Raw genomic sequence first — 57,671 nt, 5'->3', positions numbered from 1 at the left:
TCCATCGGACCGATAACAGGTTGTATATCATCGAGAAATGTCCGGACAGAAGGTGAAAGAATTTCACGTTTGTTACGTCCAGGCTCCTCCAGAATGACTTCACCGGTAAGATTACACACCGCCACCATCTCCTGCTCTGAATCAGTAGTAGCAATAAACAGCGTCGGACTCTGTTTCAGACGCCGTTTCATAATCAGATGACCAATCAGATTCTCCTGCAGCCGGATAAAGTCCTCTTCGCTCCATACCTGCAGCAGCGTTAACCTGCGCTGCTGCAGGCGGGCATGCATATCGCCGGCAAACTGGGTAGTGTAAAACGCAGTGATATCAGGCTGGAGCTGAATATCCAGCGCCCGCTCCACCGCATCCAGCCCTGACGATGGCGAAAAAGGCTGCGGCTGCCAGAGAACGCGGTCATCAACGGTGTTGATGATACAGGGCGAAGGGATCCCTGCCAGATCGCTACTGGCAGGATAGTGTCCCTGTTGCTGCTGCCAGAGATCGATATAACGGGTGGTAAACGCACACAGTGCGCTGGCGGTGGGCTGCATCATTCATCTTCTCGCTGGTGATCGGTTACACTTAGCCACTTTGATTCACCTTGTGGTAACCATTATGTCTTCTGAACACCCAAACCCGGCCTTAAGCGGCCTGACCCTGGGCAAATCTGTCGCCTATGTAGATGAGTACGATAACACGCTGCTGCAATCTGTGCCGCGCAGTCTGAACCGGGAACCGCTCAATCTTTTTCCGGATAATCTGCCGTTTCACGGCGCAGATATCTGGACCCTGTATGAGCTTTCATGGCTAAACAGCAAAGGTGTCCCGCAGGTCGCGATTGGCGAAGTGGTGATGGATGCTGACAGCGTAAATCTGATTGAGTCGAAAAGCTTTAAGCTCTACCTGAACAGCTTTAATCAGACCCGTTTCGCAGACTGGGGCGACGTGCGTCAGACGCTGGAACGCGATCTGCGCGCCTGCGCCAGCGGCAACGTCAGCGTGGCGCTGTTTCGCCTGAGCGAGCTGGAAAGCCAGCCTATCGGACAGTTCAGCGGCAGCGTTATCGATGAACAGGATATCAGCATCAGCGATTACGGTTTTGATGCCGGACACCTTGCGCACGCCGCGGGCAATGAAATCGTAGATGAGACGCTGGTAAGCCACCTGCTGAAGTCCAACTGTCTGATCACCAATCAGCCCGACTGGGGATCGGTGATGATTCGTTATAAAGGCCCGCGTATCGACCGCGAGGCGCTGCTGCGCTATCTGATCTCTTTCCGCCAGCACAATGAGTTTCATGAGCAGTGCGTGGAGCGCATTTTCAACGACGTGCAGCGTTTCTGCCAGCCAGAGGCGTTAACCGTTTATGCGCGCTACACTCGCCGCGGCGGTCTGGATATCAACCCGTGGCGCAGCAATGTTCCCTTCACGCCCGGCTTTTCGCGTCTGGCACGCCAGTAACAGATTGCGAGGCACCTCGCAGGCCGTAGCAGGGATGCGCGGTTCCTCTTGAGCAATCACAACCGGGAGCGTTAATCTGTCTGCGGCGTTAAGCGTAAAGCGTATGCGACCAGGGATTTTCGTCACTGCGCTCAGCAGGTTAAGCGCAGTGTCATCAGTCACGCTATGGCGTGTAAAGGAGTTCTTTTGATTACACATATCAGCCCGCTTGGCTCAATGGATCTGCTCTCACAGCTGGAAGTCGACATGCTGAAGCAGACCGCCAGCAGCGATCTCTACCAGCTTTTTCGTAACTGTTCCCTTGCAGTGCTTAACTCCGGCAGCCAGACAGACAGCAGTCATGAGCTGCTCTCGCGTTTTGAAAATTTCGCTATTAACGTCCTGCGCCGCGAGCGCGGCGTTAAGCTGGAGCTGATTAATCCGCCGGAAGAGGCCTTTGTGGATGGGCGTATCATCCGCTCACTGCAGGCCAACCTGTTTGCCGTGCTGCGCGATATTCTGTTTGTTAACGGCCAGCTTGCTCTGCCAGAGCGCCTCGCGGGTCAGGCTGACGACTCTGCGCATATCACCAATCAGGTTTTCTCGATACTGCGTAACGCGCGCGCGCTGCACGTCGGGGAGTATCCTAATACCGTGGTTTGCTGGGGCGGACACTCTATCAACGCGGTGGAGTACCAGTATTGCCGTAATGTTGGTACGCAGATGGGGCTGCGCGAGCTGAATATCTGCACCGGCTGTGGCCCTGGCGTAATGGAAGCGCCAATGAAAGGCGCGGCGGTAGGTCATGCGCAGCAGCGCTATCATGACAGCCGCTTTATCGGCCTGACTGAGCCTTCCATTATCGCCGCTGAACCGCCTAACCCGCTGGTTAACGAACTCATCATTATGCCCGATATCGAAAAACGCCTTGAGGCCTTTGTCCGCATCGCGCATGGCATCGTGATCTTCCCGGGTGGTGTCGGCACCGCTGAAGAGTTCCTTTACCTGCTTGGTATTCTGATGAATCCGCAAAACAGCGAGCAGGTGCTGCCGCTGATCCTCACCGGCCCTAAAGAGAGCGCTGACTATTTCCGCGTGCTCGATGATTTCATCGTCAATACGCTGGGCGAGCAGGCGCGCAAACACTATACGATCATTATTGATGATGCCGCTGAAGTGGCGCGCCAGATGAAAAAAGCGATGCCGCAGGTAAAAGAGCATCGTCGCGAAACCGGTGACGCTTACAGCTTTAACTGGTCTATCCGTATTGCGCCGGATCTGCAGGTGCCTTTCCTGCCGACCCACGAAAACATGGCAAATCTCAACCTGTTTCCGAATCAGCCGGCGGAAAAACTGGCGGCTGATTTGCGCCGCGCCTTCTCCGGGATCGTGGCCGGAAACGTAAAAGAAATCGGTATCCGGGAGATCCGTGAACGCGGTCCTTATCAGCTGCGCGGCGACGCCGATCTGATGCATCGCATGGATGAACTGCTGCAGGGCTTTGTGGCGCAGCAGCGTATGAAACTACCGGGCAGTGCCTATATCCCCTGCTACGAAATCATCAAATAACCCTTCAGGAAGGCAGCCTGCGGGCTGCCGCTTATCGCTTTTATGGCACTACATTTATTAATTATTGATGCGCTGAATCTCATTCGTCGCCTGCATGCCGTTCAGGGCTCTCCCTGCCGCGACGCCTGTGTTGCGGCGCTGCATCAGCTGCTTGGTCATACACGCCCGACCCACGCGGTGGCGGTATTTGACAGTCCGGAGCGCCAGCCCGGCTGGCGTCATGCGCTGCTGCCGGATTACAAAGCGGGGCGACCGCCAATGCCAGAGGATCTGCAACAGGAGCTGCCGCTGCTGCAGGAGGCTTTTCGCACCGCAGGCGTCAGCTGCTGGATCGCCGGGGACGATGAAGCAGACGATCTGGCCGCTACTCTGGCAGTGAAAATGGCGGATGCCGGGCATCAGGCCACCATCGTTTCCACCGATAAGGGATATTGTCAGCTGCTGGCGCCCGCTATCCGCATTCGCGACTATTTTCAGAAGCGCTGGCTTGATGTGCCGTTTATCGCACAGGAATTTGGCGTTGCCCCGGAACAGCTGCCGGATTACTGGGGTTTATGCGGCATCAGCAGCAGTAAAATTCCGGGCGTCTCCGGTATCGGCCCGAAAAGCGCACGCGAGCTGCTGGCGCAGTTTGGTTCACTGGAGGCGATTTATCAGCAGTGGGATCAGGTGCCGGCAAAGTGGCAGAGTAAATTACACGCCCAGCATGAAACAGCCACGATCTGCCGCCAGGTTGCCACGCTGAAACGCGATTTAGTGCTGCAGGGCAACCTTAATACGCTGCGCTATCAGGCAGGATAAATCGCGGTACGCCAGGGACGCATAAATACGTCAGGGACGCATAAATACGTCAGGGACGCATAAATGCGTCCCCTACAATCATCGTAGGGGCGCCATTAATGGCGCCCGTTGCTGACAGATCAGCGTTCGTCGCGGCGACCGCCTGCAGCAGCCCAGATACGCCGGACGTGTACCGTTACCTCTTCACGATCGTGATACAGCTGACGCGCCTGAATCTGGGCGTTGATACCCTGCGCTTTTAACGCTTCATCCATCATCGCCAGATTCTGCGTGACCTCTTCATAGCGCTTTTTCATCGGCAGCTTGAGGTTGAAAATCGCTTCACGACACCAGCCGTTTACCAGCCACTCAGTCATTAACGTGGCCACGCGCACCGGTTTTTCTACCATATCGCATACCAGCCAGCTGATATTGCTGCGCGGCGGGCGAAATTTAAAACCATCCTCACGACAGTGGGTAACCTGTCCGGTATCCATCAGGCTCGGTGCCATCGGGCCGTTATCAACCGCGTAGACCCACATGCTGCGCTTCACCAGCTGATAGGTCCAGCCGCCCGGGCAGGCGCCCAGATCGACCGCATACATGCCGCTTCCCAGGCGTTCGTCCCACTCATCGGCCGGCACAAACACATGAAACGCCTCTTCCAGTTTGAGCGTTGAGCGGCTGGGAGCGTCAGAAGGAAACTTCAGTCGCGGGATCCCCATATAGAATGGCGAATTATTTTCCGGCAGCGAATAACCTACATAGCAGGTGCCCGGAGCGATAAAAAACACGTGCACCACCGGCCGCTTAGGACTCTCATAATTGAGCAGGATATTGCTGGCACGCAGGCTGGCGCGCAGCGGCACCGTCAGCTTGCGGCAAAATTTAGTCAGCTCTTTGGCTTCGTTGGTATCCGGAACCTCGACCCGCAGCTCTCCCCCTTTCTCCACCACTCCGGTCAGCATGCCGGTAATGGGAGTAATGCGATCTTCGGGAGGTAAATCGCGCAGCAGCTCGCCGACAACCAGCATCTGCCGGGCAAAAATCAGTTCAGCAAACGGCAGCGAGCGCAGCAGCTTCTCTGCATCTTCTGGCTGATAGCACTCAAACAGCACGTAGCCCGCTTCTTCTTTTACCCGCGGAAAGCCGTAAATTTCCCGCTCTGCTGCTTTAGCGCTGATTTCAGCCGCGCACTCTTTTTCAAATCCGGGACGACAATAGAGTAATACTTTATTCATGGCGTTCTGCCTTTGTTTTCAGACGCAGCGCGCCAATCAACATCAAAAACCAGCCGATCAGGAAGCAAAATCCTCCCGCCGGCGTAACAAACACCCAGAACTGCAGGTGCGACAGCGCCAGGCAATAGAGACTGCCACTGAAAAGAACGGTACCCAGCGCCATCGCTGCGCTGCTCCAGTAAAACCAGATATTAGCGCGTCGCAGCATCGCGGCACCCAGTCCCATTACCGCCAGCGTGTGGTAAGCCTGATACTCCAGGCCGGTATGGATCCACGCCATTTCAGATGGCCCCAGCGATTTACTTAATACGTGCGCGCCAAACGCACCAAACGCCACCAGCACGAAGCCGCTGATGGCTGCAAATATAAACATGGCACGACTGGACATCGATCTATCCTCATGGTCCCGCCGCACATCACTGTGCAGCGAACGGTAACTTAATGATCGTAGCGAAAACGGAATTTTTCCTGTTCGGTAGCGGCTTTTTCCAGAATCCACTGACGAAAGGCGGCTATTTTACCCAGTTCTGCCTGACTGTCATGACAAACCAGATAAAAAGCGTTTTTACTTACCAGCACATCATTGAACGGGCAGACCAGGCGCCCTGCTTCGATCTCACTCTCTGCCATCACGTTGTTCGCCAGCGCCACACCCTGCCCGTGGATCGCTGCCTGCAGTACCATGGCACTGTGGCTGAAAATAGGCCCCTGTTGCACATTGATATGCTGCAGTCCCAGCTGGCGGGTGTAGGCCTGCCAGTCACGACGCGACGCATCATGCAGCAGCGTAAAGTGCGCCAGATCGGCGGGCGATTTCAGCGGATTATCGCCGGAGAGCAGCAGCGGTGAGCAGACCGGCAGCAGATATTCAGCGTAGAGCTTATCCACCCGCAGGCCTGGCCAGTTGCCCCGGCCATAGAAGATAGCGACGTCAACATCGTCTGCCAGCTTCTCCTCTTCACGGTCTACCGCCTGAATACGCACGTCGATTCCCGGATAAGCCATATTAAAGCTGGAGAGACGCGGAACCAGCCACTGAATCGCAAAGCTCGGCAGCAGGCTGACCGTGAGCGCCCCTTTAGCGCTGCGCGCCTGCAGCTTGCGGGTCGCATCGTTAAGCGCTGAAAAAATCTCTTTGATATCGAGATAGTAACTCTGCCCCTCTTCCGTCAGCAGCAGCGAGCGGTTGCGGCGGCGGAACAGCTTGAGCCCGAGAAAATCCTCAAGCGACTTGATCTGATGGCTCACCGCCGCCTGGGTCACAAACAGCTCTTCAGCGGCTTTGGTAAAGCTCAGATAGCGGGCAGCCGCGTCAAAAACACGTAAAGCATTGAGCGGCGGAAGGCGTTTAGACATGGTTTTCCACAGATGGATTCATAGTGTAAAACTGCAACTTATACAACGTCGTCAGCTATTAGATTTTTTAATCCGAGACATTATAATTTGTCCGTTGAGGAAGCTCCAGCAAATACCTATAGTTGCCGCACTTCCAGAGCCGGAACGAAAAGTTTTCTGAAAACGTGCGAGAGATCGCAGACTTTTGGAGAGCTTTTGGCTTGTGGTCGTGATGTTGTGTTTGCATTTTTTGATCTGAATCTTGCAGATCAAACTTTTAATTCCTGAGATTTACCCTGTCTGTCCAAAGTGATTTTATGTAGCACCGCAAATTGCGGTGCTTTTTTTTGCGTAATTTTACTGCCCCATCTCAACCATCTCTTTCACATCAGAGCGGTTAATCTGCTGCTCATTGCCATTGGCATCTTTATAGCTGATCATACCGGTATCATCATCAACTTTTGGCTTGCCGTCAGCGACAATCGTGCGGCCATCGTTCGTGTGCATAACATAGTTGCTGGAACAGGCCGCCAGGGTAAATGCCATGGTGCAGACAGCCAGCACTGCGGTAAGTTTGTTCATCTTCTATCTCCTTGCAGATTGATTGCATTAAACCGCCCGCAGCCACGACATTGCGCCATCAGCCTGAAAGCACGGCTGAAAATGGCGAACGGGTTATGCGGGTTTCGGTTCAAACCTTGCCATAATGAGCATAACGCGCTTTTACAGCTTTGCCAGCCTGCAGCCTGCTGTTACGGCTGGCCCTAAATCACCGGAGTGGGCCCGATATGACCATCTTCTCTCCTGGCGCTTTTCGTCAGCAGTTTCCTGCGCTAAACGATGCCGGCGTCTATCTTGACAGCGCCGCCACGGCGCTCAAGCCGCAGGCGGTCATTGATGCCACCGCACAGTTCTATTCGCTCAGTGCCGGCACCGTGCACCGCAGCCAGTTTGCTGCGGCGCGTGCGCTGACGGCACAGTATGAACAGGCGCGCGGCGCGGTCGCACAGTGGCTGAATGCCGCTGACGATCGGCAGATTGTCTGGACGCGCGGCACCACTGAGGCGATCAATCTGGTGGCGTACAGCTGGCTGGCACCGCGCCTGCAGCCGGGTGATGAAATCATCGTCAGCGAGGCGGAGCATCACGCTAACCTGGTGCCGTGGCTGATGGTGGCTCAGGCAAGCGGCGCCACGGTAGTGAAATGGCCGCTGGGAGCCGATCGCCGACCCGACATTGCCCTGCTGCCGGAGCTGATCAACACGCGCACCCGCCTGCTGGCCGTGAGCCAGATGTCAAACGTCACCGGCGGCTGTCCGGATCTGGCGCAGGCTATCGCGCTGGCGCATGAGGCGGGTGCAAAGGTCATGGTGGATGGCGCGCAGGGCGTGGTGCACTGCCCGCCTGACGTGCAGGCGCTGGATATCGACTTCTATGCGTTTTCCGGCCACAAACTTTATGGTCCGATGGGCATTGGCGTGCTGTATGGCAAAGCAGAGTTGCTGGAGTCGATGCAGCCGTGGCAGGGCGGCGGCAAAATGCTGACGCAGGTTGACTTCAGCGGATTTACGCCGCAGCCGGTACCGTGGCGCTTTGAGGCCGGAACGCCCAACGTGGCAGGTGTGGTGGGCCTCAGCGCGGCGCTGAACTGGCTGTCGCACCATCATCAGGAAAAAGCGGAGATGTGGAGTCAGCAGCTCGCCTGCCTGGCCGAAGAGCAGCTAAGCGCGCTGCCCGGCTTTCGCAGCTTCCGCTGCGGCTCTTCCAGCCTGCTTGCCTTTGATATTGCGGGGATCCATCACAGCGATATCGTCACGCTGCTGGCTGAACAGGGCATTGCGCTGCGTGCCGGGCAGCACTGCGCGCAGCCGCTGATGGCAGCTCTGGGCGTCAGCGGTACGCTGCGCGTCTCGTTCGCGCCTTATAATAACCTGCAGGATGTGGATGCGCTGGTGCGCGCCATGCACTGCGCCGTGAACCTTTTAGGTGAATAATCTCATGACAACCCTGCTCGCTCCCCACCCCTTTGGCCATACGATCACCGCTCAGGGGCTGACCGACACGTTTGCCCGCTTTCAGCAGTGGGAAGATCGCTACCGGCAGCTGATTCAGCTCAGCCGTCAGCTGCCGGCGCTGCCGGAAGAACTGAAGTGTGCGGAGATCGAGCTGAGCGGCTGCGAAAACCGCGTCTGGCTCAGCAGCCAGCAGCTGCCTGACGGCACGCTGCATTTTTATGGCGACAGTGAGGGGCGGATTGTGCGTGGCCTGCTGGCCGTGCTGCTGACCGCCACCGAAGGAAAAACCCCGGCACAGCTGCTGGCGCAGGATCCGCTGGCGCTGTTTGATACGCTGGGACTGCGCGCGCAGCTGAGCGCGTCACGCAGCAGCGGCCTGCAGGCGCTGGCAGAGGCGGTAATGCGCGCGGCGCGTCAGGCAGCCTGACGCGCCCTGCGCGCCTGAAACTTCTTCAGCGCGTGCGATACGGCGATAAATCCAAACGTGGCGGTCACCATGGTTGCCGCCCCGAAGCCTGCAGCGCAATCCATCCGCTTCGGGCCTTCTGCCGTGCTGCGCGAGGCGCATACGCTGCCGTCGGGCTGCGGATAGACCAGCGCTTCAGTGGAAAACACGCAGTCGATGCCCAGTTTGCCCTTACTGTTTTTTACCACGCCAAAATCACTTTTCAGGCGCTCGCGCAGTTTAGCCGCCAGCGGATCCTGGATGGTTTTCGCCAAATCGCTGACCTGAATCTGCGTGGGATCGATCTGTCCGCCTGCCCCGCCGGTGGTAATAAGCGGGACTTTATTACGCCGGCACCAGGCAATCAGCGCCGCTTTCGGCCGCACGCTGTCGATGGCATCAATCACATAGTCAAACCCGGCAGAGAGCAATTCGGCGGTGTTTTGCGGCGTGATAAAGTCGTCAATGCAGGTGACAATGCACTCCGGATTGATGGCGCGGATACGGGCGGCCATGACTTCCGTTTTTGCCTGACCGACATTGCCCTGCTGCGCATGGATCTGCCGGTTGGTATTGGTAATACAGACATCATCCATATCGATCAGCGTAATGTGTCCGATGCCGGTACGCGCCAGCGCTTCAGCGGCCCAGGAGCCTACGCCGCCAATACCAATTACGCAGAAATGCGCCTCTGCAAACTGCTGCAGCGCCTCCTGTCCATAAAGACGCGCCGTTCCGCCAAAGCGCTGTCGCCAGGCGTCGCTTACCACTTTCATATCTGACCTTTACTCCGGAATGCGGTGCGCCGCGTGGCGCACCCGATAATGTACTCTCCTGCAGAGAGCTGGCTGTCAGTGTATCAATTTGCACCGGTCAGCAGTGAACCGTTATTGCCGTTTTGCGCAGTGCTGAACAGCGGCTGTCCGGCACCGGGAGCCGTCTTCAGTACCCAGACGCGGCCGTAGTGGTTATAGAAGCCGGCCAGATGTGCGGCGTCCGGGCCTACGCCCTGATAGATATCAAAGTGCTGGCCTTTGATTGCGCCACCGACGTCCAGCGCCACCATCAGACGCATTTCATACTTACCGTTGAACTTACCTTTTGCATTCAGCTGCGGTACTTCCGCCAGCAGTGCCGTGCCCGCCGGGATCAGAGAGCGGTCCGAGGCAACCGACGCTTTGGCAATCAGCGGAACTGCGCTGGCACCCCGCACCGGCACGTACTCTTCAGGTTTAAAGAATACAAAGGACTGGTTGGTCTCCAGCACATCACGCACTTCCTGCGGTGAATGCTCCTCAGCCCACTGCCGGATGGCCTGCATCGACATATCTTCGCGTTTGACTTCACCGCGATCGATCAGCTCTTTACCGATGCTGTGATAAGCCCAGCCATTTTTACCGCCGTAGCCAAAGAAGCGCAGCGGACGTCCGTCCCCAAAATCGACGTAGCCGCTGCCCTGCACATCCATCATAAAGTTGTCGATCAGCGAGTTGCTCCAGGCGATAACGTAGCGCTCATCGAGCGCGCCGCTATAAATGCCGGCGCGGCTCGGCAGCTTCGCCCCGCGCGGGCGCGGCGGCATGCGGTAAATAGGATACTGAAACTCGCCCTGCCGGGTGTAACGCGCTTCCACTACCGGCGTGTAGTAACCGGTAAACTGCACGTTGCCATAATTGTCGGTGCCTTCCATCTGAAACGCATTCAGGCCGAACTGACGCAGCTGACGCGTATCTGCACCCGAAAGCAGCCAGTTCTGGATAGCGCTGTAGGTGTCATTATTACGGCTGAACAGACGCGAGGAAGCGGACTGAATCTGCTGCACCTGCAGGCCGAAATCCTGCCCGTTAACCGGACGCCCTTTGGCATTAGGCTCATTAACCAGCCCGAGCGGTTGCTCCAGCTTGCCATCAATATATTGCTGACCGCGATCGGTCGGCTTTGAGCTACAACCCGCTAATAGCGCCAGAAATGCGCCAGTGAGTGCATACTTTACCCGGTGTCCGTTCATGACTCTCTCTTGTTGTCGGTTGTTCGCCCGGCGACGATAGCAAAGCCCTGGTCATAATGAAATCTGCCACCCGCCACCGCCTTCACATCTGTACGTTTTTTCATCCGGATGCGACATTATTCAGCAACTGCTTATGGATTTCACCCGTTAAGCGCAAAAAGGGGTTGCATCGTCACGCGCCAGGTGTATAGTGCGCATCCACGGACGCGGGGTGGAGCAGCCTGGTAGCTCGTCGGGCTCATAACCCGAAGGTCGTCGGTTCAAATCCGGCCCCCGCAACCAATTCTTCTTAATGAAAAGACAATATGAAGTGTCGCTCAGGCGACAGACGGACGCGGGGTGGAGCAGCCTGGTAGCTCGTCGGGCTCATAACCCGAAGGTCGTCGGTTCAAATCCGGCCTCCGCAACCAATTGTCTTAAGAAGAATACAATGTGAAACGTCGCTCAGTGCGACAGACGGACGCGGGGTGGAGCAGCCTGGTAGCTCGTCGGGCTCATAACCCGAAGGTCGTCGGTTCGAATCCGGCCCCCGCAACCAATTCTTCTGATGAAGAAACATAAAACACCTTAACGGGTGTTTTTTTGTTTCTGCCGCCGGAAAAAAGCGGCATCGCTGCCGCCCTGCCCTTACCGCCGTGCCAGCACGCCGCCTTTATCAAAATAGGCTTTGATACCGTGAAAAATCGCTTCGGCCACCTGATGCTGATAGCGTGCGGTTCGCAGCTTGCGCTCCTCCTCCACGTTACTGATAAACGCCGTCTCAACCAGAATTGACGGGATATCGGGCGCTTTCAGCACGGCAAAACCCGCCTGATCAACCGTACGCTTATGCAGATGGTTGATGTGCCCCATGCGCGCCAGTACCTCTTTGCCAAATTTCAGGCTGTCACTGATGGTCTGACGCTGCACCATATCGAACATCGTGTGGTCGAGATAGCGATCGCCGCTCATGCTGACGCCGCCAATCAGATCGGCTTCGTTCTGCGTCTGTGCCAGGAAACGGGCTGCGGCAGAGGTCGCGCCGCGCGTGGAGAGCGCGAATACCGAAGAGCCACGCGCTGCCCGGCTGGTAAACGCATCGGCATGAATCGAAACAAACAGATCGGCACGCTGCTTGCGCGCTTTTGCCACCCGCACGCGCAGTGGAATAAACACATCTTCGTTACGCGTCATGTAGGCTTTCATATTGTGCTCTTTATCGATCAATGCCCGCAGGTAGCGACCAATCTTCAGCACAATATCCTTTTCACGCGTTTTGTATTTGCCGTGCGCACCGGGATCTTCGCCGCCGTGTCCGGGATCGATCATGATAATGATCGGACGATCGCGCCCCGCCTTACCCGGCAACGGTGCCTGCGCAGGCTGATCGCGCTCCAGATCGCCTTTGTTGTAATCGTTGAGCAGCGCCAGCAGCGGATCGTCGGCGTGCGATGCCTGACTGGGATACAGATCCACCACCAGCCGGTTTTTGATACCGGCCACGGGCGCCAGGGTAAAGGTTTTTGGTGCGACGTTACGCTTCAGCTCCAGCACAATCCGCACCGTGTGCGGATCAAACTGCCCGACCCGGGCCGTTTTGATAAAGGGATCGTCTGTGCGCACCAGCTTATTGATGCCTTTCAGCGCCGGATTGATATGCAGATTTTTGATATCAATGACCAGGCGTTCAGGGTTGCTCAACGCAAACTGCTTGTAGTGCAGCGGGATATTCGACTCCAGCGTGACGCGGGAGTACGTTGATGAAGGCCAGATGCGTACCGCAACAATGTGCTGACTCGCTGCCAGCCCGGTACGCGTTACGCTAAGTAGCCATAGCGCACCGGCACCTTGTAATAACCGTCTTCGGGAAAAAGCCTGGGACATGCCACTCCAACTACTGTGTTATGGATAAATCTGCGTCAGCCGACGCTCAGAAAGCGAAAACTTTATCCAATCTGGCAACGCTTGTCTCGTCGGAAAAGCCAGATAATGCAGGCTGTTATCAACGGATGCATCTGAAAAATCGTAAAGTAACGTCAGGCGCAACGCTTGCAATACGGCGAAAAACAGAATAAAAATACACTAATTACGAATAACCATTCACAGAGGGTGCACCGTGAAGGAACGCAGTACCGAGCTGGTTCAGGGTTTTCGCCATACCGTTCCCTATATTAATGCCCATCGCAACAAGACGTTTGTCATCATGCTGGGCGGCGAAGCCATTGAGCATGAAAACTTCTCCAGTATCGTTAACGATATTGGCCTGCTGCATAGCCTGGGCATCCGTCTGGTGGTGGTCTATGGCGCACGTCCGCAGATTGATGCCAGCATGGCGCAGCAGCAGCTGGAGCCTCTCTATCACAAACACACCCGCGTGACCGATGCGCAATCGCTGGAGCTGGTAAAGCAGGCGGCGGGCCGTCTGCAGCTTGATATTACGGCGCGTTTGTCGATGAGCCTTAACAACACGCCGCTGCAGGGCGCGCATATTAATGTCGTCAGCGGTAACTTTATCATTGCCCAGCCGCTGGGCGTGGATGATGGCGTTGACTACTGTCACAGCGGACGCATTCGCCGTATTGATGAAGAGGCGATTCACCGCCAGCTGGATAATAACGCGATTGTACTGCTCGGCCCGGTCGCCGTCTCTGTAACCGGCGAAAGCTTTAATCTCACCTCAGAAGAGGTTGCCACGCAGCTCGCCATCAAGCTCAAGGCAGAGAAGATGATTGGCTTCTGCTCCGAGCAGGGCGTGACCGATCGCGCTGGCACAATTATTTCAGAGCTGTTTCCCGGTGATGCGCAGGCGCGCATTGATGAGATGGAGAGCGACGGCGATTTTCTGTCCGGTACGGTGCGCTTTCTGCGCGGCGCGGTGAAAGCGTGTCGCAGCGGCGTGCGCCGCAGCCATCTGATCAGCTATCAGGAGGATGGCGCACTGCTGCAGGAGCTCTTCTCACGCGACGGTATCGGTACACAGATTGTTATGGAATCTGCCGAGCAGATCCGGCGCGCCAACATCAACGATATTGGCGGCATCCTGGAACTGATCCGTCCGCTGGAGCAGCAGGGTATTCTGGTACGGCGCTCGCGTGAACAGCTGGAGATGGAGATCGATAAGTTTACCATCATCCAGCGCGATAATATGACCATCGCCTGTGCCGCGCTCTACCCGTTCCCGGATGAGCAGATTGGCGAAATGGCGTGTGTGGCAGTACATCCCGACTATCGCAGCTCATCGCGCGGCGAGCTGCTGCTGGATCGCGTGGCGCTACAGGCGCGGCAGATGGGGCTAAAAAAGCTGTTTGTGCTCACCACACGCAGCATTCACTGGTTTCAGGAGCGGGGCTTTACGCCAGTAGATATTGAGTCGCTGCCAGAGAGCAAGCAGCAGATGTATAACTATCAGCGTCGTTCAAAGGTACTGATGGCAGATTTAAAATAAGCCACGTATTCCAGGGCCGCATAAATGCGGCCCCTGCGTGATCCTGTAGGGGCGCCATTTATGGCGCCCTGGCCGCACGGGAAACTCCGGGCCGCGTTATTTTCCCCCCAGGGCCGCATTAATGCGGCCCCTACAGGAGCACGTAGGGGCGCGATTATCCTGTACGAAGCTTTACGCGTCAGACGTCGCGCCAAGCCGTGACAGCAGGCCGCTGCGGCGCTGCGTGCGCAGCTGGACTGCGCGACGGAAAATGTTTTCATCACTGTAGAGCGTCAGCTGCCTGCGGGCACGCGTAATCGCGGTATAAATTAACTCCCGCGTCAGCACCGGTAAAAACTGGGCCGGCATCACCAGCGCGGTGTGCTCAAACTCCGAACCCTGCGACTTGTGCACCGTCATGGCCCAGGCGGTATCGTGTGCCGGCAGTCGGCTCGGCTGGACCGCTTTGATGGTCCCGTCCGGCAGCGGGAAGAAGACCTTCAGCACGCCCTCCTCGTCTGTCAGCGTGATACCGATATCGCCGTTAAACAGGCCCAGCGCGCTGTCATTGCGCGTGACCATTACCGGCCGTCCCGGATACCAGCGGCTGCCGCCTGCGGGGCGACGGATCAGCTGCAGCTGTATCAGCTTCTGCTCAATACGCTGATTGAGTCCTTCCACGCCAAACGGCCCTTCGCGCAGCGCGCACAGCAGCTGATAGCGGCCGAAAGAGGCGAGGATATCAGCCGGCGCGGCATCCTCAGCTACCTGCTGCAGAAAGTCCCGATAACCAGCACCAATCTCATTCAGCATTCGCTGATACGCTTCACCGCTGTTTAGCGGCGCACGCGCAATATCGCTGAAATTGCTCTGAAAGGCGCGCTCCACCGCCTGCGCATCACCGGCGTTAACGGCTGCTGCCAGCTGGCCGATGCCGGAGCTGGCATCAAAACGGTAGCTTTTACGCAGCAGGCAGATCGCATCGCGCACCGCGGGTGCTGCGGTTTCATTACTGCCGCCGATCTCACAGCCGGTCATCAGCGTCAGCTGCGTGGCGCGCACCGGACTGTAGCCCGCCTCCGCACAGCGACAGATATCGCCCAGTACCGCTCCCGCCTCTACGGAGGCAAGCTGGTCGCGGTCGCCGAGAAAAATTACCCGCGCCTGCGATGGCAGCGCGGCAATCAGGCTGGCCATCATGCCGAGATCCACCATGGAAGCTTCATCCACCACCAGCACATCGAGATGCAGCGGATTACCGGCATGGTAACGCAAACGCTGCGTTTCAGGCTGTGCGCCCAGCAGGCGATGCAGCGTGGTGGCCTCCTCCGGAAAGCGCTGGCGCTCCTGCTCGCTGACCGCCAGCTGCTGCAGCGCTTTTCCCAGTGACTCCGTCAGGCGCGCCGCCGCTTTGCCGGTTGGGGCCGCCAGCTGAATGCGCAGCGCGCCGTCGCTCAGGCGGATCAGCGCCGCCAGCAGTTTTGCCACGGTGGTGGTTTTGCCGGTGCCCGGCCCGCCGGAAATCACCGCGGTCTTCTGCGTTAATGCGACAGCAGCGGCAATCTTCTGCCAGTCATCCGGCGCGGTGCCAAACAGCGCATCCAGCACGCTGCGTACCTGCTCCGGGGCAAACGGCTGCGGCGCAGCCTGAGGATGGAAAAAGCGCGCCACGTCACCTTCATGATGCCATAAGCGATGCAGATAGAGCCGGTCGTCGCTCAGTACAACAGGGGCCGCGCGATCGCGGGAGCTGAGCGCATCCCAGCCCGCCAGCAGGCTGTGCCAGTCGTGCGGATCGCCTGCTGCCTGCCAGATCGCCTGCGCCAGTTCGGGATGACGGCCGCGAAACAGCTGCTCGCGGTTAAGCTGGGCCAGCGGCAGGCAGACATGCCCTTCTCCCGCTTCAGCGCTGAGACAGGCAGCAGCCAGTAAGCGGGCGGGTTCATCGCTGGTGGCTATCAGCTGAGCAAACTGCACGTCCAGCGGGCGCAGCAGCCGCAGCTCTGTTGCCTGCTTTAATAGCGTAGTGATATCGCTCATGCATCCTCTCCCTGCCCGCGAAACAGGCTATCAAGTTGTGTGACAAATTCAGCGGCAGGACGGGTGAAAAAGACGCCATTATCAGGCGAACTGCCATCCATACCGCGCAAAAACAGATAAAACACGCCGCCCATATGCTGCTCATAGTCGTAATCGGGCAGCCGGTGCTGCAGAAACCGGTGCAGCGCCAGCGTATAGAGCTGATACTGCAAATCGTAGCGATGGTCAATCATCGCCTGTGCCATGGCATCCGGGGTATAGGCTTCATGACTCTCCCCCAGCCAGTTGGATTTATAATCCAGCAGGTAATATTTTCCGTCCCGGCGAAACACCAGGTCGATAAAGCCTTTGAGCATGCCCTGCACCTGACTGAAGTTAAGTGCGGGCGCCTGCGCAGAGAGCGGGTCATGCTGGCGCATCAGCCGGTCCAGCGCGGGAGCGGTAAGCAGAGCGCTGATAGGCAGATAAAACTCCATCTCAATCAGGCGGTCGCGTGCGGCCACGTCAGCCAGCCGGATCTGCTGCGCATTAAGCGGCGTAGTCACAACCCGCTCAATCCAGCTGCTCAGCACCGGCTGCCAGTGCAGCGGGTAGCCGTTCTGCTGCAGATGCTGCTCCAGCAGCTCCGTCCCTGGCGGCTGGGTAAAGTCGATCGACTCAAACAGCTCATGCAGAAACGTACCCGGTGCGGCACCGCGCGGAAAATGATGTGGCGTCAGCACAACCTCTTCGGTCGCCGCCTGCTGCTCTTCACCCGCCGCTTCCAGGTCGAAGTGGGGCACCACCTCCAGCAGGCGATGCGCGCTGTGCTGCTGCAGACCTGAATAGCTGGTCACGCGCCACGATTCAGCCAGCTGGCGCGATATCGCGCGTGCATGCAGATCGTCGCGTACGCCAGCCTGCACCTGCCAGCGTGCGGCTTCAGCACGATCGGCCATCACCACCTCGCACCCTTCGCCGTTCAGCGCTTCCAGCAGCGCGCCGAGCTGCTCTGCCGTCGCCGCTTCGCCGCGCTGCAGCAGATAGCCCAGCGCACTTTTATGCAGGTCGCTCTCGCCCTCTTTTTTGCGCGCGCCGCGAAACAGCGGCGCCACGCCGATGCTGCAGTGATACACAGAGCGCGTCAGCGCAACATAAAGCAGGCGAAGATCTTCTGCCAGTCGCTCCTGTTCCGCCAGCGCCAGGCTCTGCTCATCGCCCTGCAAATCCAGCACCGCGCTGAAATTATCGCGGTCGTGGTAAAGCGCAATATCTGCTTCACGGAACCCGGCTGCAAACGGCAGCCAGACCAGCGGATACTGCAGCCCTTTCGATTTATGGATGGTGACGATCTGCACCAGATGGCGGTCGCTCTCCAGTCGCAGCTGCTGGCTGGCCGACTGACTGTCGGGCCGCGCTATCTGCTGTGCCAGATAACGTACCAGCGCATGCGGGCTGTCAAGCTGCGATGCCGCTTCCTGCAGCAGCTCCCCCAGATGCAGCAGATCGGTCAGGCGGCGCTCGCCATTTTCCGACGCCAGCATATTTTCGGCCAGCTGGCGCTCCAGCATAATTTCCCGCAGCATTGGCAACACACCGCGCTGATGCCAGAGGCGCTGCCAGCGCGCAAAGGTATCTACCAGCGTGTCCCAGCCGCGCGCATCGCGATCGAGCGTATCCAGCTGAGCCGCATCCAGCGCAAATAGCGAAGTCGCCAGCGCCGTACGCAGCATCCGCTCCTGTTCCGGAGCCAGAATAGCGCGCAGCAGCCAGAGCAGCTCGCGCGCTTCCGGTGTCGTGTAAACGCTGTCGCGGTTAGAGAGATAGACTGAGGGGATCGCGAGCTGCGCCAGCGCTTCGCGGATCTGATTCGCTTCGTTGCGGCTGCGCACCAGCACCGTGATATCCGATGCCTGTACGGGCCGCAGCGCCGGCCCTTTTCCCAGCATCGCCTCGCCCTGCTGCCCCGCCTGCAGCCAGCGGCTGATATCCATTGCGCACTGCTTTGCCATTTGCTGCTGATATTCGCTGACGCTGGCACCGCTGCCGGGCTGCAGCCAGAAGCGCAGCGCGGGCTGTTCTCTGCCCTCTGCCTTTAGCGACAGCGCCTGGTTAGGCGGCGCAAACTGCACCGGCAAAAACGGAATTTCAGCAAACAGAAAGGGAGCCGGCAAGCGTGAGAAAAGCTGGTTTACGCTCTCTACCATCGCGGGTGACGAGCGCCAGTTAGTGTCCAGCGTATAGTGCGCCGCAATTTCATTACGCGCCCGGATATAGGTAAAAATATCCGCCCCGCGGAAAGCGTAGATCGCCTGTTTGGGATCGCCTATCAGCAGTAGCGCATGTTCAGGCTGATGCATATAGAGCGTACGGAAAATCCGGTACTGCTGCGGATCGGTATCCTGAAATTCATCGATCAGCGCCACCGGGTAGCGCTGCCGGATCAGCTGCGCCAGCTGCGCGCCGCCCGCCTGCTGCAGCGCATCATCAAGCCGGCTCAGCAGATCGTCAAAGCCCAGCAGCGCCTGCAGCCGCTTCTGTTTATGCACCGCCTCACGCACTTCGGTCAGCGCCCGAGCAATGACCACATCACGCAGCGACAGCGGTTCAGCCAGAAACGCGTCAATTGCGCTGAACAGCGCGTGCCGCGGGGCGTCGCCTTTTTTGGTTTTCTCATCCAGTATCCGCTGCCCGAAGCGTGCCAGCTCGGGCGGAACCTGGTAATCACTGCTGTCGCTATGGGCCCACTGGCTCACTTTACTGACCCAGGCGGGCAGATGTTTGCTGCTGTAGCTGCGCTTATCCACGCCCGACTGCTCAACCAGCGTCTGCACGTCATCACCCAGCGTTCGCCACTGCGCTTTGATCTCCGCGATGCGCGCCATATTACGTGCATGCCGCGACGCAAGCGTCTCCTGGTCATCCGGCGGCAGCCGCAGCGAGGGCGACTCTCCCTGCAGCCACGGGCGCAGGGTAGCCAGCAACTGTTCCGGCCCCAGCCATTCGGTGACAATCACGCGCGCGATATCCAGCGTCAGCGGATAGCAGTGACGCCGCCAGAAATCAGCCGTTGCCTGACGCAGGAGCGGATGCTCATCTTCAATCAGCTGCTGTTCAAACAGCATGCCGGACTCAAACGCGTTAAGATTGAGCATACGCTGGCAGAAGCCGTGGATGGTGAAAATAGCGGCTTCATCCATCTGTCTTTCCGCCGCCAGCAGCAGCGAGGCGGCCTCTTCCCGCTGCGGGATCGCCTGCAGCAGTGCGGTCAGCATCGCATCGCTGCTGACGCCGCGAATACAGGCGAGCCGCAGCGCGTGGATATTCGCGCGGATACGACCGCGCAGCTCTGCCGTCGCCGCTTCGGTGAACGTCACCACCAGAATCTCTTCTACCGAGAGCGGGCGACTATAAGCGTTCTCTTCGCCCAGCCCCAGCAGCAGACGCAGATAAAGCAGGCCGATGGTAAAGGTTTTACCCGTACCGGCAGAGGCCTCAATCAGGCGCTCGCCGCGCAGCGGCAGCGTCAGCGGATTGAGGGATTCAGCACGCTGACTCATGGCGTATCACTCTTAATCGGCAGCGACTGCTGCAGCTGCGCCAGCGCCGCCCAGGTGGTAAAGCCAGGTAGCGCTGCGTAATCTGCCTGCGGTGCGCTCTCCTGCGTACCGCTGATCTGGGAAATCATCGCCATTCCCTGCTGCCGGATCGCCTGCCGGAAGAAAGTGGCCAGCTGCGCCGGCGTCAGCTGCTGCACCTGCGCAATCACTTTCTCTCGCGTATCGAACGCATAGTTCTGACGGCTGAAGTCACGACTGTAGCGATTGGCTTCCTCCTCCAGCGTCTGAGGACGCTGTTTCAGCTCATTGATCATCGCCTGCTGGTACTGCGCAAAGGTCTCGGGCTTCATGCTGCGCAGCCGCTGTTCTGCCTGCGGATAGAATGCCTGGAAGCGCTGCAGCAGGAACGCGGGCTGCCGGCTGTTGCTCTGCAGCAGAAAACCGATGCCCCACTGGCGGCCTATCGGCATCTGATAGGTAAAGACGGCATAGCCCAGCTGCTCTTCCGTGCGCAGCTGGTTATAAAACCACGGCTGGATAATCTGACTCAGCAGCGTACTGGCGGCCATGCTCTGATATTCATCATACCCGACAGGCACATAGAGCGCCGCCAGCGCGGAATCGCTGCTGCTTCCCGCCTGCTGCAGGTTCGCCTTGATCGGTTTATCCACCACAACATAGTCACTGCGCCACGGTGCCTCTCCGCTGCTCTGCAGCTGCGCTTTCAGGGCCACGCCAAGCGCTTCCGTCTCTTTTGCTGAGAGATTACCCACCGCCAGCATCTCTGGTGTCGACTGATGCAGCAGCGCGTCACGCCAGGCGATCACCTCCTGCAGCGTGATCTCCGGCAGCAACCGGCGGCGTTCGTCGCGCTGGGTATAGGGCAGCTGCGACAGCATCTGCATCGGCTGGATCGCCTGTTCAAACGCTTTGCCTTTTTCAGCCGCATCCAGACGGTCGCGATACCAGGATTTAGCCTGAGCGAGCTGCGCTTCATCCGGACGGAAGCTGCTGTAACCGGCGACCAGCTCCTGCAGCAGCTGCGGCAAACGCTGGGTAAATCCGCTGGCGTTAAACACCAGGCCATCATCTTCTCCCACGGAGAAACTGATGCCACCCACCGACGCCTGCGAGTTGAGCTCATCCAGCGCCTGGCTGGAGAGATAATCATTCAGACCAAACAGCACCTGCTGACGCGCGTCGCCGATCGCTGCCTTATTGCGTAGCGCCAGGGTAATCGCCGCTTTTGGCTCGTCAGGATAGAACCGGCTCGGCATCCATAAAATACGCATTGCCGCGTCATTACTGAGCACAATCGGATGCGTGTAGTTTTTCCCGTCGCGTGCAATCAGTGAAAAGTCAGTGGGAATATAGGGATTGAGCGCGGGCAAAGAGAGCGTGATATGCGCTGCACGCTGCTGCCAGTCGCTGTACTGCGCGGCGCTGATTTTATCAACCTGATACGGCGCATTAACAAAGTAGGCCTGCTGATTGTGCGGCTCCTGCGGGCTGATATACCAGATGCGGGCATTTTGCGGCGTCATCTCACCAAGGCGTGCCGCTACCGCTGCAGGATCGAAGCGATCGGCAAGGTAAGGCGCATCCAGCGTGTGCGCGACCGGCACACGCAGCATGGTGTCGGCCAGCCACTGAATGTAGTCCATATCACGGGTAATTGACGGATAGCGGTAATCAAGCGCCAGCACATGCGATACCTCGTCAAAATAGCGCTTATCAATGCCGTTGCGGCGCAGCATATCGAGGTAGCTGAAAATGGCGGCCACGACTTCATCGCGTCGCGTCAGCCCTTTATCCGTCAGCGACACAGAAATAGCAAAGACGCCGCTGCTGCGCTCGGTGACCGGATCGGCCCCTGCGGTCACGCCATCGGCCAGTCCCTGCTTCTGCAGCCAGTCATTCAGCGTATTGGCGCTGCGGTTACCCAGCAGATAGCCAATCAGCGTATCGGTTTTGCTGCGGAAATCGGCGCTGTTGTTCGCGATCCGAAACTCAATCTTCAGCTGTTTACGCGGCTGAGCCGGCACGTAGTGAATAATGATGCCTTTCTGCGCCCCGGTGACCACCGGTACATCTATCTCCGGCACGCTAGCCGGATGTGCCGCGACGCGCCCAAAGGTGGCGGCGGCCATCTGCGCCATCTCAGAGAGCGGTTTATTGCTGTAAATCACTGCTTTCATCAGGCTGGCAGAATAGTGGGTACGGTAGAAGTCGCGCAGCGCCTGCTGCAGTTTGCTGCCCGGTTTATCACTCAGCGTCTCCAGGTTGCCTCCGGAGAAACGCGAACCCGGATGCTGCGGATTCAGCGTCTCAGCACTGACCTGCGCCATGCGCAGCCCGTCCCGCGAGCGCGCCATCGTCAGCTCTGCGTTGACGGCGTGACGTTCGCGATCGGCGTTAACCGGATCGAGCAGCGGCTCCGCAATCGCATCCGCCAGGCGATCTGCCGCAGGCTGCAGCGCATCGTTCTCCACTTCCAGATAGAATGCGGTGCGGTAAGAGGCGGTGCTGGCGTTGTGACTGCCGCCGTGCATTTTGAGAAATTCCGCAAGATTATCGGGCTGGGGGTAACGTTTTGAGCCCATCAGCACCATATGCTCCAGATAGTGCGCCAGCCCGGGCTGCTGGTCGGGATCGTCCAGCGAGCCAATCGGCAGCGTCAGCGCCGCCAGCGACTTCGGGGCCTCAGCGTCTGAAACCAGCAGCACCGTCATACCGTTGTTCAGGGTAATCGCCTGATAGCTGCGCGGATCGCGATCGCTTTTGCGGATAATGTCATTAACCGGCTGCCAGCCCTGTCCGGTATCGGCAAAAACATTCAGCGCCAGCGCGCCTGACAGCAGCGCGCCGATACAGCGTGCGTAAATCCGCATGTAAACCCCTTAATCTTACTCTGCCCTGCGGCTGGTTTTCCGCGCAGGTTTATCAACATATTATTCTGGCGTAAGCGCGACGCTTAGCAGCTATTTATCATCCTGATGGGCGAGACGTACCGGCAGATACCACTGCCGTGCTGCAGCGATAATCGCCTGCAGCATCTCCTCATTCAGCGTGCGATTCAGGCGCTGGAGATAAGGATCGCTGCCCTCCCCCTGCACCTGATAGCCGCCCTGCCACGCCTGCAGCAGCTTATTCAGCGCCTTTTTCTGCGTGGCGTCATCTTCCAGCAGCTGGCCGCTTTTGCGATCGAAGCTCGCCTCCAGCCAGGCGCCGCCGCTTTTGTTTAACAGCAGCAGCGGCTGCGCCAGCCCCTGCTCGCAGGCGGCGGCATACTCTGCCAGCAGCGACTGCGCCCGGTCGGCGGCTACGGCATGAAAGCGCCAGCAACTCTGTTTACGGCCATACATCCGGCTTACGCCGCTGCCGCCCAGCGCACAGTAGACCAGATGCTCCAGCCACAGCTGCAGTCCGTCATTCATGTTCAGCACGCCAGGCCGCCAGCGCAGCAGGCCATCAGCCTGCACCTGCGTCAGCCAGCCGGTCAGCCGCACGGTACCGAGCTGCAGATTTACCTCCTGACTCTCTGCCGGCAGGCGCTCTCCGGCGACTTCCGCCGCAACCTCCTGCATCTCTTCGGTCTGGCTCTGCCAGAAAAGTTCACCAAAGGCGCCATAAGGCAGGTTACCTGCTGCGCGATGATGCGCATAGAGCTGCTGCGGATCCTCGCCGTTCACCAGCGCATTGAGCAGCTGCGCGTTTAACTGATAGCGCTCAAGGCTATCAGGTGCAAAGGGCTCGCTATCGGGCAACTCACTCTCTTCTGTCCAGAATGAGACGCCAAGACGCTGCTGAAACCAGGCGCGAACCGGATGACGCCAGAAGCGCAGCAGCTGTTCCAGCGTCACAATCTCCTGCGTTTTCACCGCCAGCGGCTGCACGAAGTCGGGCTGTGCCACGCCGCGGCCGGTAGCCGCCGGCAGCCATTCGGCAGCAAAGCTCTGCCGGTGAGTGTCAGGCGCAAAATTCTCTGCGGCAAATGGCATGCGGCTGTGCAACGTTTGTAAGTGCTCACGTACATGCTGTTCACTGATGTCCGGCTCGCACTGCTCATCGCCCGGCAGGCAGAAACTCTGCCCCAGATAATCAAGCAGTTCCGTGACCAGCACTGAGGGATAGCGCTCGGTGTTATCCTGAATCGCCCGGCCGATATAGCTGATATAGAGCTGCTGCTGGGCTGAAATCAGGGCCTCAAGGAACAGATAGCGATCGTCATCGCGCCGGCTGCGGTCGCCTTTGCGCGTCTGCTGCTGCATCAGGTCAAACCCTACCGGTGCCAGCGTGCGCGGGTAGACGCCATCATTCATACCCAGCAGGCAGACGATTTTGAAGGGAATTGAGCGCATCGGCATCAGCGTACAGAAGTTTACCGGACCTGCCAGAAAACGCTGGCTGATGCGCTGCTGATCGAGACGTGAGCGCAGCTCATCACGCAGCAGCGTCACCGGCACCGGCTGCTGATAAGCAGATCCCATACCCTGTTCAATGATCTCTTTCCACTGCGTCTCTACCAGCAGCAGCGCCGCCTCGCTTTCGGCATCTCCGCTGAAAAAGCTGTCAATCAGCTCACGGCACAGCGGCAGCCACTCCGCCAGCGTGCGCTCACCGGCCAGCCGGCTGCGCCAGGTATCAAGCCGCATCAGCAGCTCGGCCAGATGTCCCGCCAGCTCTGCGATCAGACCGCTTGACTCATCGTAAGGCAGGATCCCCTGCCAGTCACCGTTGCGGCTCTCAAGCGCATAGCCCAGCAGCATACGCTGCAGGCCAAAACGCCAGGTGTGCTGGCCGGTAACCGGCAGCGACAGCGCTTCAATACTGGCATCGTCCAGCCCCCAGCGAATACCGGACTCCATGACCCAGCGGCGCAGCAGACGCAACCCGCTCTCATCCACGGAAAAACGCTGCGCCAGCGCCGGCACCTCCAGCAGCGCAAGGATCTCCTCTGAGGCGAAGCGACTCTCCGGCAGCGTCAGCAGGCTCAGCAGCGCCAGAATGGCCGGATGAGCCTGACTGGCACGACGGTCAGAAATGGCAAATGGCAGATAGCGATCCGGCGGTGCGCTGGCAAATGCCGCCTGAATAAAGGGCGCATAGCTATCGATGTCTGCCACCATAACGATGATATCGCGCGGCTTAAGCTCAGGATCGGCCTCCATCATCGCCAGCAGGTGATCCTGCAACACCTCCACTTCACGCTGTGCGCTGTGACAGATCTGCAGCGTGATGGAGCGATCGGCCGGATCGAGAGGGCGCTTCTCTGCGCTGTTCATCAGCTCTCCGGCACTCAGACCAATCACCGCGCGATCGTCAAGATTCAGCAGGTCAGCCTGCAGGTTGTGCAGCAGCGTGTCATCAGGCAGATCGACAAATGCATCGATATCGTTGGCGGCTGACTCCATCTGGCTGAGCAGAAACAGGTTATCGCGTCCCAGCTTTCCCCAGGAGGCGAGCAGCGGGTTTGTCAGCTGCTGTTCACCGCTGCTGTTAAACAGCGTGGAGGCGGCTTCAGGTTCGCGAAACAGCGGCAGCGTCTCCTCTGAATGCAGACGGCGGCGCTGACGGCTCTGCAGCTTTGCCAGAAACGCGTAATCCTGAATATCCCCCCAGTAGTGGCGGCAGGGATTAGTAAACAGCAGATGAATATCGATATGGCGGCCCAGCGCTTCAAGCGCCTGCAGGTAGACTGGCGGCAGCGCGGAGATACCGCAGATAAATACGCGCGGCGGCAGGCCAGGCGGCGTGCTTTCAGCCCGTTCCAGCGTTTCAATAAAGCGGGCGTACAGATTGGCACGGTGCCACATCGGCTGACCGAGGCTTTCCGTAAAGCTGACCAGATCGCGCCAGAGCGCCGCCTGCCACTGCTGAGCGTCACCCAGTCCCTCAATCAGTGCACCATGCTCCCAGCTGTTGAGCCAGTCAGCACGATAGACCAGATACTGGTCAAAGAGGTCGGCGACGCGGGTGCTGAGCTGGTAGAGCTTACGCTTGTCGTCGTCATCCTGCAGATAGAGCCGCAGCGACTGAAACGTCTCCTGCTCCAGCAGCACCGGCAGGCGCTGCATCAGCTTCCAGCTCATGTTGGCTTTAGTAAAGGCGCTCTCTTCCGGGATCCCCGGCAGCACCTTCACAAACATGCTCCAGATAAAGGTGGCAGGCAGTGGGAAATCGATATTTGCGGCAATGCCAAAGCTGTTTGCCAGCTCCATCTGCAGCCACTGCGCCATTCCCGGGCTCTGTACCAGCACCTGTTCAGCCGCAAAAGGATCGGCGAGAGGCTGGTTTTCAATCAGGATGCCTGCCAGATTTTTCAACAGATCGAGCTGATTGGAGTGGTAAACCCGGAACATAATTCTCCTTTAACAAAGCAGTACCCTACAGCCTGGTCACTCTACCCTTAAACGGCGGAGATGCCTATTAATCTGGTCATCTTCGTGACATTTCAGCCGTGCCAGCATCGCTGTGCGCTGATGCGGGCCGGTCACGGTCACCCGCTCCAGCGTGCAGCTACCTGGCAGAATCTGCTGCTGGCGCTGCGTGTGCCAGCCCGCTGTGTCATGACCCAGCAACGCCTGCTGCGCAACCTGCCACGCCTGTCGCTGCTGCCACTGCTGGCTGAACCCCAGCGTCAGCGCACGCTGATAGTGCAGCAGCGTCGAGATGCTCAGCGCCAGCAGCAGCATGCCCACCAGCGCCTCGGCGAGGCTAAATCCCCGCTGTAACTGCCTCTCCCGGACACGCCTCCGGCGCGGCCAGCGGGCAGAAGTCAATCCAGCCGTGCGGCAAGGCCAGCACGCGCGCTCCACGAAGTTCAACCCAGCGGTAGAGCCAGAGTGCGCTGCCTGCCTGGCGCGCGGATAACAAGCCATGCCCTTCCTCCCTGCGCAGCAGACAGCTCTGCCACTGCGCGGTTGTCCACTGCTGACACTGCCAGCCTTCAGCCGGCGACCACTGCTGCTGCACTCCCCAGCGCAGCGCCGCCTGCGCCTGGCTGTGATGCTGAAAGTAGTGCTGCGTATCGGCAACCAGCACCATGCTGCGGCTCAGCTGCTGGCGGGTCGCATGCAGCGTTACGCCTCCCAGCAGCAGCAGCATCATGACCATGCCGAGCGTACTGTTGCCCCGCTGGTTCACAGATTGATGCCTTCGATAACGCGTACCAGCGTGACCTGCTGCTGACCTGCACGTGCCGCCAGCTCCAGCCGCAGGTAGCGCTGCTGGCGGCTGACCTGAAAACGTTCCAGCAGCATAAATGCGGGATCGGTGATGCGCTCCCAGCCGCTACCGTGACACGCCTCAACGCCGCGCTGCATCTCCAGCTGCCCGCTACGCAGACGATAGCCGTAGTAATCACTGTCGCTATGCCCCGCTCCCTCCCAGCGACCGTTGCTGTTCTCATCCCAGCGCAGCAGCACACAGCTGCCGCTGTTTGCCAGCGTCAGTGGCGCACCGCTGCAGGTTCCCCGGCAGTAGCCCGCCCGGCGCAGCGCTTTTTCCAGCATGCCGGCTATCTGCTCCAGCTCCTGCTGCAGCTGTACCCGCTGCTGCAGCCGCAGATTCTGTTCCAGCAGCAGCGGCAGAAAGCGCCCCAGGCTGAGCATCAGCATGGCGCTTATCGCCAGCGCAATCAGCGTTTCCAGCAGGCTGAACCCGGCCTGAGCTACCCGCACGTCGCTGCTTCCGGCTGGCAGAGACGAACACGCGCGCGGGCAGAGATGATTGCGCGCCAGCGCCCGGCAGCGCTCGTTATTTCCACGCTACCGGCGCGCGCTACGTCTCTGCGCCCGTAAAAACCGGGTTCGCCCGTCAGTGCGCTGAGGTGTATGCCTGCATACGGTGGCGTGAACCACCAGCGCGAGGGCGTCGTGCAGCCTGCAGGCGGTACGGGGCCGGTACCGAGACAGCCACCCTGACCCGGCTGCAGCCAGAGCTTTAGCTCGCGATTATGCCAGCCCGCATGCGCACGCAGCTGCAGCAAAAACGCCTGCAGCTGCAGCACACTTTCGCGCAGCTGCTGCTGCTGCTGCCACCGCTGCCACCCCTGTATCGCCCCGCCGCCCAGTACGCCTGCGATGAGCATGACGATCAGCAGTTCCGGCAGGGTAAATCCGTGATGATTATCTCTGTTCATGACGTCACTCTGCCGTCAGCGCAGCAGCGCTACAAGCGTGACAATTGTGCGGTCAGGAGTGGCTCACAGACGTGCTTCAGCCGCTACAGAGAGAACCATTTTTTTGTGCGGCAGCGTCAGAAAAACGTGGCCTGACAGGCAAAAAAAAAGCCCTGCACAGCGGCAGGGCTCAGGTGCTATCGGGAGCAGATCAGACTGCCACAGGGGCCTTGATGGCAGGATGGGGATCGTAGCCTTCTACCTCAAAATCCTCGAACTGATAGTCGAAAATTGAGGCTGGCTTACGCTTAATCACCAGCTTCGGCAGCGGACGTGGTTCGCGCGTCAGCTGCAGGCAAGCCTGCTCCAGATGGTTGCTGTAAAGGTGGGTATCGCCACCGGTCCAGACAAAATCACCCACTTCCAGATCGCACTGCTGCGCGACCATATGCACCAGCAGCGCATAGCTGGCGATATTAAACGGCAGGCCGAGGAAGATATCGCACGAACGCTGATAGAGCTGGCAGGAGAGTTTGCCGTTCGCGACGTAGAACTGGAAAAAGGCGTGGCACGGAGCCAGCGCCATCTGATCCAGCTCGCCCACATTCCAGGCTGAGACAATAATGCGGCGTGAGTCCGGATCGCGTTTCAGCTGCTCAATGACTCTGCTTATCTGATCGATCTCTGCGCCAGAGGCGCTGCCCCAGCTGCGCCACTGCTTGCCGTAGACCGGACCTAAATCTCCGTTTTCATCCGCCCACTCATCCCAGATGGTGACCTTGTTCTCTTTCAGATACTGAATGTTGGTTTCCCCTTTCAGGAACCACAGCAGCTCGTGAATGATAGAGCGCAGGTGCACTTTTTTGGTGGTGACCAGCGGGAAGCCTTCCTGCAGATTGAAACGCATCTGGTGGCCAAAAATGGAAAGCGTGCCGGTACCGGTACGGTCGGCCTTTTCTGCGCCTTCATTCAGCACATGCTGCATCAGTTCCAGATACTGTTTCATTTTACCTCTCGGGTTTGTTGCTGCGGACGACGACGATACGCCCAGACCATCATGATAATGCCCGCCAGAATCATCGGCACAGAGAGGATCTGCCCCATGCTGATACCGCCTTCAAACAGCCCCAGCTGCGCATCCGGCTGACGGAAAAACTCGACAATAATGCGAAACGCGCCGTAACCAATCAGGAACAGTCCGGAGACACTGCCCATTGGACGCGGTTTGCGAATAAACAGGTTGAGAATAAGAAACAGCACCACGCCTTCCAGACACAGCTCATAGAGCTGGGAGGCGTGACGGGGCAGTACGCCATAGGTATTCAGCAGCTGCTGATACTGCGGGTTATTCACCGCCAGCGCGAGATCTTCACTGCGCGATCCCGGAAAGAGCATCGCGAATTTAAAATCGGGCGCCACGCGGCCCCACAGTTCGCCATTGATAAAGTTACCGAGGCGACCCGCGCCAAGACCAAACGGGATCAGCGGCGCAATGAAGTCAGACACCTGGAAGAAGGTACGTTTCGTGCGACGGGCAAAAATCAGCATGACCACAATCACGCCGATAAGGCCACCGTGGAAGGACATGCCGCCATCCCAGACCTTGAACAGGTAGAGCGGGTTTTCCAGAAACAGCGGCAGATTGTAAAACAGCACATAGCCGATACGACCACCGAGAAAGACGCCGAGGAATCCGGCATAAAGCAGGTTTTCCACTTCGTCTTTCGTCCAGCCGCTACCGGGCTTGTTGGCGCGGCGCACCGCAAGCCACATGGCAAAAACAAAGCCCACCAGATACATCAGGCCGTACCAGTGAAGCGAAATCGGTCCGATTGAGAAGATCACCGGATCGAATTGGGGAAATGAAATGTAGCCGTTATTCATTATTCACCATCGATTTTTCTGCCCAACGCGGGCGTGGCTAAAGGGCCAGACAATAAAAGGCTGCGCATCATAGCACAGCCGCTTTTCACAGTTTCCGCAGAAATGTAAACCGTTAACGACCGCCGCGAATCAGTCCACCCAGACCGCGACGCTCCATAAATGCCGCAACCAGATGACGCACTTCCGAAGCGGTATGCGCTGCAATGCCCTGCTGGCTTAGCTTCTGTACTTCCTCCCGATCCAGATGTCGCAACAGGTACTTCACCCGCGGAATATTTTTGCCGTTCATGCTGAGATGATGATAGCCAAGCCCGACCAGCAGCGCGACACACATGGGATCGCCCGCCATTTCACCACACAGGCAGAGCTCAAGTTTGGCTTCCCGGGCTTCACGCGCAATGGTATGCAGCGCGCGCAGCATGGCGGGATGCAGCGGATCGTAGAGGTTTGCGACCCGGGTGTTATTGCGATCCACCGCCAGCAGATACTGCGTCAGATCGTTGGTGCCGACCGAGATAAAATCAACGCGGCTGGCCAGATGCGGGATCATAAACAGCATTGAGGGCACTTCGATCATAACGCCGATACGCGGCCGGGGAATGGGATAGCCCAGTACCTCCTCCACTTCACGTCCGGCGCGATCGATCAGCCGGCGCGCGTCATCGATCTCATCAATATGGCTGATCATCGGCAGCAGAATATTGAGGTTTCCGGAGGCGACGTTAGCGCGCAGCATGGCCCGCACCTGGACCAGGAAGATCTCCGGCTGATCGAGCGTCAGGCGAATACCGCGCCAGCCAAGACACGGATTCTCTTCGCTGATTGGCATATAGGGCAGCTGTTTGTCCGCGCCGACGTCCAGCGTGCGCAGCGTGACCGGCTTATCGTAAAACAGCTGCAGCATGCCCTGGTACTGCGCCACCTGCTCCTCTTCTGACGGGAAGCCGCTTTGCAGCATAAACGGGATCTCAGTACGATAAAGGCCGATGCCATCGACCCAGCTGTCCAGCGCCTGCTCATGCTCCGGGCTAAGACCGGCATTGAGCATGACCTGCACCCGCTCCCCGCTTTTCAACTCACCGGGCTGATCCACCACGCCTTCCGCCATTTTGCTCAGCGCGTTCTCTTCGCTGATCAAACGCTGATACTCCTGTACCAGCACCGGCTCAGGATCGATCAGGACTTCCCCGCGATAGCCATCAACGATCAGCTGCCGCTTGTTGAGCTGCACCGGCAGGATATCGGCACCCATCACGGTCGGGATCCCCATCGCCCGCGTCAGGATCGCCGCATGTGAGTTAGCGGCGCCGTCGCGCACGACCACGCCTGCCAGCCGCTCATGCGGCAGCTCGGCCAGCGTCGTGGCCGTCAGCTCATCGGCCACCAGCACAAAGCGCTCCGGCCAGGCGTTGGTTCCCACCAGCGTATCATCAAGATGAAACAGCAGCCGCTGCCCCAGCACCCGCAGATCGCCGGCCCGTTCGCGCAGATAGTGATCCTGCAGGCTGGCAAACTGCGCCGCAAACTTTTCGATCACGGTTTTCACCGCCCACTCAGCCACCGATCCGCGCTCGATCTCCGCAAACAGATCTTTTTTCAGCCGCGCATCGGTCAGCAGATGCGAGTAGAGATCGAAGATTGCCGCGCTCTCTTTCTGCACGCCGGCCGCAAAGCGTTTACTGAAACGGCGGAATTCATTGCCCGCTTCCCCCATCGCCACCACCAGCCGCTCGCGCTCGCGCTGGGGATCAAGGGTTGATGCGGCAGAAACCTGATCCAGCAGCGGCTGTGTTTCATCCACCCAGCCGATCGCCACCGCCACGCCCGGAGAGGCTGCAATCGCTTTAACACGGGTCTGCCGGAACTGGCCAAATAGCTGGCCGAGCTGTGACTGTGAGAGCAGCCCCGCCATTTGCGTGGCGAGCGTCACCAGAAATGACTCTTCACTCTCATCAAACTGACGGTGTTCGCGCTGCTGCACCACCAGCACGCCCAGTAGCTGGCGACGACTGATAATAGGTACACCAAGGAAAGAGCGATAACGCTCTTCTTTTACAGCAGGAATATATTTAAAGCTGGGGTGACTCTGCGCATCGGCCAGGTTAATGGGTTCAGCAAGCCGGCCAACCAGGCCGACAATGCCTTCATCAAACGCCAGTGCGATCGTACGGCCGCGCGGTTTTTTCAGACCGCGGGTCGCCATCAGGTAGTAGCAGTGTCGATCGTGATCGGCGAGGTAAACCGAGCAGACCTCGGTCTCCATCGCCAGGCAGATTTCGTTAACCAGAATGTCGAGTGCTTCATTCAGACGCGGTGCACCCGCCACTTTTTCTACTATTTCGCGCAACTGAGTGAGCATAAGGGGCGTGGCCTATCCTCTTTTACGACGGTGGGCAACAGGGTTATTGCGCTGCCCCACACTCTCCTGCATCGACATTACCACGCCAGCAAACTCTTTCATGACGCGCCGGTAAACATCGCGCTTGAAGGAGACCACCTGACGTACCGGATACCAGAAGCTCACCCAGCGCCAGCCATCAAACTCGGGTGTGCTGCTGTGTTGCACATTGATATCCGCGTCATTACACATCAACTGCAGAAGAAACCACTTCTGTTTCTGGCCGATACAGACCGGCTTTGTATCCCAACGCACCAAACGTTTAGGCAACTTGTAACGTAACCAGTTACGGGTTGAAGCAAGTATTCGAACATCTTTGCGGTGTAAACCCACTTCTTCGAACAGTTCGCGATACATCGCCTGCTCTGCGGTTTCACCCGGATTGATGCCTCCCTGAGGAAACTGCCAGGAGTGCTGTCCAAAGCGCCTGGCCCATAACACTTGCCCCTGCCTGTTGCAGATTACGATACCAACATTCGGGCGGTAGCCATCATCATCGATCACTGGACTACCTCAAAGCTTAATTTGAATGGTCTGATTGTTTCACACTCCTTACAGGCGGTAAACCACTGGATAAGCCGGACCTCCGCAGAATAAAAAAGAGTTAACCCACAGAGATGACTTAACTTATAAACAGTTACCCTGCCTGTTGTGCGATCTTATGCACTTTTTCTGTGGATAGCTTTGTGCAGAACGCGGTAATTAACTGCAGACAGTTTAACGCCAGCGCAAAACAGAGGATTCTCATCCTGATAAATATATGATTATAATTAATAACTTAATCAAAAAAATAGTGTCAGTCCGAAAGGCTTTTTTTAGCGCGGGTCAGACAAAGAGAGACGTGTGATTAAAAAACAACCGCCGTTGTTTTTATCCACAAGGAATGCCCTAAACCTGGTCAGATGATGCAAAAAAATCGCGCATTGCGGTTCAGCAGGCCCTGTAAATAGAAACAGGGATCGGCTCAGGACGGGCTTATCCAATTTATCTGTGGATAACTTACACTGATATCCTGTTTATTGTGGCGGACAAATCGGGATAAACTGTCTCTCTGAACCGTACCTGCTGCTGCAGTCATTCAAAAAAGCAGTGTGAATCATGCTATTATGACGCCCGTTCAGAAAGAGGCGATGTGGACAACCTGCCCGCCCGCAAACTGATTATTTTTTAACCAACTCAGATATTGATCATGACATTTCACGATCCTTTGCCCGGTTCCCCGATAAGTGAAGAAGAGTTGCTGCAGCGTGCGCATCAGCTGGCCGGAGAGCGGCTGGAAACCCTGGCAGCCCGGCTTAACCTGCCGGTACCTGATAATCTTAAACGCGATAAAGGCTGGGTCGGCATGCTGCTGGAGCTGCACCTGGGTGCCAGCGCCGGCAGTAAAGCGGAGCAGGATTTTGCGCATTTGGGTATCGAGCTTAAAACCATTCCGGTTGATGCTCAGGGCAGGCCACTGGAGACCACCTTTGTCTGTGTGGCGCCGCTGACGGGTAACAGCGGCGTGACCTGGGCGTCAAGCCATGTGCGCCATAAGCTGGCGCGGGTATTGTGGATCCCGGTTGAGGGCGAGCGCACGATCCCACTGGCTGAGCGTCGGGTGGGTACGCCCCTGCTCTGGCAGCCAGACGCAGAAGAGGAGCAGCAGCTGCGCGCCGACTGGGAGGAGCTGATGGATATGATTGTGCTGGGGCAGGTCGAGCGTATTACCGCCCGCCACGGCGCCTGGCTGCAAATCCGTCCCAAAGCAGCCAACAACCGGGCGCTGACGGAAGCCGTAGGTGAGCATGGTGAACGCATTATGACGCTGCCGCGCGGCTTCTATCTTAAAAAGCACTTTACGGCTGCGCTGCTGGCGCGCCATTTTTTACTGTAATTCACTACACGCTCTCTTATACCGCACATTTTCCGACGTCTGGTTTTGCCAGCGTCCGCCAGCTAACGTTACACTCTTCAGTGTGCTGAGCAACCAGCAGGAAACGTGCCTGCTTGTCAAGCTAATGCACGCTATCTCTCGCTTTTTTAAGAATCATGCGATTACTTCGTCAGGTAAAAGCATTTATTACTACACTTTTGCAGTTGGAGCAGCTCAGGGAGCGGATAATGAAAGGGTTAGCGGGTGTAGCGGGTTTACTGCTGGCAGCGTCAGTGCTGAGCGGTTGCAGTAGTGACTATGTGATGGCAACAAAAGATGGCCAGATGATTATGACCGAGGGCAAGCCCTCGATCGATAAAGAGACCGGCCTGGTTGAGTACACCGATCGGCAGGGTCACGTTATGCAGATCAACGGTGATGAAGTTTCCACCATCATTGAACGTTAAGTGCCAGATTACCCGGCCTGCACGGCGTTTTCCTCCGTGCAGGCGATTTCCCGGAGTTTCCCCTCTTCCTTCCTCTGTGTCAGACAGGCTATAGTCCGAAAGGACAGAACATTCCGTTTCATAATGAAAAAAGGAAGCCGGCAATGCATTATCACCGTATCCCCCATAGTACGCTGGAAGTCAGTCAACTGGGGCTAGGCACGATGACGTTTGGTGAGCAAAACAGCGAAGCCGACGCCCACGAACAACTCGATTACGCTGTGAGCCAGGGCATCAATCTGATCGATACCGCAGAGATGTACCCGGTTCCGCCGCGTCCTGAAACCCAGGGATTAACTGAACAATACATTGGCAGCTGGCTGAAAAAGCGCGGCAGCCGCGATAAAGTGATCCTCGCCAGCAAAGTCGCCGGGCCGGTTCGCGGCAGCGACGCGCTGATCCGCCCGCATCAGGCGCTCGATCGCAAAAACATTCGCGAGGCGCTGGATGCCAGCCTGAAGCGTCTGAATACCGACTACCTCGATCTTTATCAGCTGCACTGGCCGCAGCGCCAGACTAACTACTTTGGCAAGCTCGGCTACGAGTACAGCGAAAGTACCGCGACCGTGACCCTGCTGGAGACGCTGGAAGCGCTGACCGAACAGGTGCGCGCCGGTAAGATCCGCTACATTGGCGTTTCGAATGAGACCGCCTGGGGCGTAATGCGCTATCTGCAGCTGGCTGAAAAACATGAACTGCCGCGGATTGTGACGATTCAGAACCCTTACAGTCTGCTGAACCGTAGCTTTGAGGTTGGGCTGGCCGAGATTAGTCAGCATGAAGGCGTGGAGCTGCTGGCTTACTCAAGCCTCGCATTTGGTACTCTGAGCGGCAAGTACCTGAATGGCGCGAAGCCCGCTGGCGCCCGCAACACGCTGTTCAGCCGCTTTACCCGTTACAGCAGTGAGCAGTCGCAACAGGCGATCGCCGCCTATGTCGACCTGGCAAAGCAGCATAATCTGGATCCATCGCAAATGGCCCTCGCCTATGTGCGCCAGCAGCCGTTCGTTGCCAGTACCCTGCTGGGCGCGACCACGCTGGAGCAGCTGAAAACGAATGTGGAGAGTTTTAATCTGACGCTGAACGCCGATGTGCTGGAAGCGCTGGAAACCATCCACCGGCAGTATACCTATCCCGCACCGTAATTTTTCAGGGTTATATGAATACGGCGGAGATTAACGCAAGGGCGTCATTAATGACGCCCTTTTTGATTGCGGTGAAATCGTATAAACGCAGGTGCATCGATACATACGCCAGGGTCGCATAAATGCGACCCCTACGGGAATGTTGAATCATGCGATGGGAATTCGCAGGGGCGTCATTAATGACGCCCTGTGAATGCACCAGGGTCGCATGAATACGACCCCTGCGGGAATTTTGAATCATGCGATGGGAATTCGCAGGGGCGTCATTAATGACGCCCTTTGAATGCACCAGGGTCGCATAAATGCGGCCCCTACGGGGATACGGGACGCGATTTCCACCACAGCAGCGCGATTGCGGCGGCAAATGCTATGCCAAAGCCTGTGCCGGTGGCAATCGCCGGGGCACCGAGCTTAATCGCCAGGGTATAGAGACCCAGCATCAGCAGCATGGCGCTATTCTCGCCGAGGTTCTGCACGGCAATTGCATTACCTGAACCCACGCTCGCCTTACCGCGCTCCTGCAGCAGTGCGTTGAGCGGCACCACAAAAAAACCGCCCAGGGCGCCGATCGCCATCAGCAGGAGATAAGCGTTCAGCAGCGTGGTTTGCAGCGAAAACAGCACCACCATCACTCCTATCAGCACCCCTGCCGGCATACAGCGCCGCACCGTCTGCAGCGTCACCAGCTTAGCCGCCGCCGCCGCGCCCAGTACAATTCCTATCGCTACCATGGCGTTGAGGGTGGTGGGCGTTTTGTTATCGGTAATGCCTAAGGCCACCGGCACCCAGAGCACCAGCAGGAAACGCAGCGTGACTCCTGCTCCCCAGAACAGACTGGTACCCAGCAGGGAAAAACGCGTCTCGCCGTTATGCCACAGCTGGCGTGCTGCACCGCTGAAGCTGCGCAGCATCCTGAGCGCATGCCAGCTCTGACCGGGACGCGCCGCGCTGAGGCGGGGAATGAAGAGATTGGCGACGACCGCCAGCGCGTAGGTCAGCGCACAGGCGGCCAGCGCCATCAGCAGATGCCAGTCCGCCAGTATCCCGCCCGCTACCGAACCGAGCAGAATGGCCGCGATGGTCGATGCCTCCATCAGCCCGTTGGCTTTCACCAGACGTTCACCGCTGGTGATTTCCGTCAGAATGCCATACTTCGCCGGCGAGTAAGCGGCCGCGCCGATGCCCACCAGCGTATAGCCGAGAAACGGATTAAAGCCGAAACAGATGGTCAGCGCACCCAGCAGCTTCAGACTATTCGCCAGCATCATCACCCGTCCTTTGGCGAAGCTGTCGGCCATCTGCCCGACAAACGGCGCCAGCAGAATATAGGTGGCGACAAACAGCATCTGCAGGACCGGCTGGCTCCAGTCGGGGTAGAACTGATTTTTCAGCACTGCCAGCGTGGCAAACAGCAGCGCGTTATCACCAAAAGCGGAAAAAAACTGCGCCACGATCACGGCAATCATACCGCGCGACAGCAGCGGAGCGCGGGCCTCCCCATGCTGGCTCATGCTCTCTCCTCTTCCGCCAGCTGCTTCAGGCTGACGTAGTCTGGCTTACCGCTGCCGAGCATCGGCAGCTGTTTCATGACGCGGATATCGCGCGGCACCGCCAGCTCTGGCGCACCGGTTTCACGCGCCGCCTGCAGCAGCTGCTCGCGCGTCAGCTCGCTGTCGGTGGTAAACAGCACCAGCGCTTCGCCGCGATTACCGTCCGGACGCAGCGAGGCGGCATGCTGTTTTTCACCGGAGGCTTTCAGCGCAATCTGTTCAACGCTCTCCAGCGACACCATCTCACCGGCTATCTTGGCAAAGCGCTTCGCCCGGCCCTGAATCTGACAAAAACCGCCTTCATCGAAACTGACAATATCACCGGTATCATACCAGCCCGCCTCCATCACACCTTCGCCGTTGTCCGCCACGGGCGGTTCCAGCACGCCGGGCGCGTCAACACGCAGATAGCCATTCATGATATTCGGGCCGCGCAGCTGCAGCCGGCCACCCTGCTCAATGCCCGGCACTGAAATCAGACGGGAATCCATGCCGGGCAGCAGACGGCCAACGGTATGCGTGCGGGCAGCCATCGGCACGTTGATCGCCACAACCGGCGCGCACTCGGTGACGCCATAGCCCTCAAGAATACGAATACCGTATTTCTCCATATAGAGCTGGCGCGTGCCTTCCTGCAGCTTCTCCGCACCGGCTACCACGTAGCGCAAACGGGCAAAATCATAGGGGCTGGCGAAGCGCGCGTAGTTACCCAGAAACGTTGACGTACCGAACAGAACGGTGCAGTTGCGGTCATAAACCAGCTCCGGCACGATGCGATAGTGCAGCGGACTGGGATAGAGGAAAACCTGCGCCCCGGTGAGCAGCGGCGTGAAGAGGCCCACCGTCAGGCCGAAGGCGTGAAACAGCGGCAGCGCTGACATAAAGCGATCGCGCGGCGTAAAGTCGGCCACGGTGCGGATCTGCTCCACGTTAGCCAGCAGGCTCTTATGAGAATGCACCACCCCTTTAGGATGGCCTTCCGAACCAGAGGTAAACAGCACCATCGCCGCCTCTTCCGGCTGCTGCGCCAGCTGTGCCCGGCGCGGCAGCAGCAGATGGCCAAGGATCCATAGCTTATCCTGCAGCGTTACCGTCTCTTTAAGATCTTCGAGGTAAATCCATTCGACTTCAGTCAGCCCCTGCGGCAGATGCCACAGGTTGCCTTTTTCCAGAAACTGGCGTGAGGTAAACACGGTTTTTACCTGCGAGGCGGTCAGCGCGGCACGCATGCCGCTGACGCCAGCCGTATAGTTGAGCATGGCCGGAACGCGCCCGCGCATGGATGCACCGAGGATCGCTGCAGCGGTCACGGTAGCATTAGGCAGCAGCAGACCAATATATTCTCCCTGCCGGCTGTAGCGCTCAAGAATACGTCCCACCCCGAGCGCCTTTTTCAGCAGCCCGGTGTAGCTGTCCGGCTGAAAATTCACATCTTCAATACAGGCTTTGGTCAGTCCGTAGCGGGTACGCGCGCTGAGAAAAGCTTCGTAGAGCGTTTCGCGCGGGCGCACCGCCATGCGCGCTTCCATCATAATATGGTGCAGGTGTTCACCTGCCAGCACGCGCCGGTCGCGGGCGCGTTTCGCCTCCGGCATCGGAATATGGGTCGCTGGCAGCACGCTCAGCGTAATTCGGGGAAACAGGCGACGCTTAAATACCCCGCCAAGACGGCCAAACGGCGTGTACTCCGCTCCCTCAATGCGCATCGGCACCACCGTCGCGCCCGATTTCGCCGCCACAAAGCCGGCACCGCTGTAGATCTTCATCAGCGACCCGGTCACGGTGATACGACCTTCCGGGAAAATCACCACCGGGCGGCCGGTGTTAATCATGCGAACCAGATGTTTGATCGACATCGGCTTAGTGGGATCGAGCGGGACAAAGTCGATAATCGGTTTCAGCAGGCGCATATACCAGCGGGTGCTGATAGCAGAATAGACCGCAAATACCGGCCTGATCGGTAAAAACAGCGCAACCAGCACGCCATCCAGAAAGGACATATGATTAGGCGCGATCAGCACTTTCTCTTTATGCAGCGCCGTAAGATCGCCGCGCAGCTCCACGCGCCATAGCAGGCGACAGAGAGTGCGCAAAAGGGTAAATAGCATGCCAGCTCCTTAGCAAGGTCAAAAATGGTAATTACCTTGCAGGATTTGCCGGGCGGCGACAAGTACAGAGCAGAATTAAAGCGGAGTCCCTGACAAACAGCGATGCGGGGCCGCAAAAAAAAGATAAAAAAAACCCACGCGTCTGCGTGGGTCGGTGCAACCGAACAGGGTTATACCTGCAGTGCAGGTATCGCTGCCGCAGCAGCCGATCTTCACACCAATCATACCTCTGGGATCGCTATCGTCGCGCAGCAGCCTGCGAAATAACAGCGGCTAAACGCAACCGTATTCAGCGAAATGCAACCAGGTATGAACAGCGCATCCTGCTGGTTACATTTTGATTTAGCTAGGATTTATCTGGCGGTGGCTTGCTGTAAAGCGCATCCGGCGCAATGTTCATGTGCTTCAGCACCGGTCCCATAATATTGCCGAAGATGGGCGCGGCCACCGAGCCGCCGAAGTGATCGCCCGCGGTCGGATGGTTGATCATCACTACCAGCGCCACCTCCGGATGGCTGGCTGGCGCGATCCCGGCGGTATAGTTCACGTAACCGCCATCATATTTGCCGCTGCTGCCCATCTTCTCTGCGGTACCGGTTTTGGTCGCCAGGCGATAACCTGGTACCGCAGCCTTGATACCGGTGCCGCCCGGCAGCACGTCACTCTCCAGCATATGCACCACGGTCTGTACAATCTGCGGATTGGCTACCTGTTTGCCCAGCACCGGTGGCGTGACTTTGGTTATCGACAGCGGACGATAAACGCCAAACGAGCCCAGCGTGGCATATTCGCGCGCAATCTGCAGCGGCGTCACGCGCAGGCCGTAACCAAAGGAGAAGGTTGCACGTTCAATGTCCGCCCAGCGCTCGCGATGCAGCGGAAAGTAGCCCACGCTCTCACCGGTTAATCCCAGTCCGGTAGGCTTGCCGAGACCAAATGCCTGATAGGTGTTGACCAGCGCTTCCGCCGGCATCGCCAGCGCAATATGCGATACGCCGATATCACTCGATTTTTGCAAAATGCCGGTCATGGTGAGACGCGGCCAGTGGCCGACGTCACGGATAAGATGGCCATTGACGCTGTAGGGCGTGGTATCAATCACCGAGTCAGGCCTGACCAGATGGCGCTCCAGGCCCTCCATCACCACCAGCGGTTTGACCGTTGAGCCGGGTTCAAAGCTGTCATTGATGGCGACGTTACGCATCTGGGCGGGTGTCGCCTTGTCAAAATTATTCGGGTTGAATGAGGGATACGATGCCATTGCCAGAATTTCACCGGTATCGATCTTCACCAGCACCGCGGCGCCGGAGTCCGCTTTATTCAGCAGCACGCCGTCACGCAGCCTGCTATAAAGGGTAAACTGATCAAACTTGTCGATGCTGAGCTGCACCGTGGGCGGCTGCTTCGGCGGCTCATAATCGATCATCGAAATGATATTGCCCTCGCCATCCTGGCGATAGACCTCTTTGCCTGGCTCGCCCTGCAGCACCCGATCAAACCCTTTCTCCAGCCCGTTAAGCCCGTTGCTGTCAGCTCCCACAATGCCAATCAGCGGCGCAGCCGCTTCACTCATCGGATAAAACCGGCTGTCGTTATAGACCGAGCTGATCCCTTTCAGGTGCAGTTTGGCGATATCTTTGGCGATCCCCAGCTCAATCTTACGTCCCAGATAGAGAAACCGCTTTTTCGGGTTAGCCGTAATCTGCGCCTGCAGATCTTCCGGCCGCATGCTGAGCGCCGCCGCCAGATAGCCCCACTTTGCACTGCTGAAGTCGGGATTCGCCTCCAGCACCCGTTTAGGATCGGCAATGATGTCGCGCGACGGTACACTCAGCGCCAGCGCCTGGCCGTCGCGATCCAGCAGCGTGCCGCGATTCGTGGGCAGCGTAACGGTGCGCAGCGAGCGCTGATCCGCTTCATGCTCCAGCATCGGATGGTTGATCAGCTGCAGATCGCCGACGCGGGCGAGCAGCAGTCCCATACAGGTCAGCACGCCCAGACAGATCAGACGAAAACGAAACGGGTTAAACGGGGCTTTAATCTGGTCTTTACCCAGAAATTTTTTAATCGGAGGCATAGCATTCCGCTGCGGTGAGAGTCGTTATCCAGACTGGTTATCGGCTGTTATAAAGAAAGGCCTGGCAAGTTGACAGGAAAACTGTGTTTCAGTTATTTGCAGAGATGACGGACAAAAAAAACCTGCGCATCTGCGCAGGTTGGTGTAATCAAGAAAACGTTTTGATGTTCACCCATCAATACCTCTGGGACCCTGACTGTAGCAAGCCAGCTGACAGCCCTGCACCTGCTTAAACGCAACAGTTGCCCGCAAAATGTAACCAGCGGTGAGATTGTTAGTGGTTTGTGCAACCGTGATGTTTTCTGACTTCGACCAGGCAGCTCATGGCGTTCGGTCCCTGCGTCAGGGAAGAGGTCCCGATATCCAGCGTCAGTACGTTCGGGTTGCCGGCGCGATCCCACGGCTGCCACGTGCCGCCAAAGCCGGGATCGAACCATGCACCGGTCGCGATAATCAGTACGCCCGGCGCGACGCCGTCGGTCAGGCGCACGCCGGCCAGCATACGGCCGCGCGCATTGCTTACCTCAACCACCTCCCCGTCGGCAATGCCGCGCTGCGCGGCATCCTGCGGATGCATCGACAGCGTCTCATGCCCGGCAGTTTTATTGGCCTGAACGGCAGGGGTTGCATCCAGCTGGCTGTGCAGCCGGTCGGCAGGCTGCACTGAGATCATATGCAGCGGATAGTCGCTGCTCAGCGGCGCACCCAGCCACTCCTGCGGCTCACACCAGGTGGGATGACCCGCGAAGTCATCCAGCTGATAGTCCGCAATGGTCTGGCAAAAGAGCTCAATTTTGCCGCTGGCGGTGGCGATGGGATGCGCCTGCGGATCGGCGCGAAACTCCTCCATAAAGATATAGGGTTTCCCGCCCTCGGGGATCTCCACAAACCCGCGCTCCCAGAACTCACTGAAGGCCGGGAAAGCGATACCGCGCCGCGCATGTGCCTGTGCGCACTGCTGATAAAGATGCTCAATCCACTGCATCTCGTTGCGCCCTTCCGTGAAGCGGTCGCGATAACCGAGGCGATCGGCGATGTCAGCAAAAATATCGAAGTCGTTGCGTGCCTGATGCTGTGGCCTGACTGCCTGGTGCATCGCCAGCACAAAGCGATCGCGCGACGATCCGCCAATATCGTTGCGCTCCAGCGTGGTTGTCACCGGCAGCACAATGTCCGCCATCTGCGCCGCAGGCGTCCAGACAATATCCTGCACAATCACCGTATCGGGTCGCTGCCAGCCGGCGACCAGCCGGTTAAGCTGCTGGTGATGATGAAACGGATTACCGCCCGCCCAGTGCACCAGATGGATATCAGGATAGTGCAGCGTCTCACCGCAGAAGTCGTAAGGTTCGCCTGGCTGCAGCAGCATGTCGCTGATGCGCGCTACCGGAATCGCCAGATTGGCCGGATTAGGCCCGGTGCTCATCATCGGCGCCGGTCCCTCCTGACGCGGATTGCCTACGCTGTTCATTGAGCCATGCCCGAATGAGAAGCCTGCGCCCGGCAGGCCCGGCTGACCCAGCATGCAGGAGAGCGCAATCATCATCCAGTAGGGCTGCTCACCGCGGTGGGCGCGCTGCACGGAGTAAGCGCTGGTCATAAAGCTGCGCCTGCCCGCCAGCTGCTGTGCCAGCTGTGCGATACGTGCGGCCGGAATAGCGGTAATGGCGCTCGCCCAGGCTGCGGTTTTTGCCACGCCGTCGCTTTCGCCCAGCAGGTAAGCGCGCAGCTGCGGCCAGCCGGTGCAGTGCGTAGCGAGGAAGGTGTCGTCAGTGGCGCCGTTGCGCAGGATCTCATAGCCCAGCGCCAGCATCAGCGCGACATCGGTATTGGGGCGAATCGGGATCCATTCGGCGTTTAGCCACGCCGGACAGTCATCGCGCTGCGGGCTGATGTTGATTACCGGAGTGCCCCTGGCGCGCAGCTGCTCCAGCGCCGGCTTCAGGCTGTGCTGCCCCGCTCCGCCGGACGCGACCTGCGCATTTTTCAACGCCAGGCCACCAAAGGCGACAAAAATCTCCGCATGCTCCACCACCTGCGGCCAGTCGGTTACGCGCCCGGTCAGCGGCATGTAAGTGCCAATCACATAGGGCAGGAAGAACTGGGCGGCGCCCCAGCTGTAGTTGCCCTGCTGATCGACCCCGCCGCCGCCCTGAAAATAGAAACGCCGCACCAGCGTCCGCGCATGGTTCACCCGTCCGGCCGAGGACCAGCCGTATGAGCCGGTAAAAATGCCGGCTGCCCCGTAGCGTTCACGTACGCGACGGTTCTCTTCCGCCACCAGATCGAGCGCGGTGTCCCAGCTGACCGGCACAAAGTCTTCACGCCCGCGCAGGGTGCGATCGCTGTTCTCGCGCGATTTCAGCCACGAGCGGCGCACCATTGGCTGGCGGATACGCCTGTCGGAGTAAACCAGCTCGGGGATGGTGTGGATCATCGGTGAAGGATCGGTATCGGCAAAGAAAGGTTCGCAGCCTGTCAGGCGACCATCTTCCGTCACGGCGGTAAAAGCGCCCCAGTGCGCCAGGTGCGGCACGCGTGTTTTCATGAGAGTGTCCGGCAGATAAACAGAGAATGCGCGGCAGCATAGCATGAGGCTGCACTCCGCCAGAAGCCTGCCTGTGAGCGGCTGATTTTCCGCGCTTTTGCGACAACGCTGGCATTCTGATCGCTTGCGGCCCAGGGGCTTTTCCGTAACACTGATGCGATGTGTAAACGTTTTCCCTGGATGTCGATAATTGCATGGCTACCATAAAGGATGTTGCCCGTATGGCCGGGGTGTCGGTTGCGACCGTTTCCCGTGTTATCAATAACTCTCCCAAAGCCAGCGAAGGTTCACGCCTCGCGGTAACCCAGGCGATGGAGCAGCTGCAGTATCACCCTAACGCCAATGCGCGCGCGCTGGCACAGCAATCTACTGAAACGCTGGGGCTGGTGGTGGGTGATGTATCCGACCCTTTTTTTGGCGCGATGGTAAAAGCGGTGGATGAAGTGGCAGGCGAGACCGGCAACTTTCTGCTGATTGGTAACGGTTACCATAATGAACAAAAAGAGCGGCAGGCGATTGAGCAGCTGATGCGCCATCGCTGCGCGGCGCTGGTGGTGCATGCCAAGAAAATCCCGGCAGACGATCTGGAGATGCTGATGCGTCAGGTGCCGGGTATGGTGCTGCTGAACCGGCTGATCCCGGGCTTTGAGTCACGCTGTATTGCGCTTGACGATCGCTATGGCGCCTGGCTCGCCACCCGGCATCTTATTCAGCAGGGCCATACGCACATCGCTTTTATCTGCTCCACGCACACCATTTCTGATGCAGAGGATCGCCTGCAGGGCTATTACGATGCGCTGCGGGAACACGGCCTGCCCTGTAACGACCGCCTGGTGGCCTGGGGTGAGCCTGATGAAACAGGCGGTGAGCAGGCGATGACGGAGCTGCTGGGCCGCGGCAAGTCTCTGACGGCCGTCGCCTGCTATAACGACTCGATGGCTGCTGGCGCGCTGGCGGTGCTAAGTGATAACGGCATCCGCGTACCAGAGGAGATGTCACTGATCGGGTTTGATGATGTGCTGGTGTCACGTTACGTGCGTCCGCGCCTTACTACCGTGCGCTATCCTATTGTCACTATGGCGCAGCAGGCGGCACAGCTGGCGCTGGCGCTGGCGCACGGCAGCGAGCTGCCTGAAGTCACTAATATGTTCAGTCCGACGCTGGTGCGGCGTCACTCAGTGGGTGGGCCTGGATAAGTGATGCGCTGTACAGCGCGCTAAGCAGCGCGGGGCTGGGCGCTAAGCAGCGCAGGGCTGGACGCTGAGCAGAGCTGAGCGCTGAGCAGCGCGGGGCTGGTTGCGGCAGCGCGTGACGCCGGAGGGGTTCCGCCCGCCAGGCTTCTGGCAGTTTCAGCGGCATCTCCGCACGCGGACGGGCTAAGGGGCGGGTGGGCGCGCCCCTTAGCAATCCGCGCCCCGCGCCGTCCTCGCGAATTCCCGGACTTATCCCTCCGGCCTTAACGGACCGCGCGGATTCGCTCCTGCTCAGCCCGCGCTCTCGCCGGCGTCCTGCCGGCTCGCCCTGGCCGTCACTCTGCGCCCGGCGCTGCGGATAGCGCCCCCTCCCCGCCTGCTAATTCATTTTTTTCATTTTTAAAAGTGGCGAAGCCTGAAGCTCAGGCGCAGGGCTGCCAGCCATAAAATCCCACCATGAAAGAGAAAAAAGCAGCAGCCGGGGGAAGCGCCATCCGGGTCCGCCGAGGGAGGGCACGATTCCGGGATGAGCCGACAGGACGTCGGCGAAAGGGCGCGGTGAGCAGGAGCGAATGGCGGCCGATCCCATGGAAGCGGGCGTGAGCGAGGGAACCGCGCAGCGGCGGGCGGGGCTGGCGCAGGGCCGGGGAGTGCAGAGGGCGCGGCCAGGCGTCCTCTGCCCGGTCGCCGTGCCGGGGCACAGGCTGCTGCCGCAGCTGACGGCGAACGGAACCGGCCCCGGGGCAGCAGCACGCGGCTGTGCGCTAAGCAGCGCGGGGCACTGGAGGGGTTCCGCCCGCCAGGCTTCTGGCAGTTTCAGCGGCATCTCCGCACGCGGACGGGCTAAGGGGCGGGTGGGCGCGCCCCTTAGCAATCCGCGCCCCGCGCCGTCCTCGCGAATTCCCGGACTTATCCCTCCGGCCCTAACGGACCGCGCGGATTCGCTCCTGCTCAGCCCGCGCTCTCGCCGGCGTCCTGCCGGCTCGCCCTGGCCGTCACTCTGCGCCCGGCGCTGCGGATGGCGCCCCCCTCCCCGCCTGCAAATCCTTCATTTTGTTTTTTAAAAGTGTTGTGGTGTGGTCTGAAGCGTTTTCACGAAACCTTCAGCCATAAAAAATTTAAGGAAGAGAAAAAAAGCAGCAGCAGCGGGAAGCGCCATCCGGGTCCGCCGAGGGAGGGCACGGTTCCGGGATGAGCCGACAGGACGTCGGCGAAAGGGCGCGGTGAGCAGGAGCGAATGGCGGCCGGTCCCGGGGAAGCGGGCGTGAGCGAGGGAACCGCGCAGCGGCGGACGGGGCTGGCGCAGGGCCGGGGAGTGCAGAGGGCGCGGCCAGGCGTCCTCTGCCCGGTCGCCGTGCCGGAGCAAAGGCAGCTGCCGCAGCTGACGGCGAACGGAACCAGCCTCGGGGCCCCGTAGCGAACGGAACCAGCCCCCGGGCCCCGCAGCGAACGGAACCGGCGCCCGCGCCCGTGGCGAACGGAACCAGCTCCCGTCACAGATCCTGCTTATACACCCTCACCCGCTCGGCGGGAAACTCCAGCGCTTCGCAGACATACTCCCAGCCGTGCCGCTCGTAGTAGCCGGAAAACGTTGACCAGAGCCAGATACGCGCGTGGCCGCGATCGCGGGCGAAATCGATCACGTGCTGCTGCAGCGCCTCGCTCACGCCCTGACCGCGTGAGGCGGGATCGACATAGAGCGCTGCCGCCCACGGCCAGAGATCCTGGCGGCTGATCAGATCGCAGCGCCAGAAACCGATAGTGCCCAGCGGAATATCGTGCGCGTCCAGTGCGACAAACGTCACCGGCAGATCGGCACCGTTCAGGCTGCTGCGCACGACACTGTGATAAAACTCACGCGTTGTGCCATCGCCAAACGCCTGCCACAGCCAGTCAGTTATCTGACTGGCGTGATGCGGCACGCTGCTGAGCGGCAAAATACGCATCAGTTCAGCTCCAGCGCCAGCAGCTCCTGAATCGTCTGCGCGCGGCGGATCTCACGCACGCTGCCGTTTTCAAATAGCACTTCCGGGATCAGCGGGCGGCTATTGTAGTTAGAGGACATGGACGCGCCGTAAGCACCAGTGTCGTGAAACACCAGATAGTCGCCAGGCTGCACCGCAGGCAGCGCGCGGGTCTCCACCTTGCCGCCCTCCTGCTGGGTAAACACATCGCCTGATTCACACAGCGGCCCGGCCACCACGCTCTCCTGCGTGACTGCCTCCGGCGTGCTGCCATCGGCTGGCAGCACCGAAATATGGTGATAGCTGCCATACATAGCCGGACGCATCAGATCGCTGAAGCCTGCATCAACCAGCACAAAGTGGCGACTGCCCATCGCTTTAACCGCCCGTACCTGTGAAACCAGTACGCCCGATTCAGCCACCAGGAAGCGTCCCGGCTCAATTTCCAGCTTTACCGGATGCCCGAGGTGGTCGGCAATGCGATCGCGCGCGCGGCTCCAGAGGCCAAAGTAGTGGTCGGTATCGATCGCTTCTTCATCAAAGCGGTAGGGAACAGAGAGCCCGCCGCCGGCTGAGATGGCGCTGAGATCCTGACCAAACGCAATCACCTGATCGACCATGGCGTCACACACCTGCTGCAGATGCGCATAATCCACGCCGGAGCCGATATGCATGTGCAGCCCCACCAGCTGCAGACCGTGCTGCTGAATCGCAGCCAGCGCCAGCGGCAGATCGCCATACCAGATGCCGTGCTTGCTGTTTTCGCCGCCGGTATTGGTTTTCTGGCTGTGACCGTGACCAAAACCAGGATTGATACGCAGCCACACTTTATGGCCCGGCGAACGCGCGCCCAGCTGGTGCAGCATATCTACCGAACCGGCGTTTACCGGTACCTGCAGCTCAGCCACGCGCTGAAGCGTCGGCAGATCCAGCAGGTCCGCCGTAAACACAATGTCCTCACCGCCCGGTTCAAATCCCGCCGCCAGCGCGCGTTCAATTTCACCCAGCGAGACGGAATCGACTTTTACCCCGGCCTGACGCATCAGGCGCAGAATATGAATGTTTGAGCAGGCTTTCTGCGCAAAGCGCACCACATCAAACTGGCTGAGCTGCGCAATACGCTGCTGAATAATGGCGGCGTCATAGGCCCAGAACGGACCGCTGTAGCGCTGCGCCAGCGGCAGCAGATGGGTAGCGTTAAGCGCAGATTCGGTGGTGTCTAACGGACGTGGCATAACAATTCTCCTGTACTGTTGCCCTCATTTAGCCACACCACATTAATTCACAGAAATATCTGTTTTAGCGGCAGCTATGCAAATATGATATGCCTTTAATGGAGGAGCGATGGCGAACATCAACTGGCGGCATATTGAGATTTTCCATGCGGTGATGACCAGTGGCAATCTGACGCAGGCCGCCGCGCTGCTGCACACTTCGCAGCCCACCGTCAGCCGTGAGCTGGCGCGTCTGGAGCAGCAGCTGGGACTGACGCTGTTTGAGCGGGTGCGCGGTCGTCTGCAGCCCACGATGCAGGCGCTGAGTCTGTTTGAAGAGGTGCAGCGCTCCTGGTACGGACTGGACCGGATTCTCGATGCGGCGGAAGGATTACGGCAGTTCCGGCATGGCGAGCTGTCGGTGGCCTGCCTGCCGGTATTTTCCCAGTCGCTGCTGCCGCCTCTGCTGCAGCCCTTTATGCAGCGCTATCCGCAGGTGAATCTGAACATCATTCCGCAGGAGTCGCCGCTGCTGGAGGAGTGGCTGTCGGCGCAGCGCTACGATCTTGGCCTGACTGAGACACAGCATGCGCCATCCGGCACGGAACGCCTCTCGCTGCTGACCTGCGATGAAGTGTGCGTTTTGCCGCCGCAGCATCCGCTCTGTCAGCGTGATGTGCTGACACCTGCCGATTTCCATCAGCAGAATTTTGTCAGCCTGTCGCGGCATGACAGCTATCGTCAGCTGCTGGATGCGCTGTTTCTGGAACAGAAGGTTGAGCGACGGCTGGTGCTGGAGACGCACAGCGCCGCGTCGGTATGCGCGATGGTGCGCGCCGGGGTTGGCTTATCGATTGTAAATCCGCTCACCGCGCTGGATTACGCGGCGAGCGGCGTGGTGATGCGGCGTTTCAGTATCAGCGTGCCGTTTACCGTGAGCCTGATCCGCCCTCAGCACCGGCCCGCCTCTGCGCTGGTTGACCGCTTCTGCCACCACCTGCAGCAGCAGGTGGCAGCATTTCCGGGGCTTATCGCCGCGCAGCTTGATCAGACGCGGACCGTATCGCCCTGACCGTTAGCGTTGCGGAAGGTGATGACACACACCACCAGGCCGACAGCGGCGATGGCGGCAGCCGCAACCGGCACTGCCGTCAGGCCGTAGCCGCGCGCAATAACGGCGCCGCCTACCCAGGCACCCAGCGCGTTACCCACGTTAAAAGCAGCGATGTTGAGCGTGGAAACCAGGTTCGGTGCCTCTTTGCCGTGGCGCACCACGTTGATCTGCAGGCCGGGTACAGTGGCAAACGTCGCCATGGCCCACAGGAACAGCGTAATTTCAGCCAGCCAGAGCGCATGGCTGGTCCAGCTGAAGAGCAGTGAGAACAGCGCAATCAGTGAGAAGCTGAGGATCAGGCTGAAAGAGACTTTCCAGTCCGCCAGCTTGCCGCCAATGATATTACCTGCCGTCAGGCCGGCGCCAATCAGGAACAGCGTCCAGCTCACGCCGCGGTCGCTGATGCCGGTGACCTGAAGCAGCAGCGGCGCAATATAGCTGAACAGCGCAAACATCGCCGCGGCAAAGCAGACCGTCATCAGCAGCGACAGCCAGAGTCGTCCGTTGGCCAGCGCACTAATCTCACTGGCCAGATGAACCGGCTTCTCTTCTTTATTTGCCGGCAGGCTGACAATCAGGGCGATAAACGCCAGAATGCCGATAATCGCCACGCCCCAGAAGGTGGCACGCCAGCCAAACAGCTGACCAAACCAGGTGCCAAGCGGCACGCCAAGCACGTTTGCCAGCGTCAGCCCGGTAAACATCAGCGCCACCGCTGACGCCTGACGGCCGGGCGCCACCAGGCTTGCGGCCACTACCGATCCAATGCCAAAGAACGCGCCGTGGCAGAGTGCGGTGACCACACGCGCCAGCATCAGCAGGTTATAGCTATAGGCCAGCGCGCAGAGCACGTTACCGATAATAAAGATCACCATCAGCAGACTCAGCGTGCGCTTGCGCGGCAGGCTGGCGGTCAGCAGCGCCATAATCGGCGCGCCAATCGCCACGCCGAGCGCGTAACCGCTGATCAGCCAGCCGGCTGAAGGAATCGACACCTGCAGATCGCCTGCCACTTCCGGCAGCAACCCCATGATGACAAACTCCGTGGTGCCAATGGCGAACGCACTCAGCGCCAGCGCCAGTAATGCAACAGGCATAACACACTCTCCCAAGATAATTTTGCAGGCGGGTCGTACTGCGAACACAGCACGGTAAAACAGAACGCTTATTAATATTTGAACTGCGTCACGCTGCATTAAAACACAGCCCTGGCAGCGCAACCACCCTGTGCGCCGCAAGGCTATATTGCCGGCGCGGCAATAATCAGCGCCGGTCCGGCTTGTGGCGCGGTGGCGGATAGTGATAGCGTTGCCCGGTTTTCAGCCGGCGGAAGCGGGTAACGGTCAGAACGCAGCGCGCAGGTGAGCGCCCCACAGGAGAAAAAAGAGATGCGCTGGATAATTGCGCTGGCGGCGTGCTGCCTCAGCGGCTGCTCGGTTGGACACTATGAATACAGTAAAGAAGCTGCGCGCCGGGTGGATATGACCGTTACCGGTATTCCCACCATTCTTGGGGTCGGCACGCTGGGCACGACTATCCCGCTCACCGCCGACTACAGCCTGACGGCGGCACACGTGGCGAAATACTCACTCTACCGGGTGAAAGCCTGGCACCCCGACTGCGATCTCGCCGTGGTTTACCATAAAAACCGGGCGGGCAACCTGCCGCCGGCGTTCCGTAACGGCCACATTGGCGATCGCGTAAATCTTTATGGCTATAGCTTTATCTCTGCCCTGCCGGTCGCCTCCAGCGGAGAGAACCTGGTGAATACCACGCTGGTAAACAGCTGGAACAAAGCAAACTGTGTGGTGGTGGCGGCCAGTGCTGGCGTAGTGAAAGGTATGTCAGGCGGCGCAGTCTATAACGCCAGTGATGACACGCTGGCTGGGGTGATCACAGGATACAGCCGGCGGATCGATGATAACCAAAGCGGAAAAACGCTGTATAGCGATGTGGCACTCTACATACCCTATGCGCGTTTTCAGACGTGGCTGGCAGAGGCGATTGCGCCGTGATAACTGCTGCCCGACTCTCCCCTGCGGGAGAGAGACGGGCAGCGCCTGCTGTTACTTCGCCGTCGGGCGCAGCGCCGGGAACAGGATCACATCGCGAATGGTGTGGCTGTTGGTAAACAGCATCACCATACGGTCGATACCGATACCGAGGCCAGCCGTTGGCGGCAGTCCGTGCTCCAGCGCGGTGACGTAATCTTCATCGTAGAACATCGCTTCATCATCGCCGGCATCTTTTGCATTCACCTGCTGCAGGAAACGCTCTGCCTGATCTTCAGCGTCGTTCAGCTCTGAGAAGCCGTTACCGATCTCGCGACCACCAATAAAGAACTCAAAGCGATCGGTGATTTCCGGGTTCTCATCATTACGGCGCGCCAGCGGTGAAACCTCTGCCGGGTATTCGGTGATGAAGGTTGGCTGAATCAGATGGGCTTCCGCCGTCTCTTCAAAGATCTCCGTTACCACGCGGCCCAGACCCCAGCTTTTTTCCACTTTGATATGCAGCGCACTGGCGATCGCTACCGCTTTATCAAAGTCTTCCAGGTCAGCCAGGTCCGTTTCCGGACGATATTTTTTGATCGCTTCACGCATCGTGAGCTTCTCAAAAGGCTTACCGAAGTCAAAGGTATGTTCGCCATAGGCCACTTCAGTGGTGCCCAGTACGTCCTGCGCCAGCGTGCGGAACAGGCTTTCGGTCAGCTCAATCAGATCTTTGTAATCTGCATACGCCATATAGAGTTCCATCATGGTGAACTCAGGATTATGGCGCGGCGAGATGCCTTCGTTACGGAAGTTACGGTTGATCTCAAACACGCGATCGAAGCCGCCTACAACCAGACGCTTCAGATAAAGCTCCGGCGCAATACGCAGATACATATCGATATCCAGCGCATTGTGATGGGTGATGAAAGGACGCGCAGAAGCGCCGCCCGGGATCACCTGCATCATTGGCGTTTCCACTTCCATAAAGTCGCGGTTTACCATGAACTGGCGAATACCCGCCATGATTTTCGAGCGTACCTGGAAGGTGTGGCGCGATTCATCGTTGGAGATGAGATCAAGATAGCGCTGACGATAGCGCGTCTCCTGGTCAGCCAGGCCGTGAAACTTGTCCGGCAGCGGACGCAGCGCTTTGGTCAGCAGGCGCAGTTCTGAGATATGGATTGAAAGCTCGCCGGTTTTGGTTTTGAACAGCTTACCGCGTGCACCCAGAATATCGCCCAGATCCCACTTCTTGAACTGCTCGTTATAGACTCCTTCCGGCAGATCGTCACGTGAAACGTAGATCTGGATCTGACCGCCAACATCCTGCAGCGTGGCAAACGACGCTTTACCCATGATGCGGCGCGTCATCATACGACCGGCAACGCTCACTTCCACGCCCAGCGCTTCCAGCTCTTCGTTGCTCTTGTCGTCATAGCTGGCGTGCAGCCGATCGGAGGTGGTGTCACGACGGAAATCGTTGGGAAACGCCACGCCCTTTTCACGCAGCGCGCTGAGTTTTTCGCGACGCGCTTTCAGTTCATTATTTAACTCAAGTGCGGCGTCAGCGTTCTGCGGTTGTTGTTCAGACATGTCGGTTCCTTATAGCCCTGCTTTTAAACTTGCTTCAATAAAACGATCCAGATCGCCATCCAGCACCGCCTGAGTATTGCGGGTCTCTACGCTGGTGCGCAGATCTTTGATGCGGGAGTCATCCAGCACGTAAGAACGAATCTGGCTGCCCCAGCCGATATCCGATTTGTTCTCTTCTGCGGCCTGCTTGTCAGCATTTTTCTTCTGCATCTCATATTCATAGAGCTTGGCTCGCAGCTGTTTGAAGGCCTGGTCTTTGTTCTTGTGCTGTGAACGGTCGTTCTGACACTGCACCACAATGTTGGTCGGCAGGTGGGTAATACGCACCGCAGACTCCGTTTTGTTAACGTGCTGACCGCCCGCACCTGATGCGCGGTAGACGTCAATGCGCAGATCGGCCGGGTTGATATCGATATCGATATTGTCATCCACTTCCGGATAGATAAACACCGAACTGAACGAGGTGTGACGACGGCCGCCGGAGTCAAACGGACTCTTGCGCACCAGGCGATGGACGCCGGTTTCCGTACGCAGCCAGCCGTAGGCGTAGTCACCAATCACCTTGATGGTGGCGGATTTGGTGCCCGCAACTTCGCCTTCCGACTCTTCAATGATCTCGGTTTTAAACCCTTTGGCTTCTGCCCAGCGCAGATACATGCGCAGCAGCATGCTGGCCCAGTCCTGCGCTTCCGTACCGCCGGAGCCTGCCTGAATATCCATGTAGCAGTCGGCGCTGTCATACTCGCCTGAGAACATGCGGCGGAATTCCAGCTCACCCAGCTTTACTTCCAGCGCGTCGAGCTCAACCACGGCTTCGTTGAAGGTTTCTTCATCGTCCGCTTCAACCGCCAGCTCCAGCAGGCCCTGCACATCTTCCAGGCCCTGGTGCATCTGATCGAGGGTTTCAACGACGGCTTCGAGCGACGCGCGCTCTTTGCCGAGCGCCTGCGCGCGTTCAGGTTCATTCCAGACGTCCGGCTGCTCCAGCTCGGCGTTTACTTCTTCAAGACGTTCTTTCTTGGCATCGTAGTCAAAGATACCCCCTAAGAACGCCACTGCGCTCGCTAAGGTCCTGGATACGATTTTTGACCGGATTAATTTCAAACATGGCTTTTCAGTCTTTTTTGGCGATACGGTGAGAAAAGATAAAGTAACGCATGAGTTTACCCGAAAGCGCGCGCGGTTTGTAGCGGCGCGCGCGGTCAGAGCGGCCAGATATGATCGATTATCAGCTGCACGGAACGGTTACCGCGATACTCGTTGATATCCAGCTTATAGGCCAGCTCAACCTGCCGCACGCTGGTGTCCGGCCAGAGGCGGGTATCAACATTAAACGCGATACCGTCCAGCAACGGTCCGCCGCCGAGCGGTTCCACCATCACCTTCAGGTGACGCTCGCCCACCAGCCGCTGCTGCAGCAGTTTAAATTTGCCGTCAAACACCGGTTCCGGGAATGCCTGTCCCCACGGCCCCGCCTCACGCAGCATTTCAGCGGTATGCAGGCTGAACTCCTGCGCGTGCAGCTCACCGTCAGACCAGACCACGCCCTGCAGCGCTTCTCCATCGAGCCACTCATCAATCAGCGCGGCAAAGCGCTCGCGAAACGCGTCATACTTATCCGTTTCCAGCGAGAGTCCCGCCGCCATCGCATGGCCGCCGAACTTGATAATCAGCCCCGGATAGAGCGTATCCAGCCGCTCCAGCGCGTCACGCAGGTGCAGTCCGGCGATTGAGCGACCCGATCCTTTTAGCGTGCCATCGCCCGCGGGCGCAAACGCAATGACCGGCCGGTGAAAACGCTCTTTCAGGCGCGATGCGAGGATCCCGACCACCCCCTGGTGCCATTCGGGGTGATAAAATGCCAGGCCCAGCGGCAGGTCGCTATGCTGACGCTCCAGCGCATCGCACAGCGCCAGCGCTTCGCTTTTCATGCCCTGTTCAATTTCTTTGCGCGTCTGGTTCAGCGCATCCAGCTCGCTGGCCAGCATGCGCGCCTGCGCAATATCCTCGGTCAGCAAGAGCGCCACGCCAACCGACATATCGTCAAGCCGCCCCGCCGCGTTAAGACGCGGGCCAACGGCAAAGCCGAGATCGCTGGCTGCCAGCTGACGCGCATCGCGGTTTGCGATCTCCAGCAGCGCCCGAATACCGGCGCGGCATTTACCGGCGCGAATGCGGCTCAGCCCCTGCCACACCAGAATGCGATTGTTCGCATCCAGCGGCACCACGTCCGCTACGGTGCCGAGCGCGACCAGATCGAGCCACGCGGCCAGATTGGGTTCGCTGCGCTGGGGGGTAAACCAGCCCTGCTCGCGCAGATGCGCGCGCAGCGCCAGCATCAGGTAGAATGCCACGCCGACGCCTGCCAGCGCGCGCGACGGAAAAGCGCTGTCGCTGAGGTTAGGATTAACAATAGCGTCGGCGGCCGGCAGCGTTTCGCCCGGCAGATGGTGATCGGTGATCAGGACCGGGATGCCGTGCGCTGACGCCGTTTCGACGCCCGCGTGCGAGGAGATGCCGTTATCCACGGTGAGGATCATCTCCGCGCCGCGCGCACGCGCCTGCTCCACCACTTCCGGACTCAGGCCATAGCCATCGTCAAAGCGGTTAGGCACCAGGTAGTCCACGTTGCCGCCCATGCTGCGCAGCGCCAGCACGGTCAGTGCGGTGCTGGTCGCGCCGTCGGCGTCAAAATCGCCGACGACCATAATGCGCTGGCCGCCCGTAAGCATCCGGTGCAGCAGCGCAACCGCAGCCTCTATACCGCCGAGGCTCTGCCACGGCAGCAGATATTTTGCCCCGCGCTCCAGCTCTGCTGCGGTTTTAACGCCGCGATGCAGATAGAGACGGCGCAGCAGAGGCGGCAGGTCGTCAGGCAGGCTGGCATCAGCCGGCAGCGTGCGCCGACGCAGTTCTGTAGTGTGCATCACTGTGAATTAACCACCCCGCTTCTGACCATCAAGCACCTGTTTCAGCTCCTGCGGACCCTGATAGCCCGGGATCATCATACCGCTGTCGGTAAGAATGGCGGGCGTACCCTGAATGCCGAACAGAATGCCGAGTTTGTAGTGCTTATCGAGATTGAGGCTGCAGGTCGCTGGCGCATCCATCTGCGGCGTATCGCCTTTCATCGCCTGATCGAACGCTTTGTTGCGATCGGCACTGCACCAGATCGCCTTCATCGCTTTCTCAACCTGACCGTTCAGCCCTTCGCGCGGGAAGGCGAGATAGCGCACCGTGATACCCAGCGCGTTGTAGTCCGCCATCTGCTCATGCAGCTTACGGCAGTAGCCGCAGGTGATATCGGTAAACACCGTAATGACGTGCTGCTCTTTCGGCGCTTTATAGACAATCATTTCCGGCGCCAGCGCGGCGACTTTTTTGTCCAGCAGCTGGTTGGTGACATTAACCGGCTGTGCGCCGCTGACGTCATACAGCGGGCCCTGAATCATATGTTTGCCATCTTCAGTAATGTAAATCACGCCGCTTTCCGTCAGCACGGTTTTCATGCCCGGCAGCGGCGAGGGCTGGATCTCAGCCTGCTGCAGACCCACTTTTTTCAGCGTCTGCTGAATAGCGCTGTCATCAGCCTGTGCCAGAGCGGAAAAGGCGCTGACCAGCAGCGCCAGAACGGTAAACTGTTTTTTCATCATAAGTCCTTGTTGCCGCTGCTCAGGCGCGCGGATGGTGCTGTTGATGTAACTGACGCAGCCGCTCGGTGGCAACATGCGTATAAATCTGGGTGGTCGACAGGTCACTGTGGCCCAGTAGCATCTGTACGACGCGCAAATCAGCGCCGTGGTTCAGTAAATGTGTGGCAAATGCATGCCGCAGCACGTGCGGTGACAGTTTATCGCTGTCGATACCCGCCAGCGTCGCGTAGTGCTTGATGCGGTGCCAGAAGGTCTGACGCGTCATCTGCTGCGCGCGCTGGCTGGGAAACAGAACGTCCAGCGTCTGTCCGTTTAGCAGCCACGGCCGGCCATATTCCATATAGTGCTCTAACCAGTGGATCGCTTCTTCACCTAATGGCACCAGCCGCTCTTTATTACCTTTACCGATAACGCGCACCACTCCCTGCCGCAGGCTGACATCGCTGATGGTCAGCCCGACCAGCTCTGAGACGCGCAGACCGGTGGCATACAGCACCTCCAGCATCGCTTTATCGCGCAGCTCCAGCGGAATATCTGTGGCCGGCGCCTGCAGCAGCCGGTCTACCTGACTCTCGCTGAGATCTTTCGGCAGCCGCTGTGGCAGCTTAGGGGCGGAGAGCAGCGCGCTGGGATCGTCACTGCGCAGCTTTTCACGGTAGAGATACTGAAACAGCCGGCGCATGGCGCTCAGCGTGCGGGCTGAACTGGTGGCCTTATAGCCACCTTCAATACGCTCGGCAAGAAACTGCTGCAGATCCAGCGCCTGCAGCGTCAGCAGCGTCAGATTGTGATGCTGCAGCCATGCGGTGAGGGTTTGCAGATCCTGACGATAAGAGGCCAGCGTATTTTGCGCCAGATTACGCTCCAGCCAGAGCGCATCAAGAAACTGTTCAATCAGATCGCTATCCTGCACGTTATCCTCTCGCCAGTGTGAAATC

At 58.8% G+C, this 57,671-nt stretch carries 44 protein-coding genes and 3 tRNA genes (2 of these 47 running past the window's edge); 15 read left to right on the top strand and 32 right to left on the bottom strand.

The genetic code is table 11. The annotated features are described in order from the left end of the window. On the bottom strand, positions 1–554 hold the 5' portion of the coding sequence (gene syd, locus FS690_RS11125) for a SecY-interacting protein (RefSeq protein WP_104085491.1). Its footprint begins 4 nt before the window's first position; 554 of the gene's 558 nt are visible here — the first part of the coding sequence; it begins with the start codon at positions 552–554; the stop codon falls past the left edge of the window. A 61-nt stretch (positions 555–615) separates the two neighbouring features. On the opposite strand from syd, the gene queF reads away from it, so the two are divergent. The 3 genes from queF (at position 616) to xni (ending at position 3,810) form a co-directional block, all read left to right on the top strand. Then, positions 616–1,461 (top strand): NADPH-dependent 7-cyano-7-deazaguanine reductase QueF, encoded by an 846-nt coding sequence (queF, locus tag FS690_RS11120; RefSeq protein ID WP_145339624.1) that lies wholly within the window; start codon positions 616–618, stop codon positions 1,459–1,461. A gap of 186 nt (positions 1,462–1,647) precedes the next feature. Beyond that, a complete protein-coding gene (ppnN, locus tag FS690_RS11115) occupies positions 1,648–3,009 on the top strand; it encodes a nucleotide 5'-monophosphate nucleosidase PpnN (RefSeq protein WP_039379917.1) in 1,362 nt (453 codons plus the stop codon). 42 nt (positions 3,010–3,051) lie between these two features. Continuing rightward, complete coding sequence (xni, locus tag FS690_RS11110) at positions 3,052–3,810, top strand: flap endonuclease Xni (RefSeq protein ID WP_039379919.1); 759 nt, start codon at positions 3,052–3,054, stop codon at positions 3,808–3,810. Positions 3,811–3,929: 119 nt separating this feature from the next. Here xni and rlmM read toward each other — a convergent pair whose 3' ends face one another. From rlmM to FS690_RS11090, 4 genes are all read right to left on the bottom strand, one after another. Next, positions 3,930–5,030, bottom strand: a complete 1,101-nt coding sequence (gene rlmM, locus FS690_RS11105) for a 23S rRNA (cytidine(2498)-2'-O)-methyltransferase RlmM (RefSeq protein WP_039379921.1) — start codon at positions 5,028–5,030, stop codon at positions 3,930–3,932. After that, the gene (locus tag FS690_RS11100) at positions 5,023–5,418 is read right to left on the bottom strand and encodes a DUF423 domain-containing protein (RefSeq protein WP_039379923.1); all 396 of its coding nucleotides are present in this window, start codon (positions 5,416–5,418) and stop codon (positions 5,023–5,025) included. The genes rlmM and FS690_RS11100 overlap by 8 nt, the downstream gene beginning before the upstream one ends. A gap of 50 nt (positions 5,419–5,468) precedes the next feature. After that, the gene (locus FS690_RS11095) at positions 5,469–6,386 is read right to left on the bottom strand and encodes a transcriptional regulator GcvA (protein ID WP_039379926.1); all 918 of its coding nucleotides are present in this window, start codon (positions 6,384–6,386) and stop codon (positions 5,469–5,471) included. A 336-nt stretch (positions 6,387–6,722) separates the two neighbouring features. Next, positions 6,723–6,947 carry a YgdI/YgdR family lipoprotein gene (locus FS690_RS11090; RefSeq protein WP_039379928.1) on the bottom strand — a complete coding sequence of 75 codons (225 nt, stop codon included), beginning with the start codon at positions 6,945–6,947 and terminating at the stop codon, positions 6,723–6,725. Between the two features lie 206 nt (positions 6,948–7,153). Here FS690_RS11090 and csdA point away from each other — a divergent pair, with 206 nt between their 5' ends. Then, the gene (gene csdA, locus FS690_RS11085; protein ID WP_108569636.1) at positions 7,154–8,359 is read left to right on the top strand and encodes a cysteine desulfurase CsdA; all 1,206 of its coding nucleotides are present in this window, start codon (positions 7,154–7,156) and stop codon (positions 8,357–8,359) included. A 4-nt stretch (positions 8,360–8,363) separates the two neighbouring features. Continuing rightward, positions 8,364–8,807, top strand: a complete 444-nt coding sequence (gene csdE / locus FS690_RS11080) for a cysteine desulfurase sulfur acceptor subunit CsdE (RefSeq protein ID WP_039379933.1) — start codon at positions 8,364–8,366, stop codon at positions 8,805–8,807. Here csdE and tcdA read toward each other — a convergent pair. Both tcdA and mltA read right to left on the bottom strand, forming a co-directional pair. After that, the gene (gene tcdA / locus FS690_RS11075) at positions 8,795–9,601 is read right to left on the bottom strand and encodes a tRNA cyclic N6-threonylcarbamoyladenosine(37) synthase TcdA (protein ID WP_039379935.1); all 807 of its coding nucleotides are present in this window, start codon (positions 9,599–9,601) and stop codon (positions 8,795–8,797) included. The two genes, csdE and tcdA, sit on opposite strands and share 13 nt — an antisense overlap. An 83-nt stretch (positions 9,602–9,684) precedes the next feature. Further along, complete coding sequence (gene mltA, locus FS690_RS11070) at positions 9,685–10,833, bottom strand: murein transglycosylase A (RefSeq protein WP_071668551.1); 1,149 nt, start codon at positions 10,831–10,833, stop codon at positions 9,685–9,687. 205 nt (positions 10,834–11,038) lie between these two features. On the opposite strand from mltA, the gene FS690_RS11065 reads away from it, so the two are divergent. The 3 genes from FS690_RS11065 to FS690_RS11055 all read left to right on the top strand — a co-directional run bounded on the left by FS690_RS11065 (position 11,039) and on the right by FS690_RS11055 (position 11,371). Beyond that, positions 11,039–11,115, top strand: a tRNA-Met gene (locus FS690_RS11065). Between the two features lie 51 nt (positions 11,116–11,166). After that, positions 11,167–11,243: transfer RNA gene (locus FS690_RS11060), tRNA-Met, on the top strand. A gap of 51 nt (positions 11,244–11,294) precedes the next feature. Beyond that, a tRNA-Met gene (locus tag FS690_RS11055) sits at positions 11,295–11,371 on the top strand. A gap of 89 nt (positions 11,372–11,460) precedes the next feature. Here FS690_RS11055 and amiC read toward each other — a convergent pair. Then, on the bottom strand, positions 11,461–12,696 hold the full coding sequence (gene amiC / locus FS690_RS11050) for an N-acetylmuramoyl-L-alanine amidase AmiC (protein WP_039379939.1): 1,236 nt from the start codon (positions 12,694–12,696) through the stop codon (positions 11,461–11,463). A 232-nt stretch (positions 12,697–12,928) separates the two neighbouring features. Between amiC and argA the strand changes: the two genes are divergently transcribed. Then, on the top strand, positions 12,929–14,257 hold the full coding sequence (gene argA / locus FS690_RS11045) for an amino-acid N-acetyltransferase (protein WP_039379941.1): 1,329 nt from the start codon (positions 12,929–12,931) through the stop codon (positions 14,255–14,257). A gap of 171 nt (positions 14,258–14,428) precedes the next feature. Here argA and recD read toward each other — a convergent pair whose 3' ends face one another. The 12 genes from recD to rppH all read right to left on the bottom strand — a co-directional run bounded on the left by recD (position 14,429) and on the right by rppH (position 32,723). Beyond that, complete coding sequence (gene recD, locus FS690_RS11040) at positions 14,429–16,276, bottom strand: exodeoxyribonuclease V subunit alpha (RefSeq protein WP_039379943.1); 1,848 nt, start codon at positions 16,274–16,276, stop codon at positions 14,429–14,431. After that, complete coding sequence (gene recB / locus FS690_RS11035; RefSeq protein WP_145339623.1) at positions 16,273–19,815, bottom strand: exodeoxyribonuclease V subunit beta; 3,543 nt, start codon at positions 19,813–19,815, stop codon at positions 16,273–16,275. Before recB ends, recD begins: the two co-directional genes overlap by 4 nt. Then, complete coding sequence (gene ptrA / locus FS690_RS11030; RefSeq protein ID WP_145339622.1) at positions 19,812–22,706, bottom strand: pitrilysin; 2,895 nt, start codon at positions 22,704–22,706, stop codon at positions 19,812–19,814. Before ptrA ends, recB begins: the two co-directional genes overlap by 4 nt. Positions 22,707–22,796: 90 nt before the next feature. Then, positions 22,797–26,177 (bottom strand): exodeoxyribonuclease V subunit gamma, encoded by a 3,381-nt coding sequence (gene recC / locus FS690_RS11025; RefSeq protein ID WP_039379950.1) that lies wholly within the window; start codon positions 26,175–26,177, stop codon positions 22,797–22,799. A 36-nt stretch (positions 26,178–26,213) separates the two neighbouring features. Next, a complete protein-coding gene (locus FS690_RS11020) occupies positions 26,214–26,510 on the bottom strand; it encodes a prepilin-type N-terminal cleavage/methylation domain-containing protein (protein WP_113655886.1) in 297 nt (98 codons plus the stop codon). A gap of 22 nt (positions 26,511–26,532) precedes the next feature. Continuing rightward, a complete protein-coding gene (locus FS690_RS11015) occupies positions 26,533–26,961 on the bottom strand; it encodes a DUF2509 family protein (RefSeq protein ID WP_104085484.1) in 429 nt (142 codons plus the stop codon). Beyond that, on the bottom strand, positions 26,958–27,497 hold the full coding sequence (locus tag FS690_RS11010) for a prepilin peptidase-dependent protein (RefSeq protein ID WP_039379955.1): 540 nt from the start codon (positions 27,495–27,497) through the stop codon (positions 26,958–26,960). Before FS690_RS11010 ends, FS690_RS11015 begins: the two co-directional genes overlap by 4 nt. Then, positions 27,488–27,958 carry a prepilin-type N-terminal cleavage/methylation domain-containing protein gene (locus FS690_RS11005; RefSeq protein WP_039379959.1) on the bottom strand — a complete coding sequence of 157 codons (471 nt, stop codon included), beginning with the start codon at positions 27,956–27,958 and terminating at the stop codon, positions 27,488–27,490. The genes FS690_RS11010 and FS690_RS11005 overlap by 10 nt, the downstream gene beginning before the upstream one ends. 190 nt (positions 27,959–28,148) lie before the next feature. Beyond that, positions 28,149–28,943: a thymidylate synthase gene (gene thyA / locus FS690_RS11000; protein ID WP_039379962.1), complete on the bottom strand. Its 795-nt coding sequence runs from the start codon at positions 28,941–28,943 to the stop codon at positions 28,149–28,151. After that, the gene (gene lgt, locus FS690_RS10995; RefSeq protein WP_039379964.1) at positions 28,940–29,821 is read right to left on the bottom strand and encodes a prolipoprotein diacylglyceryl transferase; all 882 of its coding nucleotides are present in this window, start codon (positions 29,819–29,821) and stop codon (positions 28,940–28,942) included. Before lgt ends, thyA begins: the two co-directional genes overlap by 4 nt. 112 nt (positions 29,822–29,933) lie before the next feature. Then, positions 29,934–32,180 (bottom strand): phosphoenolpyruvate--protein phosphotransferase, encoded by a 2,247-nt coding sequence (gene ptsP / locus FS690_RS10990; RefSeq protein WP_039379967.1) that lies wholly within the window; start codon positions 32,178–32,180, stop codon positions 29,934–29,936. Positions 32,181–32,192: 12 nt separating this feature from the next. Then, positions 32,193–32,723 carry an RNA pyrophosphohydrolase gene (gene rppH / locus FS690_RS10985; protein WP_039379969.1) on the bottom strand — a complete coding sequence of 177 codons (531 nt, stop codon included), beginning with the start codon at positions 32,721–32,723 and terminating at the stop codon, positions 32,193–32,195. A 685-nt stretch (positions 32,724–33,408) separates the two neighbouring features. Between rppH and mutH the strand changes: the two genes are divergently transcribed. From mutH to FS690_RS10970, 3 genes are all read left to right on the top strand, one after another. After that, positions 33,409–34,095, top strand: a complete 687-nt coding sequence (mutH, locus tag FS690_RS10980; RefSeq protein WP_039379971.1) for a DNA mismatch repair endonuclease MutH — start codon at positions 33,409–33,411, stop codon at positions 34,093–34,095. Positions 34,096–34,322: 227 nt separating this feature from the next. Then, on the top strand, positions 34,323–34,541 hold the full coding sequence (locus FS690_RS10975) for a YgdI/YgdR family lipoprotein (protein ID WP_039379973.1): 219 nt from the start codon (positions 34,323–34,325) through the stop codon (positions 34,539–34,541). A gap of 143 nt (positions 34,542–34,684) precedes the next feature. Next, positions 34,685–35,725, top strand: coding sequence for an NADP(H)-dependent aldo-keto reductase (locus tag FS690_RS10970; protein WP_039379975.1), 1,041 nt, complete (start codon positions 34,685–34,687; stop codon positions 35,723–35,725). A 311-nt stretch (positions 35,726–36,036) separates the two neighbouring features. Here the strand turns inward: FS690_RS10970 and lplT are convergent, their stop codons facing one another. The 4 genes from lplT to FS690_RS10950 all read right to left on the bottom strand — a co-directional run bounded on the left by lplT (position 36,037) and on the right by FS690_RS10950 (position 44,008). After that, positions 36,037–37,236, bottom strand: coding sequence for a lysophospholipid transporter LplT (gene lplT, locus FS690_RS10965; RefSeq protein WP_104085481.1), 1,200 nt, complete (start codon positions 37,234–37,236; stop codon positions 36,037–36,039). Next, positions 37,233–39,383, bottom strand: coding sequence for a bifunctional acyl-ACP--phospholipid O-acyltransferase/long-chain-fatty-acid--ACP ligase (aas, locus tag FS690_RS10960; protein ID WP_039379979.1), 2,151 nt, complete (start codon positions 39,381–39,383; stop codon positions 37,233–37,235). Before aas ends, lplT begins: the two co-directional genes overlap by 4 nt. 346 nt (positions 39,384–39,729) lie before the next feature. Continuing rightward, positions 39,730–41,460 (bottom strand): penicillin-binding transpeptidase domain-containing protein, encoded by a 1,731-nt coding sequence (locus FS690_RS10955; protein WP_145339621.1) that lies wholly within the window; start codon positions 41,458–41,460, stop codon positions 39,730–39,732. A gap of 274 nt (positions 41,461–41,734) precedes the next feature. Next, positions 41,735–44,008, bottom strand: a complete 2,274-nt coding sequence (locus tag FS690_RS10950; protein ID WP_039379984.1) for a molybdopterin guanine dinucleotide-containing S/N-oxide reductase — start codon at positions 44,006–44,008, stop codon at positions 41,735–41,737. Positions 44,009–44,202: 194 nt separating this feature from the next. Between FS690_RS10950 and galR the strand changes: the two genes are divergently transcribed. Further along, the gene (galR, locus tag FS690_RS10945) at positions 44,203–45,204 is read left to right on the top strand and encodes an HTH-type transcriptional regulator GalR (protein ID WP_039379986.1); all 1,002 of its coding nucleotides are present in this window, start codon (positions 44,203–44,205) and stop codon (positions 45,202–45,204) included. 1,490 nt (positions 45,205–46,694) lie between these two features. Here galR and FS690_RS10940 read toward each other — a convergent pair. Then, positions 46,695–47,147, bottom strand: a complete 453-nt coding sequence (locus FS690_RS10940) for a GNAT family N-acetyltransferase (protein ID WP_175540455.1) — start codon at positions 47,145–47,147, stop codon at positions 46,695–46,697. Continuing rightward, complete coding sequence (lysA, locus tag FS690_RS10935; protein ID WP_145339620.1) at positions 47,147–48,400, bottom strand: diaminopimelate decarboxylase; 1,254 nt, start codon at positions 48,398–48,400, stop codon at positions 47,147–47,149. The genes FS690_RS10940 and lysA overlap by 1 nt, the downstream gene beginning before the upstream one ends. Positions 48,401–48,509: 109 nt before the next feature. Here lysA and FS690_RS10930 point away from each other — a divergent pair, with 109 nt between their 5' ends. After that, positions 48,510–49,451 carry a LysR family transcriptional regulator gene (locus FS690_RS10930; protein ID WP_094112156.1) on the top strand — a complete coding sequence of 314 codons (942 nt, stop codon included), beginning with the start codon at positions 48,510–48,512 and terminating at the stop codon, positions 49,449–49,451. Here the strand turns inward: FS690_RS10930 and FS690_RS10925 are convergent. Then, positions 49,427–50,590, bottom strand: coding sequence for an MFS transporter (locus FS690_RS10925; protein WP_071668563.1), 1,164 nt, complete (start codon positions 50,588–50,590; stop codon positions 49,427–49,429). The genes FS690_RS10930 and FS690_RS10925 overlap by 25 nt on opposite strands. Before the next feature lie 291 nt (positions 50,591–50,881). On the opposite strand from FS690_RS10925, the gene FS690_RS10920 reads away from it, so the two are divergent. Next, positions 50,882–51,508 (top strand): hypothetical protein, encoded by a 627-nt coding sequence (locus FS690_RS10920; protein WP_104085477.1) that lies wholly within the window; start codon positions 50,882–50,884, stop codon positions 51,506–51,508. A gap of 51 nt (positions 51,509–51,559) precedes the next feature. On the opposite strand, the gene lysS is transcribed toward FS690_RS10920, so the two are convergent. From lysS to xerD, 5 genes are all read right to left on the bottom strand, one after another. Continuing rightward, positions 51,560–53,080, bottom strand: a complete 1,521-nt coding sequence (gene lysS / locus FS690_RS10915; protein ID WP_039380000.1) for a lysine--tRNA ligase — start codon at positions 53,078–53,080, stop codon at positions 51,560–51,562. Between the two features lie 9 nt (positions 53,081–53,089). Beyond that, positions 53,090–54,188 (bottom strand): peptide chain release factor 2 gene (prfB, locus tag FS690_RS10910; RefSeq protein WP_104085475.1). Its coding sequence is split into 2 segments (ribosomal slippage): positions 53,090–54,112 and positions 54,114–54,188, totalling 1,098 coding nucleotides; the frame shifts between segments, so codons are not numbered across the junction. Between the two features lie 94 nt (positions 54,189–54,282). Continuing rightward, positions 54,283–56,007, bottom strand: a complete 1,725-nt coding sequence (gene recJ, locus FS690_RS10905; RefSeq protein WP_145339637.1) for a single-stranded-DNA-specific exonuclease RecJ — start codon at positions 56,005–56,007, stop codon at positions 54,283–54,285. 9 nt (positions 56,008–56,016) lie between these two features. Then, positions 56,017–56,730 (bottom strand): bifunctional protein-disulfide isomerase/oxidoreductase DsbC, encoded by a 714-nt coding sequence (dsbC, locus tag FS690_RS10900; RefSeq protein WP_071668566.1) that lies wholly within the window; start codon positions 56,728–56,730, stop codon positions 56,017–56,019. A 22-nt stretch (positions 56,731–56,752) separates the two neighbouring features. Then, positions 56,753–57,671, bottom strand: partial view of a site-specific tyrosine recombinase XerD gene (gene xerD / locus FS690_RS10895; protein WP_104085473.1) — the 3' portion only. The gene runs 8 nt beyond the window's last position; only the last 919 of its 927 coding nucleotides appear in the window; its start codon lies beyond the right edge, outside the window; it ends in the stop codon at positions 56,753–56,755.

It is taken from the genome of Pantoea sp. PSNIH1, from assembly GCF_007680655.1.
In the GTDB taxonomy this organism is placed as follows: Bacteria; Pseudomonadota; Gammaproteobacteria; order Enterobacterales; family Enterobacteriaceae; genus Pantoea; species Pantoea eucrina.
This window is presented reverse-complemented; position numbering and strand designations above follow the sequence as displayed.

Excerpts from the sequence above, each read along its gene's own strand:
- queF (WP_145339624.1), top strand. The coding sequence starts at position 616 with ATGTCTTCTGAACACCCAAACCCGGCCTTAAGCGGCCTGACCCTGGGC.
- xni (WP_039379919.1), top strand. The coding sequence starts at position 3,052 with ATGGCACTACATTTATTAATTATTGATGCGCTGAATCTCATTCGTCGC.
- rlmM (WP_039379921.1), bottom strand. The coding sequence starts at position 5,030 with ATGAATAAAGTATTACTCTATTGTCGTCCCGGATTTGAAAAAGAGTGC.
- FS690_RS11100 (WP_039379923.1), bottom strand. The coding sequence starts at position 5,418 with ATGTCCAGTCGTGCCATGTTTATATTTGCAGCCATCAGCGGCTTCGTG.
- FS690_RS11095 (WP_039379926.1), bottom strand. The coding sequence starts at position 6,386 with ATGTCTAAACGCCTTCCGCCGCTCAATGCTTTACGTGTTTTTGACGCG.
- FS690_RS11090 (WP_039379928.1), bottom strand. The coding sequence starts at position 6,947 with ATGAACAAACTTACCGCAGTGCTGGCTGTCTGCACCATGGCATTTACC.
- csdA (WP_108569636.1), top strand. The coding sequence starts at position 7,154 with ATGACCATCTTCTCTCCTGGCGCTTTTCGTCAGCAGTTTCCTGCGCTA.
- csdE (WP_039379933.1), top strand. The coding sequence starts at position 8,364 with ATGACAACCCTGCTCGCTCCCCACCCCTTTGGCCATACGATCACCGCT.
- tcdA (WP_039379935.1), bottom strand. The coding sequence starts at position 9,601 with ATGAAAGTGGTAAGCGACGCCTGGCGACAGCGCTTTGGCGGAACGGCG.
- mltA (WP_071668551.1), bottom strand. The coding sequence starts at position 10,833 with ATGAACGGACACCGGGTAAAGTATGCACTCACTGGCGCATTTCTGGCG.
- amiC (WP_039379939.1), bottom strand. The coding sequence starts at position 12,696 with ATGTCCCAGGCTTTTTCCCGAAGACGGTTATTACAAGGTGCCGGTGCG.
- recD (WP_039379943.1), bottom strand. The coding sequence starts at position 16,276 with ATGAGCGATATCACTACGCTATTAAAGCAGGCAACAGAGCTGCGGCTG.
- recB (WP_145339623.1), bottom strand. The coding sequence starts at position 19,815 with ATGAGTCAGCGTGCTGAATCCCTCAATCCGCTGACGCTGCCGCTGCGC.
- ptrA (WP_145339622.1), bottom strand. The coding sequence starts at position 22,706 with ATGCGGATTTACGCACGCTGTATCGGCGCGCTGCTGTCAGGCGCGCTG.
- recC (WP_039379950.1), bottom strand. The coding sequence starts at position 26,177 with ATGTTCCGGGTTTACCACTCCAATCAGCTCGATCTGTTGAAAAATCTG.
- FS690_RS11020 (WP_113655886.1), bottom strand. The coding sequence starts at position 26,510 with ATGCTGCTGCTGGCGCTGAGCATCTCGACGCTGCTGCACTATCAGCGT.
- FS690_RS11005 (WP_039379959.1), bottom strand. The coding sequence starts at position 27,958 with ATGAACAGAGATAATCATCACGGATTTACCCTGCCGGAACTGCTGATC.
- thyA (WP_039379962.1), bottom strand. The coding sequence starts at position 28,943 with ATGAAACAGTATCTGGAACTGATGCAGCATGTGCTGAATGAAGGCGCA.
- lgt (WP_039379964.1), bottom strand. The coding sequence starts at position 29,821 with ATGAATAACGGCTACATTTCATTTCCCCAATTCGATCCGGTGATCTTC.
- ptsP (WP_039379967.1), bottom strand. The coding sequence starts at position 32,180 with ATGCTCACTCAGTTGCGCGAAATAGTAGAAAAAGTGGCGGGTGCACCG.
- mutH (WP_039379971.1), top strand. The coding sequence starts at position 33,409 with ATGACATTTCACGATCCTTTGCCCGGTTCCCCGATAAGTGAAGAAGAG.
- FS690_RS10975 (WP_039379973.1), top strand. The coding sequence starts at position 34,323 with ATGAAAGGGTTAGCGGGTGTAGCGGGTTTACTGCTGGCAGCGTCAGTG.
- FS690_RS10970 (WP_039379975.1), top strand. The coding sequence starts at position 34,685 with ATGCATTATCACCGTATCCCCCATAGTACGCTGGAAGTCAGTCAACTG.
- lplT (WP_104085481.1), bottom strand. The coding sequence starts at position 37,236 with ATGAGCCAGCATGGGGAGGCCCGCGCTCCGCTGCTGTCGCGCGGTATG.
- aas (WP_039379979.1), bottom strand. The coding sequence starts at position 39,383 with ATGCTATTTACCCTTTTGCGCACTCTCTGTCGCCTGCTATGGCGCGTG.
- FS690_RS10955 (WP_145339621.1), bottom strand. The coding sequence starts at position 41,460 with ATGCCTCCGATTAAAAAATTTCTGGGTAAAGACCAGATTAAAGCCCCG.
- FS690_RS10950 (WP_039379984.1), bottom strand. The coding sequence starts at position 44,008 with ATGAAAACACGCGTGCCGCACCTGGCGCACTGGGGCGCTTTTACCGCC.
- galR (WP_039379986.1), top strand. The coding sequence starts at position 44,203 with ATGGCTACCATAAAGGATGTTGCCCGTATGGCCGGGGTGTCGGTTGCG.
- FS690_RS10940 (WP_175540455.1), bottom strand. The coding sequence starts at position 47,147 with ATGCGTATTTTGCCGCTCAGCAGCGTGCCGCATCACGCCAGTCAGATA.
- lysA (WP_145339620.1), bottom strand. The coding sequence starts at position 48,400 with ATGCCACGTCCGTTAGACACCACCGAATCTGCGCTTAACGCTACCCAT.
- FS690_RS10930 (WP_094112156.1), top strand. The coding sequence starts at position 48,510 with ATGGCGAACATCAACTGGCGGCATATTGAGATTTTCCATGCGGTGATG.
- FS690_RS10925 (WP_071668563.1), bottom strand. The coding sequence starts at position 50,590 with ATGCCTGTTGCATTACTGGCGCTGGCGCTGAGTGCGTTCGCCATTGGC.
- FS690_RS10920 (WP_104085477.1), top strand. The coding sequence starts at position 50,882 with ATGCGCTGGATAATTGCGCTGGCGGCGTGCTGCCTCAGCGGCTGCTCG.
- lysS (WP_039380000.1), bottom strand. The coding sequence starts at position 53,080 with ATGTCTGAACAACAACCGCAGAACGCTGACGCCGCACTTGAGTTAAAT.
- recJ (WP_145339637.1), bottom strand. The coding sequence starts at position 56,007 with ATGCACACTACAGAACTGCGTCGGCGCACGCTGCCGGCTGATGCCAGC.
- dsbC (WP_071668566.1), bottom strand. The coding sequence starts at position 56,730 with ATGAAAAAACAGTTTACCGTTCTGGCGCTGCTGGTCAGCGCCTTTTCC.